The organism is Solibacillus daqui (assembly GCF_028747805.1).
GTDB classification, from domain to species: Bacteria; Bacillota; Bacilli; order Bacillales_A; family Planococcaceae; genus Solibacillus; species Solibacillus daqui.
Window position 1 is genome coordinate 1,559,286 of record NZ_CP114887.1, and the last position, 57,671, is coordinate 1,616,956.

Annotated in this window: 62 protein-coding genes and 1 other annotated feature (1 of these 63 only partly in view); of the genes, 41 read left to right on the forward strand and 21 right to left on the reverse strand. The window is 35.5% G+C overall.

All coding sequences use genetic code 11. The features are described from left to right. Window positions 1-116: 116 nt before the first annotated feature. The 3 genes from O7776_RS07445 to O7776_RS07455 form a co-directional block, all read right to left on the reverse strand. Window positions 117-887 (reverse strand): YibE/F family protein, encoded by a 771-nt coding sequence (locus tag O7776_RS07445; RefSeq protein ID WP_274309958.1) that lies wholly within the window; start codon window positions 885-887, stop codon window positions 117-119. Then, on the reverse strand, window positions 884-2,023 hold the full coding sequence (locus O7776_RS07450; RefSeq protein ID WP_274309959.1) for a YibE/F family protein: 1,140 nt from the start codon (window positions 2,021-2,023) through the stop codon (window positions 884-886). Before O7776_RS07450 ends, O7776_RS07445 begins: the two co-directional genes overlap by 4 nt. A gap of 168 nt (window positions 2,024-2,191) precedes the next feature. Further along, entirely contained in the window at window positions 2,192-2,680 is a 489-nt protein-coding gene (locus O7776_RS07455) for a hypothetical protein (RefSeq protein ID WP_274309960.1), read from the reverse strand. Window positions 2,681-2,883: 203 nt separating this feature from the next. Between O7776_RS07455 and O7776_RS07460 the strand changes: the two genes are divergently transcribed. Together O7776_RS07460 and O7776_RS07465 are read left to right on the forward strand one after the other, a co-directional pair. After that, on the forward strand, window positions 2,884-3,372 hold the full coding sequence (locus O7776_RS07460) for a GNAT family N-acetyltransferase (protein WP_274309961.1): 489 nt from the start codon (window positions 2,884-2,886) through the stop codon (window positions 3,370-3,372). 56 nt (window positions 3,373-3,428) lie between these two features. Further along, a complete protein-coding gene (locus tag O7776_RS07465; protein WP_274309962.1) occupies window positions 3,429-4,007 on the forward strand; it encodes a dienelactone hydrolase family protein in 579 nt (192 codons plus the stop codon). Window positions 4,008-4,362: 355 nt separating this feature from the next. Here O7776_RS07465 and O7776_RS07470 read toward each other — a convergent pair whose 3' ends face one another. Next, a complete protein-coding gene (locus O7776_RS07470; protein ID WP_274309963.1) occupies window positions 4,363-6,423 on the reverse strand; it encodes a catalase in 2,061 nt (686 codons plus the stop codon). Between the two features lie 295 nt (window positions 6,424-6,718). After that, the gene (locus tag O7776_RS07475; RefSeq protein ID WP_274309964.1) at window positions 6,719-7,231 is read right to left on the reverse strand and encodes a DUF3231 family protein; all 513 of its coding nucleotides are present in this window, start codon (window positions 7,229-7,231) and stop codon (window positions 6,719-6,721) included. Between O7776_RS07475 and O7776_RS07480 the strand changes: the two genes are divergently transcribed. Further along, window positions 7,206-7,622: a hypothetical protein gene (locus O7776_RS07480; protein ID WP_274309965.1), complete on the forward strand. Its 417-nt coding sequence runs from the start codon at window positions 7,206-7,208 to the stop codon at window positions 7,620-7,622. The genes O7776_RS07475 and O7776_RS07480 overlap by 26 nt on opposite strands. 143 nt (window positions 7,623-7,765) lie before the next feature. Here the strand turns inward: O7776_RS07480 and O7776_RS07485 are convergent, their stop codons facing one another. After that, complete coding sequence (locus tag O7776_RS07485) at window positions 7,766-8,143, reverse strand: hypothetical protein (protein ID WP_274309967.1); 378 nt, start codon at window positions 8,141-8,143, stop codon at window positions 7,766-7,768. 264 nt (window positions 8,144-8,407) lie between these two features. Between O7776_RS07485 and O7776_RS07490 the strand changes: the two genes are divergently transcribed. The 5 genes from O7776_RS07490 to O7776_RS07510 all read left to right on the forward strand — a co-directional run bounded on the left by O7776_RS07490 (window position 8,408) and on the right by O7776_RS07510 (window position 11,133). Continuing rightward, window positions 8,408-8,593, forward strand: a complete 186-nt coding sequence (locus tag O7776_RS07490; RefSeq protein WP_274309968.1) for a DUF4279 domain-containing protein — start codon at window positions 8,408-8,410, stop codon at window positions 8,591-8,593. An 8-nt stretch (window positions 8,594-8,601) separates the two neighbouring features. Next, window positions 8,602-8,844, forward strand: coding sequence for a DUF4279 domain-containing protein (locus tag O7776_RS07495; protein ID WP_274309969.1), 243 nt, complete (start codon window positions 8,602-8,604; stop codon window positions 8,842-8,844). 125 nt (window positions 8,845-8,969) lie between these two features. Next, on the forward strand, window positions 8,970-9,356 hold the full coding sequence (locus O7776_RS07500; protein WP_274309970.1) for a YxiJ family protein: 387 nt from the start codon (window positions 8,970-8,972) through the stop codon (window positions 9,354-9,356). A 257-nt stretch (window positions 9,357-9,613) separates the two neighbouring features. After that, a complete protein-coding gene (locus tag O7776_RS07505) occupies window positions 9,614-10,426 on the forward strand; it encodes an ATP-binding cassette domain-containing protein (protein WP_274309971.1) in 813 nt (270 codons plus the stop codon). Window positions 10,427-10,428: 2 nt separating this feature from the next. Continuing rightward, the gene (locus tag O7776_RS07510; RefSeq protein WP_274309972.1) at window positions 10,429-11,133 is read left to right on the forward strand and encodes a hypothetical protein; all 705 of its coding nucleotides are present in this window, start codon (window positions 10,429-10,431) and stop codon (window positions 11,131-11,133) included. A gap of 161 nt (window positions 11,134-11,294) precedes the next feature. Here O7776_RS07510 and O7776_RS07515 read toward each other — a convergent pair whose 3' ends face one another. Both O7776_RS07515 and O7776_RS07520 read right to left on the reverse strand, forming a co-directional pair. Continuing rightward, entirely contained in the window at window positions 11,295-12,068 is a 774-nt protein-coding gene (locus O7776_RS07515) for a GNAT family N-acetyltransferase (RefSeq protein ID WP_274309973.1), read from the reverse strand. Between the two features lie 245 nt (window positions 12,069-12,313). Beyond that, window positions 12,314-12,571: a DUF4279 domain-containing protein gene (locus O7776_RS07520; protein ID WP_274310461.1), complete on the reverse strand. Its 258-nt coding sequence runs from the start codon at window positions 12,569-12,571 to the stop codon at window positions 12,314-12,316. 283 nt (window positions 12,572-12,854) lie between these two features. Here O7776_RS07520 and O7776_RS07525 point away from each other — a divergent pair, with 283 nt between their 5' ends. The 5 genes from O7776_RS07525 (at window position 12,855) to O7776_RS07545 (ending at window position 16,009) form a co-directional block, all read left to right on the forward strand. Continuing rightward, on the forward strand, window positions 12,855-13,232 hold the full coding sequence (locus tag O7776_RS07525) for a GntR family transcriptional regulator (protein WP_274309974.1): 378 nt from the start codon (window positions 12,855-12,857) through the stop codon (window positions 13,230-13,232). Next, window positions 13,232-14,110, forward strand: a complete 879-nt coding sequence (locus tag O7776_RS07530) for an ABC transporter ATP-binding protein (RefSeq protein ID WP_274309975.1) — start codon at window positions 13,232-13,234, stop codon at window positions 14,108-14,110. The genes O7776_RS07525 and O7776_RS07530 overlap by 1 nt, the downstream gene beginning before the upstream one ends. Then, window positions 14,094-14,705 (forward strand): ABC-2 transporter permease, encoded by a 612-nt coding sequence (locus O7776_RS07535; protein ID WP_274309976.1) that lies wholly within the window; start codon window positions 14,094-14,096, stop codon window positions 14,703-14,705. The genes O7776_RS07530 and O7776_RS07535 overlap by 17 nt, the downstream gene beginning before the upstream one ends. Before the next feature lie 11 nt (window positions 14,706-14,716). Then, window positions 14,717-14,908, forward strand: coding sequence for a YfzA family protein (locus O7776_RS07540; RefSeq protein ID WP_274309977.1), 192 nt, complete (start codon window positions 14,717-14,719; stop codon window positions 14,906-14,908). A 318-nt stretch (window positions 14,909-15,226) separates the two neighbouring features. Then, on the forward strand, window positions 15,227-16,009 hold the full coding sequence (locus O7776_RS07545; RefSeq protein WP_274309978.1) for an MBL fold metallo-hydrolase: 783 nt from the start codon (window positions 15,227-15,229) through the stop codon (window positions 16,007-16,009). A gap of 121 nt (window positions 16,010-16,130) precedes the next feature. Here the strand turns inward: O7776_RS07545 and O7776_RS07550 are convergent, their stop codons facing one another. After that, the gene (locus O7776_RS07550; protein ID WP_274309979.1) at window positions 16,131-16,979 is read right to left on the reverse strand and encodes an MBL fold metallo-hydrolase; all 849 of its coding nucleotides are present in this window, start codon (window positions 16,977-16,979) and stop codon (window positions 16,131-16,133) included. A 255-nt stretch (window positions 16,980-17,234) separates the two neighbouring features. Here O7776_RS07550 and O7776_RS07555 point away from each other — a divergent pair, with 255 nt between their 5' ends. The 3 genes from O7776_RS07555 to argS all read left to right on the forward strand — a co-directional run bounded on the left by O7776_RS07555 (window position 17,235) and on the right by argS (window position 22,740). Continuing rightward, a complete protein-coding gene (locus O7776_RS07555; protein ID WP_274309980.1) occupies window positions 17,235-19,037 on the forward strand; it encodes a M3 family oligoendopeptidase in 1,803 nt (600 codons plus the stop codon). Between the two features lie 44 nt (window positions 19,038-19,081). After that, window positions 19,082-20,086 (forward strand): YeiH family protein, encoded by a 1,005-nt coding sequence (locus O7776_RS07560; RefSeq protein WP_274309981.1) that lies wholly within the window; start codon window positions 19,082-19,084, stop codon window positions 20,084-20,086. Between the two features lie 660 nt (window positions 20,087-20,746). Further along, window positions 20,747-20,965 (forward strand) — a binding site (T-box leader). 101 nt (window positions 20,966-21,066) lie between these two features. Beyond that, window positions 21,067-22,740, forward strand: a complete 1,674-nt coding sequence (argS, locus tag O7776_RS07565; protein ID WP_274309982.1) for an arginine--tRNA ligase — start codon at window positions 21,067-21,069, stop codon at window positions 22,738-22,740. Window positions 22,741-23,090: 350 nt separating this feature from the next. Here argS and O7776_RS07570 read toward each other — a convergent pair whose 3' ends face one another. The 4 genes from O7776_RS07570 to O7776_RS07585 form a co-directional block, all read right to left on the reverse strand. Then, entirely contained in the window at window positions 23,091-26,753 is a 3,663-nt protein-coding gene (locus O7776_RS07570) for a multicopper oxidase domain-containing protein (RefSeq protein ID WP_274309983.1), read from the reverse strand. Further along, a complete protein-coding gene (locus O7776_RS07575) occupies window positions 26,746-27,063 on the reverse strand; it encodes a hypothetical protein (protein ID WP_274309984.1) in 318 nt (105 codons plus the stop codon). The genes O7776_RS07570 and O7776_RS07575 overlap by 8 nt, the downstream gene beginning before the upstream one ends. 38 nt (window positions 27,064-27,101) lie before the next feature. Then, window positions 27,102-27,389: a hypothetical protein gene (locus O7776_RS07580; RefSeq protein WP_274309985.1), complete on the reverse strand. Its 288-nt coding sequence runs from the start codon at window positions 27,387-27,389 to the stop codon at window positions 27,102-27,104. Between the two features lie 97 nt (window positions 27,390-27,486). After that, window positions 27,487-28,221: a hypothetical protein gene (locus O7776_RS07585; RefSeq protein ID WP_274309986.1), complete on the reverse strand. Its 735-nt coding sequence runs from the start codon at window positions 28,219-28,221 to the stop codon at window positions 27,487-27,489. Window positions 28,222-28,398: 177 nt separating this feature from the next. Here O7776_RS07585 and O7776_RS07590 point away from each other — a divergent pair, with 177 nt between their 5' ends. The 6 genes from O7776_RS07590 to O7776_RS07610 all read left to right on the forward strand — a co-directional run bounded on the left by O7776_RS07590 (window position 28,399) and on the right by O7776_RS07610 (window position 30,982). Continuing rightward, window positions 28,399-28,806, forward strand: a complete 408-nt coding sequence (locus O7776_RS07590; RefSeq protein ID WP_274309987.1) for a hypothetical protein — start codon at window positions 28,399-28,401, stop codon at window positions 28,804-28,806. A 558-nt stretch (window positions 28,807-29,364) separates the two neighbouring features. Continuing rightward, window positions 29,365-29,487, forward strand: coding sequence for a DALR anticodon-binding domain-containing protein (locus O7776_RS20305; protein WP_420802156.1), 123 nt, complete (start codon window positions 29,365-29,367; stop codon window positions 29,485-29,487). A gap of 226 nt (window positions 29,488-29,713) precedes the next feature. Then, a complete protein-coding gene (locus tag O7776_RS07595; protein ID WP_274309988.1) occupies window positions 29,714-29,929 on the forward strand; it encodes a helix-turn-helix transcriptional regulator in 216 nt (71 codons plus the stop codon). Continuing rightward, complete coding sequence (locus tag O7776_RS07600) at window positions 29,929-30,288, forward strand: hypothetical protein (protein ID WP_274309989.1); 360 nt, start codon at window positions 29,929-29,931, stop codon at window positions 30,286-30,288. Before O7776_RS07595 ends, O7776_RS07600 begins: the two co-directional genes overlap by 1 nt. 12 nt (window positions 30,289-30,300) lie before the next feature. Beyond that, a complete protein-coding gene (locus O7776_RS07605; RefSeq protein ID WP_274309990.1) occupies window positions 30,301-30,579 on the forward strand; it encodes a DUF3784 domain-containing protein in 279 nt (92 codons plus the stop codon). 34 nt (window positions 30,580-30,613) lie between these two features. Beyond that, window positions 30,614-30,982: a YybH family protein gene (locus O7776_RS07610; protein ID WP_274309991.1), complete on the forward strand. Its 369-nt coding sequence runs from the start codon at window positions 30,614-30,616 to the stop codon at window positions 30,980-30,982. A 119-nt stretch (window positions 30,983-31,101) separates the two neighbouring features. On the opposite strand, the gene O7776_RS07615 is transcribed toward O7776_RS07610, so the two are convergent. Continuing rightward, a complete protein-coding gene (locus O7776_RS07615; RefSeq protein WP_274309992.1) occupies window positions 31,102-31,977 on the reverse strand; it encodes a helix-turn-helix transcriptional regulator in 876 nt (291 codons plus the stop codon). Between the two features lie 331 nt (window positions 31,978-32,308). On the opposite strand from O7776_RS07615, the gene O7776_RS07620 reads away from it, so the two are divergent. From O7776_RS07620 to O7776_RS07630, 3 genes are all read left to right on the forward strand, one after another. Beyond that, window positions 32,309-32,851: a DJ-1/PfpI family protein gene (locus O7776_RS07620; RefSeq protein ID WP_274309993.1), complete on the forward strand. Its 543-nt coding sequence runs from the start codon at window positions 32,309-32,311 to the stop codon at window positions 32,849-32,851. 97 nt (window positions 32,852-32,948) lie between these two features. Continuing rightward, a complete protein-coding gene (locus tag O7776_RS07625; protein WP_274309994.1) occupies window positions 32,949-33,398 on the forward strand; it encodes an NUDIX hydrolase in 450 nt (149 codons plus the stop codon). 44 nt (window positions 33,399-33,442) lie between these two features. Then, window positions 33,443-34,183 carry an alpha/beta fold hydrolase gene (locus tag O7776_RS07630; RefSeq protein WP_274309995.1) on the forward strand — a complete coding sequence of 247 codons (741 nt, stop codon included), beginning with the start codon at window positions 33,443-33,445 and terminating at the stop codon, window positions 34,181-34,183. Between the two features lie 370 nt (window positions 34,184-34,553). Here O7776_RS07630 and O7776_RS07635 read toward each other — a convergent pair whose 3' ends face one another. Then, window positions 34,554-35,102, reverse strand: a complete 549-nt coding sequence (locus O7776_RS07635; protein ID WP_274309996.1) for a hypothetical protein — start codon at window positions 35,100-35,102, stop codon at window positions 34,554-34,556. Window positions 35,103-35,292: 190 nt separating this feature from the next. On the opposite strand from O7776_RS07635, the gene O7776_RS07640 reads away from it, so the two are divergent. The 5 genes from O7776_RS07640 (at window position 35,293) to O7776_RS07660 (ending at window position 38,420) form a co-directional block, all read left to right on the forward strand. Continuing rightward, window positions 35,293-35,820, forward strand: coding sequence for a GNAT family N-acetyltransferase (locus O7776_RS07640; RefSeq protein ID WP_274309997.1), 528 nt, complete (start codon window positions 35,293-35,295; stop codon window positions 35,818-35,820). Between the two features lie 89 nt (window positions 35,821-35,909). After that, window positions 35,910-36,131, forward strand: coding sequence for a hypothetical protein (locus O7776_RS07645; RefSeq protein ID WP_274309998.1), 222 nt, complete (start codon window positions 35,910-35,912; stop codon window positions 36,129-36,131). A 75-nt stretch (window positions 36,132-36,206) separates the two neighbouring features. Beyond that, on the forward strand, window positions 36,207-36,677 hold the full coding sequence (locus O7776_RS07650) for a hypothetical protein (protein WP_274309999.1): 471 nt from the start codon (window positions 36,207-36,209) through the stop codon (window positions 36,675-36,677). A gap of 263 nt (window positions 36,678-36,940) precedes the next feature. Further along, the gene (locus tag O7776_RS07655; RefSeq protein ID WP_274310000.1) at window positions 36,941-37,978 is read left to right on the forward strand and encodes a serine hydrolase domain-containing protein; all 1,038 of its coding nucleotides are present in this window, start codon (window positions 36,941-36,943) and stop codon (window positions 37,976-37,978) included. A gap of 22 nt (window positions 37,979-38,000) precedes the next feature. Beyond that, a complete protein-coding gene (locus tag O7776_RS07660) occupies window positions 38,001-38,420 on the forward strand; it encodes a GNAT family N-acetyltransferase (RefSeq protein ID WP_274310001.1) in 420 nt (139 codons plus the stop codon). 411 nt (window positions 38,421-38,831) lie between these two features. On the opposite strand, the gene O7776_RS07665 is transcribed toward O7776_RS07660, so the two are convergent. The 4 genes from O7776_RS07665 to O7776_RS07680 all read right to left on the reverse strand — a co-directional run bounded on the left by O7776_RS07665 (window position 38,832) and on the right by O7776_RS07680 (window position 45,392). Then, window positions 38,832-40,271, reverse strand: coding sequence for a tetratricopeptide repeat-containing diguanylate cyclase (locus O7776_RS07665; protein WP_274310002.1), 1,440 nt, complete (start codon window positions 40,269-40,271; stop codon window positions 38,832-38,834). 710 nt (window positions 40,272-40,981) lie between these two features. Continuing rightward, complete coding sequence (locus tag O7776_RS07670; RefSeq protein ID WP_274310003.1) at window positions 40,982-41,404, reverse strand: phage holin family protein; 423 nt, start codon at window positions 41,402-41,404, stop codon at window positions 40,982-40,984. 761 nt (window positions 41,405-42,165) lie between these two features. Then, complete coding sequence (locus O7776_RS07675; RefSeq protein WP_274310005.1) at window positions 42,166-44,067, reverse strand: stalk domain-containing protein; 1,902 nt, start codon at window positions 44,065-44,067, stop codon at window positions 42,166-42,168. A 386-nt stretch (window positions 44,068-44,453) separates the two neighbouring features. Further along, window positions 44,454-45,392 carry a DMT family transporter gene (locus tag O7776_RS07680; protein WP_274310006.1) on the reverse strand — a complete coding sequence of 313 codons (939 nt, stop codon included), beginning with the start codon at window positions 45,390-45,392 and terminating at the stop codon, window positions 44,454-44,456. A gap of 118 nt (window positions 45,393-45,510) precedes the next feature. Between O7776_RS07680 and O7776_RS07685 the strand changes: the two genes are divergently transcribed. From O7776_RS07685 to O7776_RS07715, 7 genes are all read left to right on the forward strand, one after another. After that, entirely contained in the window at window positions 45,511-46,047 is a 537-nt protein-coding gene (locus O7776_RS07685; RefSeq protein WP_274310007.1) for an N-acetylmuramoyl-L-alanine amidase, read from the forward strand. A gap of 79 nt (window positions 46,048-46,126) precedes the next feature. Next, on the forward strand, window positions 46,127-47,032 hold the full coding sequence (locus O7776_RS07690; protein ID WP_274310009.1) for a stalk domain-containing protein: 906 nt from the start codon (window positions 46,127-46,129) through the stop codon (window positions 47,030-47,032). A 296-nt stretch (window positions 47,033-47,328) separates the two neighbouring features. Beyond that, the gene (locus tag O7776_RS07695) at window positions 47,329-49,209 is read left to right on the forward strand and encodes an N-acetylmuramoyl-L-alanine amidase (protein ID WP_274310010.1); all 1,881 of its coding nucleotides are present in this window, start codon (window positions 47,329-47,331) and stop codon (window positions 49,207-49,209) included. Between the two features lie 124 nt (window positions 49,210-49,333). Next, complete coding sequence (locus O7776_RS07700; protein ID WP_274310011.1) at window positions 49,334-49,786, forward strand: hypothetical protein; 453 nt, start codon at window positions 49,334-49,336, stop codon at window positions 49,784-49,786. A 128-nt stretch (window positions 49,787-49,914) separates the two neighbouring features. Beyond that, window positions 49,915-50,265 carry a hypothetical protein gene (locus O7776_RS07705; protein WP_274310012.1) on the forward strand — a complete coding sequence of 117 codons (351 nt, stop codon included), beginning with the start codon at window positions 49,915-49,917 and terminating at the stop codon, window positions 50,263-50,265. A 194-nt stretch (window positions 50,266-50,459) separates the two neighbouring features. After that, complete coding sequence (locus O7776_RS07710) at window positions 50,460-52,211, forward strand: ABC transporter ATP-binding protein (protein ID WP_274310014.1); 1,752 nt, start codon at window positions 50,460-50,462, stop codon at window positions 52,209-52,211. Further along, the gene (locus O7776_RS07715) at window positions 52,201-54,006 is read left to right on the forward strand and encodes an ABC transporter ATP-binding protein (protein WP_274310015.1); all 1,806 of its coding nucleotides are present in this window, start codon (window positions 52,201-52,203) and stop codon (window positions 54,004-54,006) included. Before O7776_RS07710 ends, O7776_RS07715 begins: the two co-directional genes overlap by 11 nt. Before the next feature lie 52 nt (window positions 54,007-54,058). Here the strand turns inward: O7776_RS07715 and O7776_RS07720 are convergent, their stop codons facing one another. Then, entirely contained in the window at window positions 54,059-54,508 is a 450-nt protein-coding gene (locus tag O7776_RS07720) for a DUF2975 domain-containing protein (RefSeq protein WP_274310016.1), read from the reverse strand. Window positions 54,509-55,337: 829 nt separating this feature from the next. Then, complete coding sequence (locus O7776_RS07725) at window positions 55,338-55,511, reverse strand: hypothetical protein (RefSeq protein WP_274310017.1); 174 nt, start codon at window positions 55,509-55,511, stop codon at window positions 55,338-55,340. A 474-nt stretch (window positions 55,512-55,985) separates the two neighbouring features. Between O7776_RS07725 and O7776_RS07730 the strand changes: the two genes are divergently transcribed. The 4 genes from O7776_RS07730 to O7776_RS07745 form a co-directional block, all read left to right on the forward strand. Beyond that, window positions 55,986-56,267, forward strand: a complete 282-nt coding sequence (locus O7776_RS07730; protein ID WP_274310018.1) for a hypothetical protein — start codon at window positions 55,986-55,988, stop codon at window positions 56,265-56,267. Window positions 56,268-56,405: 138 nt separating this feature from the next. Beyond that, the gene (locus tag O7776_RS07735) at window positions 56,406-56,786 is read left to right on the forward strand and encodes a hypothetical protein (RefSeq protein WP_274310019.1); all 381 of its coding nucleotides are present in this window, start codon (window positions 56,406-56,408) and stop codon (window positions 56,784-56,786) included. Window positions 56,787-57,164: 378 nt separating this feature from the next. Then, window positions 57,165-57,476: a PadR family transcriptional regulator gene (locus O7776_RS07740; RefSeq protein WP_274310020.1), complete on the forward strand. Its 312-nt coding sequence runs from the start codon at window positions 57,165-57,167 to the stop codon at window positions 57,474-57,476. Continuing rightward, window positions 57,476-57,671, forward strand: partial view of a DUF2812 domain-containing protein gene (locus tag O7776_RS07745; protein ID WP_274310021.1) — the 5' portion only. The gene runs 341 nt beyond the window's last position; 196 of the gene's 537 nt are visible here — the first part of the coding sequence; the start codon lies at window positions 57,476-57,478; its stop codon lies beyond the right edge, outside the window. The genes O7776_RS07740 and O7776_RS07745 overlap by 1 nt, the downstream gene beginning before the upstream one ends.

Genomic DNA, 57,671 nt, shown 5'->3' on the forward strand with positions numbered 1-57,671 from the left:
CACGAAAACAGCGTATCGAATAAAGCTGAAGAAAAAATAAGCTCCAAAAAATAAAGTAGGTGCTTTCACAGATTGTGAGAAGGCACCTACTTTTTAGATTTAGTTATTAACCTTTATTAATTTGTTGAATCTGCCTGTTTTCTTACTAAAAAATAGGCGGTGATATAAGCGGTAATTGGAATAACGAGTGTGACGCCTATCGCTGCACAACAAATCGTAATCAATTCACTGCTGAACACTTTCGAATTGATGATTTCACCTAATGAATAAGAAAGGTCCTTAAACCAGATAAGTAAGGCCAAGTAACCCCCAAAAAAGGCAAAGAATAATGTATTGGTACTCGTTCCTAAAATATCTCTACCAATACTTAAGCCAAAACGGAACAGCTCTTTTCTTTCAATATTTGGGTGATGAAAATGCATTTCTCTCATAGGTGAAGCAATAGCGATTGCTGCGTCTGTAATGGCACCAATCGTACTCATAATAATGACTGACACCGCAATTTTGACGAAATCAAGACCTATATAAAATGAGAACATGCCCATTTCTTCGGTTTCCTCTTCACCAAAGCCCTGTATCATCGCGCTATTTGTGATCAAAGATATAAAGATGACTAACACAATTGTCGTCAGCATGGTAGCTAAAAAGGCAGTTTTCGTTGTCCAGTTGACTTCATTAATGTAAAAAAGGTTAATACAACTAATGAATACGCAGGCAATTAATGTTAAAATGACCGGATTGATAGTAGGGTCATTCATAAAGAATACGGTCATGATTATTACACCGAAATTTAGAAATAGGGCAATAAATGACCGAATCCCTTTTTTGCCACCGATGATCGCCATAAACACGAATAACAGTCCCGCAAGTAAAACTAATACATTCATAGCTGTGCCTTCTTTCTATTCACAAAAAATATAGCGGTATAAAGACCAATTGGAATCGTAAGGACTATTCCAATCCCACCTGCTAATGCACGTACTAACTCAAGGGATAGATTCAGTGAAAGGGTATAGCCAAGCGTAGACGCATTTTTAAAATAAAGTAATAGAATGGGTATCGATCCACTAACGTAGGCAAAGAACAAAATATTCGTCATCGTGCCCATAATATCCTTGCCGATTTCCAAGCCCGATTTTGTAAGAGCTTTTACTGAAATTGTTGGGTCCTTTTCATACAATCCAAAAATCGAAGAAGACATTGTAATCGCAACATCCATCACAGCACCTAAAGATCCTATAATTAAGCCAGCTAAAAAGACCGTTTTATAAGGACGCGATATAAACTGCAATTCCTCATAACGAAGGCCATTTTCGCCTGTAATGACTAAAGCGATATATGTAATGAGAAGCGATGTAAACGTCCCTATCAATGTGGCAATTATCGCAGAGAATGTCTTTTCATTTCTACCATTAACGAGTAATAGAGAAACGACTGTAAATACAAAAACGCAAGCCCCACAAATCCATAACAAACTTTGATTGGCATATTTAATGTAAATATCTAATGCAAACCATAGGACCGCTGCATTAAAAGCTAAGCTTACAACGGATAATAACCCTTGTCTTTTGCCAACGAGCAGCAGTACAAAAATAAATACCCATGCAATGATGACTAAATATTTGTCCCGCTTCACGCCGGTAATTATACCGGTTTGCTCCTGACCCTCTTGCAATTGAGTATCGAATGAAACAAACACTTCACTACCCATCTCAAATTTTTGGTCAAATGCTTGTGATTTTGAATATTCATTTGTTAAATGAATGAGTGTTCCTTTTTCACTACCGTTTTTCACCTTAGCGATTAACTGCTGAGTATATAAAACGTCTTTGTTTTGAAAATTATCTTCTACATTTGTTGTACTGGTTATCGTTACATCAACAACCTCTGCAATCGAACTTTTATAGAATGCATAGTTGTGATTGACAAATACAATCGAACCGATGAATAAAACGATTAGCACAACCGTAAATAGGCGTTGTTGCCAAGTTGTTTTTTGATAAAACTTTTGAAGTAACTGCATATGCATACCCCCTGTAAATAATATTTAGGTAACAATTCACACTATATCAAATAATTGATATGAATAGGAATGTAGTCAGCCTTTTCCATATGGATAGACCAAGAGATGGGATGTATGCGTATCATCACAAAGAAAATGCGGAGGAAATCCAAATTACCAACAGTTAGCTTAGTTCAACTTTAGCAATAATGAAATCGAGCTTGATTCCTGATTTACAACGATATTTTGTTGTTCAGAGTTCCCATCAGCATATTTGGCAACCACGCTGATTATGATGTCATCTTCTACTTTATTACCATCATGAGGAATTGCGAGTGAATATTGATATTGATCTTGCTCATTATATTGAACTGTAAAGGTACTTCCAATTTCCTTTATACCTTGAAAGAGAGCTGAATTTGGCTCACTTGAAATAGTATAAATCTTTTCTGATAATAATCTATCTTTATTTTTTACCTCTTCAGCTGTTAGGGTAACATCCTCTATAAACATTCCTTTGTTTATTGTATAAGTGATCGGGTCAATATCTTCTCCTGAGATATTTAGCATAACATCTGTAAAAATTAAGCTATTTCCATTCCCAATCCAACTTATACTAGTGATAACACCTAATCTTTCTACAGGTAATAATTCGAACGTATATTGCCGTAGTATCAATAACTCGATCTATATCTAGTTCAGTTGACCAAACTAAATGTTGCACCATCGTCTATCAACTTCCTCCATTTTAAACACACTTGAGCATATCATTTGGTGAATTTTAATTTGAAATAATTTTAAGTAATTGATTAATTATATTGTCGAACTGAATTTTGGTATATAATTACAATAAAATTCTGTAATTGAGTTGAGGTGAAGGTGTGTCAATTAAACCGATTACTATTCATAATCGAAAACGAGTTCATCAATTTTTTAAAGAACATTGGGGTAGTACTCAAATGATTATTTCTTCTGGAATCTATAACTGCGACCAATTAGACGGTTATATTTACGAAAAAGATGAGAAGATTTTAGGTTTGCTTACATATGTGTTCCATGAAGATGTACTCGAGGTGATTTCATTAGACAGTGTTATAGAGGGGCAAGGAATTGGTTCGAAGCTAATGCAAGAAGTTGAGTTGTTAGCGAAACATAAAGGAATGTTAAAGATTACGTTACTCACAACAAATGATAATATTAACGCGTTAAAGTTTTATCAGAAAAAGGGCTATCGCATCGTAAAAGTAATACCAAATGCTGTAGCTAAAGCGTGCATGATAAAGCCCTCCATACCGTTGATAGGCTATGAAGCGATTCCTTTACATGATGAACTAGAATTAGTGAAGTTGTTAATTAAGGCAGGACAGTGAGTAGAAGCTGTTTTGTATTTTGTTGAAATTGAAAGAAATATAAAGGGGTTCCTGATATGGAATTAAAACAAAATTCAAGTCGATGTATTGTGCTTCTTCACGAGATTTATGGAATCAATCAGCACATGGAATATTATGCAAAGCTATTTTATAAACAAAAATTTGATGTATATATCCCCAATCTAATAAATAATGAAACGTCATTTCCTTATGAAGAGGAGGAACGAGCTTACCGTCATTTTATAGAGAACGTTGGGTTTGAAAAGGCATATAAACAAGTGATAGCACTGATTGATGCTTTATCAAAAGAATATATAGAAATTCATGTAATCGGTTTTAGTGTCGGTGCAACAGTTGCTTGGCTCTGTAGTAATCATGAAAACGTACATAGGGTTGTTGGGTTTTATGGGTCCCGTATTCGACAATATCTTGGTAGTGTACCTAAATGTGAAACGATATTAATTTATGGCGAGCATGAAAAGTCATTTGATCCGAAAGATTTAAAACGTAATCTGTCGCAGTATTCAAATGTCTTGGTGAAGATCGTAGAAGGGGGTCATGGCTTTGCGGACCCGTATTCAAAGAATTACAATAAAATAAGTGCTGATCGCATATTAAAATACTTAGCACAATAATAATGTTGTTCATTCGTTTGGTGCAGTGAGTAAAGGCGGTGGGAATTTTTAATACTTACTAACAGCCGATACGTGCGGTTTTTTAAATTTGTATATTATTGTTATGTACACAAGTTGGAAAGACGGTCACTTCATATTAGTGGGCGTTTTGTAATGTTAAATAGCAACACTTTACTCTAAACTACGATTTTGAAGTATGGTGTATGCCAATGCCAAAGCTTAGACTCTGCATATAAATTAAAAAAGCCCCATGTAAGATTGCTCCTACATGGGACATTCCCTTATAACCTACTCCAATTCATATCTTGAATTGGAGAGAACTATCAGAATTGTATTTGCACCTGGTACAGGGATATTAATAAATATCTCTATTCCAAAAACGTTGCATTGCAATGGCCTCCACAAATTTTTCTCCAAAATCAGCATTACCAGTTTGTACTACAATACCTGGTCCGATTTTTACATTGGATTCTTTTAAAAATTGCATACCTGTTCGTGCAACGCCAATTGGTTTATAGTGGCGAAATGCTTGATTAATATTAATTAGTAAATCTTGATTAAATTTTGCTTGATTGTCTGCACTTACCCCTACTACATATAAGGCGTCAAACAATACGGAATCTGTTGTTAAATAGGTTTCATTCGCCATTAATTGGACGCCTTCCTTACTTTCAATTACCCCTATTCGTTCACCAATGATACTATATCTTACACCGTATTTAGTGAGCGTTTTTAACACATTACTCACTTCTGCAGCATCGAATCCATTGCCAATAAGTACACCGACTTTAAGTGTTTGTGGCAGTTTTATTGTATTCGCTTGACTCAGCGCGGGTGAAGATGCTGTAACGGTTGATTGTTCACCAGTTGGTTTGTTAACGCCTACATTATGAGCAATTATCGTAGCCATTTCTTTATCGACATGGACAAACATATCGACAACTTGTTGCCGAACGGATTGACTATTCACTTTGCCTACTTCGAAGCTAAAGGCATTGATGATATGTTGCTTTTCGGGTGGTGACATACTGTTCCAAAATAGCCTTGCTTGTGAGAAATGATCATCAAACGATTTACTTCGTGCTCGGGTAATACGCCCTTCCACTTTTTCCTCATAATGAACAAACCCACCTTCAGCTTCAGTCGATGTCGAAGGTGTATTATTTGCTAGAGAGTTTTTATGATAACTTACCCGACCTACATTAATCGTCTGTCGACTAAAGCCATTACGCTGATTATTATGAATTGGACATATCGGTCGGTTAATCGGAATTTCAGCAAAATTTGGTCCACCTAAACGAAGAAGCTGTGTATCAATATAAGAAAATAAACGGCCTTGTAAAAGCGGATCATTTGTAAAATCAATGCCCGGCACAACATTACCAGGATGGAAAGCTACTTGTTCGGTTTCTGCAAAAACGTTATCAACATTACGATTCAATGTCAACTTCCCAATAATCTTTACAGGTACTATTTCTTCTGGCCAAATTTTCGTTGCATCTAAAATGTCAAAATCAAATTTAAACTCTTCTTCTTGCTCAAGCATTTGAATACCAAGCTCGTATTCTGGAAAATTACCCATTTCGATTGATTCCCATAAATCTCGACGTTGAAAATCTGGATCTTTTCCTGCAATAATTTGAGCTTCATCCCACACGAGGGAATGAACGCCTAATACTGGTTTCCAATGAAACTTTACAAATCTCGACTTTCCTTTGTCATTGATAAAACGGAAAGTATGGACACCGAAGCCTTGCATCATTCGGAAATTTTTGGGGATCGCCCTATCTGACATCAACCACATCACCATAGCAGCACTTTCCTGATTGTTCGCAACAAAATCCCAAAATGTATCATGTGCGGTAGCTGCTTGTGGCATTTCGTTATTAGGCTCTGGCTTCGCGGCATGAATTAAATCTGGAAACTTCATCGCATCCTGTATGAAAAATATTGGAATATTGTTTCCGACTAAATCGTAATTGCCTTCCTCGGTATAAAATTTGACGGCAAATCCACGCACATCTCGTGCTGTATCCATCGAACCAGAACTCCCAACAACATTAGAAAATCGCAAAAATACAGGCGTTTTTGACCCTGCTTTTTGTAAAAATCCTGCTCTTGTATATTCTTTCATAGATTCATACAAAACAAATTCCCCGTGGGCAGCATAACCTCTTGCATGAACGACACGCTCTGGAATTCGCTCATGATCAAAATGCGTCATCTTCTCCCTGAAGTGAAAATCCTCCATTAATGTTGGACCTCGAACCCCTGCTTTTAACGAATCCTCATCATTTGAAACTTTCACACCCTGATTAGTTGTCATCTTTTTCCCATCATTATTTACACGAAACTGCTCAAGTTGTTGTTCCTTGGCATCTGTATCTTTCCCCTGATTAGACCAAGATTTGTCCACGAAATCTCCTTTCCTCACTTAACAATTTTCATTTCACAAAAGCCTCATACAATATATGTTTTCTGGATAGATTCATACTTGAATCAATTTCATAACCAAATAAAATAAGTTCTGATCGTGTATTAGTATACTTAGCACAAGAACCAAAGTTTAGAGGAGAGTGTAAGTATGCCGAATGATTTATGGTCAAATAAGGGCAAGGAAAACAATCCGACAAGACTAAAAAAAATAAATAAAAAAACCCCCAGTTTTGTGTGTGAACTGGGGACTAATTTTTAACACGTTTTATAAATACTTATTGTTTTCCTGCATGATTTACATGTAATGGTGGAGGCACTAACCAACCTTTATTTTTGTTAAGGCGTAATAGTTTGGCACCAAGTAGTGCTCTTGCTGTATGGAATTGACCAAACATTAGTGCGATGTCTTCTCTAATACACATTCCCATTGCTTGACTACATGCAACTAAACCAGAAGCTGCATCTAATGATAATGCCGCACTGATTTCAGGATCATTAAATTTTGCACCAGGAGGAATATCTTCTGGTCTTGCGTTTGGACGTTCAGGAGGCGCTGGAGGTAACGCAATGCCGTTTGTTTTTAGAATCTCTTGTAGATGTCTAACTTCCTCTTTAGCACCTTGAATTATTTCTGCAATGATATTTTTCAGATCTTTATCACCAGCATGATTGTAAAATGTTTGATACCCAGCAATCATGCCATAGTTTGTAGCAAGATTTGTCCAGATACTGAACACTTCTCCATAATGTAATGGTTCGTCTTTGGGATTACCGCTAAACATACCCATATTTGCACGTCCTTTTCAGTTTTTTTGCCATATTCAAACAAGGATAGTATGGGCTGAAAACACAAAAAAATTCTTGAAATTACAAAATAGAAGATGGTTGTTTATCAATAAATTGGTCAGTGACATTGCGGATAAAATATATATTGAAAGTTCATTCTATATTGAGAATTTTAAAGGGGATGAAAAAATGTATATTCGCTTAGCATCACAAAATGGTGTATTCAGATTACAGCCAATTCAACGACAAAACGATACAGAATTAGATGTTGCTATCGCTGACCTCGAGAAAAGAGGATTTATTTTGGTGAAACGTGATAAAACCCCTAGTCAATATAGTTGTGAAATAACATACAGTCGAGTTTGGGCGATTATGGAAAAATATATGTATTAGTATTAAAAATTTTTTATATGGAGAAAGAGATGATTAGTGTATTTGTAATAACAAAGAATGGTGTTAAATGACAACACCATTCGATTGAATTTTTTATTATTTGTATAAATTAAACGTTTCCGTTTTCCCATCCCATTCCACAGTCACTTTAATTTTGTTTTAGAATATTGATTATTATTCCCTACAGCTCCTTTGGTAGTTGAAGTACCTTTTTCTCCTATAGGTGAATCAATTGAATCTAGACCTGCTAAATAGCTAATACTTGATAGTCCACCGCTATTTGTTTCATATGTGACTTCAACTAGCCCTACAGAATTAACATCTTCCCCTTTATATTTTATATACCCTAGTTCTGTTATTCTTTCACCTGTAAATTCAACTGTAAAAGCACCCAACCAATTTTCACTTTCACCATGGAAACTTATCACTTTGGGCTTATCTGTTTCTTGGGCAGAAACAGATAAGCCCAAAATTAATAAGGAGCATAAAAGTAACATAAATATTGCATAAATTCGTTTCATTATCACACCACCTTTTATGATTATTTTGTTCAAAACAGATTAACTTACCACAACAAAATATTTCCTTTTAAAATAGGTGGAAAAGTAACGTAACGTTTCAATAAAATAGTTTTCTACTAAAGGGGACTTAAATGAATAAACCTTCACAAATGAAACTATATTGACAATACGAAAAAAAGTCACAAAAACAAGGGTTTGGGAGCATGATTCAATAATATAAATGCTATAATCAGTAAAATAAAAATACAGATTTTGGAGGATTGAATGGAAAAAACAACTTTATATGCGTACATTAGTTTTACTGGAAATGATGATGTTGATGATTTCCCATTAGAGATAGTAACCGAACGATTAAATGTACAACCAACAACAACTTTGAGAATGGGAGACAAAATTAATAATTTTCGGGTTCGCTCATTTACCAGTTGGAAATACGAATCTGAACCTTAGAAACAACATTGGATTCTGAAGATGTTTTACGTCCTATTTTAAATGTTTTCAAGTCTAAAACAGATACCATTAATCAATTAAAAAAAGAGTTAAATTTAAATGTACAGATTTATTTAGTGATTTCAATGATAGATGGTTATACACCAGGTTTAACAATCTTACCTGAATTCAGTAGTTTTGCTGCTGCCATCAATGCTTTTATTGATATTGACATGTATGTATATCCTTTTAATGAACCTGAAGAGGAATAAGTAGTTTGTAGAATATAATATTAAACGTTCTCAAATGACTTTTTGTGAAGGTTTGTACTTTATCTATGAACGATTTGATTTTTATAAATTTGATAAAAAAATGCCACACTAATAGGGGTGAAAATATGGACGATATTTTAAAACAATTAACTGAAATTGAAGACGAACTAAAGAAGCCATTTCCTACTAGAGATATTAATAAAATATGTGAAGAATTTCGAACAGAATTTTTGAATTTATCTGGTGAGGTGGATTTCTATGAAGATTTTCGTTATTACTGTGTGAATATCGCTGGAACTTTAAGCTATGTTTTAGCAGGCAACATAAATGAAATCCCACAAGGGCAATTTGACATGCTTTTTAAATCTTTTTTTGAATACTATGATCAATATGAATTTTTGGAAGAACGAATAGCAAACTATAATCTTTTCTTTCAGGAATATAAAACCTTTGAACAACCAAGAAAATTGCTTTTACAGCTGTTGACAAATAACCTTTTTCCATTAGATTAGCAGAGACTTAAGTGGCAAAAACATTATATAAGTGATTACCATACACCGCTTTTGCAGCTTTTATGTTAAGAGTAAGGATAGTAGAATTTTTGGACTTATTCTCTTTGACTAGGTTATAGGAGAAGTGAAATTTCGATTTTATATATTAAAAATATATTACAACTAAATAATGGGATATAATAATAAGTATAAAGATAATTATTCCGTTAATGGGATCTCTTGGGTGCTGAATTATTATAAAATAAGGTTGTGGTTGGATGGAAAAAGACATTTTTGAAGCTATTGATGTAAGTAAAGAAATCGAAGGGAAAATGATTTTAAACAAAATAAGCTTCAAGTGTGAAGATTATACTACTATGGCTATCTGTGGGCAAAATGGTTCTGGTAAAAGTACTTTATTAAAAGTCTTGGCAGGAATATATGAACCTACAAACGGAAAAGTCAGAAGGGGCAAGAGGAAGGTAGGGTATGTACCAGAACACTTTCCGGAGAATATACGATTTAAGCTCAAAGAATATTTGATACTAACGGCGTCCTTTCACGGTTTTTCTAAACAACATATTGAAACTGATCTTTTAGAATATATAAGAATTTTCGGTTTGCAGCGATATGTAGACACGCCACTAAAACAATGTTCAAAGGGGACAAAACAAAAGGCAGGTTTGATTCAAGCGCTTATTATGAAACCTGATATCCTTCTTTTAGACGAACCTCTAACTGGATTAGATAGCCCAACCCAGAAACAATTAATATATCTTCTAGAAAAGTTAAAAAAGCAAGTAACTATCATTTTCACAACACATGAAGACGAGATGATTGAGAAATTGGCAGATAATATTTTTTATGTTGAATCTGGGGAGGTTTTAAGCTGTTTAAAACCACGAAATGTACAAAAGTTGATTAAGGTGAATTTTAATAATAAAGATATTTTCAAAGAGCTAAATTTCTTTGATATTACATATGAGAGAAACACTGCTTTGATAACGGTAGACGCAGCTAAATCTGATGAATTACTACTAGCTTTATTAAATAAAAAATGCTCTATTTTAGAGGTAAATGAAAAGAGGTAAGTATGACTGGGTTTATTCGTTATCAATTCATAAGTTATATTCGTTCTTTAAAAATGATTCCACCCGTCACTGTTTTTTGCGCATGGGTATTTGTACTGTATGCGTACAGTGGTGTTGCCATTTTAAGCAGCTACGCAGTCACAAGCATTACGATTTACTTAGTGATGACATGGTTGACGATGAGTGCTTTTTCAATTGAGGAAGAAAGTGAGAGGTACATATTGTTTGTCCAATTGGATAGCAAAAATCGTTATTTATGGGGGAAATGGACGATTTGCTTAATTTTCACAATACTATTTATGGTATTTGCAATTCTTTATCCTATCATATTAAACAGTTTTAAAGGGACGATCAGACCAATTCATTTAGGACTATCAATATATAGTCATTTCCTATTAGCTTGGTTTGGAATATTAGTAGGTACTTTTTTCTCCGTTACTTCATTTGCAACAAGAAAATATGCTTGGTTGTCAGCAATGTTGGTGATTGTAGTATCTATTTCTTATGAAGGAATAGTGGAAAAAATAAGCTTGCTTAAATGGGGACTTATCATATTTCCACCGGTAACGCATGTGATTAATTATTCGAATGGAGACGATACAATTCAAATTGGGAATGATTTTTGGTTACTTGCAATGTGGGCAGTTGTTTACTCGGTTCTTGGGGCAATCGTAGTTTGGCAAATGTTTTTAAGGAAGGAAAGGTAATTTTCCAAACCTAGGCGACAAACACGGATATAACAGCGTTTGTCGCTTTTTTGTGTATTCCCAAACTTTCATTTGGGAACGTTATTTATATAGACTCGTATAACGTTTATTAAACATAGTGTTCAAATAATGTTTTCTAAAATATGTTAAAGGAAACATGCTTATTTTCTACAGTCAATGAAATATGTATCATATGATTGTTGCAGTTTATAGCCAATTTTTTCAGCTAATTTAACGGATTCTTCATTAGCACCATCCCAATTAGGATACTTTCGGCTATCTAAGCAATGTAATATTAAAGTAGCAGCGATAATTGTTGCTAAACCTTGCCTTCTATAATCAGGGTGACTAGCAACTTCAATCTCAATCCCATCATCATATATACTAAACGACGTTGCAGCAGAAACAACTTGACCGTTATTGATAATCGCATAACCTATTCCTCTATTAATAAAATCATCAATAGAATCAAACTGACTTACGAAGTCCTCTGAAAGTTCATGGAAAGAGGGTTCTTGTGCTATCGTTTTATCTATTCGCTTAATCTCATATCCATCAGGTAGTGTTGATATTAGACTTTGTATATATTTTTTATTTAAATGTTCCAGATTCTTTTCAAATCTATATCGTGGAAACTTCTCAATTGAACCAACATGAACTGTTTCGATACGATTTTTCCATTCATCTGAATCAACAATTGCAAGAGTAAAATCAGGTAGATTATTAAGTAATTCTTCAGCTGCTTTTGTGTCTGCATTTCCAGCAAAAAACACAAAAATCCCCACTGTTATTTGAGCAACAGTCGGATTCTCAAGGTCATCCACCCAAGCAGATCCCATATGTCCTTGAAGGCATGAGAGAATTATCGTGCTATCAATTTTTTCAAACATCGGGATTAATTTTTGCCTTACATGTAAATCTGCTTCAAATATCATTAAATTCCTTCTTTCTTACACAAATTTTTACTTACATTATACATAATACACTAAAAAAGGGATAATTACCCTAATTGATTTTTGAGGTGTTATGCTACATTAATTTTAATATAAACCTTCACAAAGCGTAGTTTTCGGACATACTGATTATAAACAGCCCAAACTCCCCCCTATTCAATTGAATGGGGAGAGTGTTTACCTAACTTTCATTTGGGAACGTTATTGATATTTGAAAGTATGAGTTGTTATTCTTCGGGTTCACTAAAAGGATATACATATATATCAATACCAATGGATGCATTGGTGGCAGATGCAAATCTACTAAATTCAGGGGAGATTGTCAAACCAGGCGTATAGCCATTTATCATTGTTATCACTAATTCAATTCGTACATTCAAATTCAATTCTTCTTTTATACGGTTAATTGTATCTGTTTTGTACTGGAAAACATTTAAAATGGGAAGTAAAACATCATGTAAATTTACGTTTTTATTTTTAGCAATACATCACCTTCTGCAAATGCTGATCATTGCCGCATCATCAAATATTTTTGCCTTCGATTTTCTTCAACAGACCCACAAAACTCCCTTTAATATTTCATCCAAAGTCTTTACATGAACGGATAGTTTCATCAACTTTTTACTATGTCCCAAAGGCTATTTGATTTTCCATTTTTAAATACTGAAAATAAATTCCGAAATTTTATTCGATATGTATTGACAACAAATTATTGATTTGTATATATTGTATATAAAGTATATATACAATATGGATTGAGGAACATGCATGCAAATTTTAATCTCACATAATTCAAAGGAACCAATTTATGAGCAAATCGTACAGCAAATTAAGAAAGCCATTTTAGCAAATGACATTCCTGCTGGCTACGCATTACCATCTATGCGTAACATGGCGAAGGATTTGGATGTGAGTGTCATTACAACAAAGCGCGCCTACGAAGAGCTTGAAAAGATGGGGCTCATTTATTCGGTTGTTGGGAAAGGCTCTTTTGTATCAGAGCAAAATAAAGAAATGATATTAGAACGAAAACAAAAGGTGATTGAGGAGCAGCTAAGTCAGGCGATAGTAAATGGGAAAGAGATTGGCTTAGATTTAGGTGACATACAAGCGCTCGTCGCACTTTTATATGAGGAGAGGGAATAATGGAGGCAGTCATTAAATTAAATAATGTCAGTAAACGTTTTTCGGATTTTGAAGTGAAGGATTTATCATTTGAAGTGAAAAAAGGCTTTGTTACGGGCTTTGTCGGTGCAAATGGCATGGGTAAATCAACAACGATTAAGCTCATTATGAATCTTCTACAGCCAGACAAAGGAGAAGTATCTGTATTTGGTTTAGATTATCAAAAGCATGAGCGTGAGATTAAACAACGTATTGGCTTTGTCTTTGATGAACATGTCTTTTACGAAAATTTAACACTGCTAGAAATGAAAAAAATAATTGAGCCAGCTTACGATAATTGGGATGAAGGAATGTTTCAGCGCTATGTAGACGAGTTTCAATTGCCGCTTAAGAAAAAGCTAAAAACTTTTTCAAAGGGAATGCAGATGAAAGCATCACTAGCAATTGCATTATCGCATCACGCGGACTTAATTATTATGGATGAACCAACAGCAGGTTTAGACCCAGTATTTCGACGTGAATTACTAAGCTTATTACGCAATATCGTGCAGGATAGTGAAAAAACGATTTTCTTCTCGACACATATCACATCTGATTTAGATCGCATTGCAGATTATATCGTATTTATTCATGAAGGGCAGCTTATCTTTACGCAGGAATTTTATAAGCTGGAGCAGCAATATGTTCTTGTAAAGGGTGGCTTGGATTTACTGGATTCCGATACAAAAAAATCATTTATAGCGATTCAACAATCAAAACATGGGTTCGAGGGATTATCGGCTGACAAAACTGCTGTAATGGAGCTGTTTGGCGATCTGGCGATTTACGAGCCTGCAACGTTAGAAGATATTTTATACTACACGAAAAAGGGGACGAGGGAAGTTGCTGCAACTAATTAAAAAGGATTTTTATATTCAAAAAATGGTTTGGCTATTTATGATTTTAGCGATTGCGATTTATATTTTTGCACAAGCATCATCACTATTTGTTGGCATTATTTTTGGTATTGTGATGACGGTTAATCTCTTTGCAATGGATGAAAAAAAGTCAGCTCAATTATTGTTGAATTCCTTACCGTTTACGCGTAAAGAAATTGTAAGTTCAAAATATATTGCCGCGTTTTTATATATTATGTGCATTATCGCCACGATTAGCGTGTTGCATTTAGTCGTAAATCAAGCAATTCCGAATATGTATCATTTATTAATGATTTGTATTGTGAGCCTACTAGTAGTTGCAATTTTTTATCCGTTTGCGTATCGATTCAGCAGTAAATATTTTACGTTTTTATTTGTCGGTATTTTTGCGGCCTACTTATTGTGTCTAAAATTATTTGTACCTAATATAAATGACCAAATTCGTGAGCTTGTTGGCTATTTATCAAGTGTCAGCCAGCCGATGATTTATGTGTATATTTTAGTGGCAACTGTTATTTTTTACAGTTTGTCTTGGCTACTTTCGATTCGTATTTATTCGAAAAAAGTATTTGAATAGGGGAAATGAATGTGCGTACACAACAAAAAACGCCTTTTTATAATCGTTCCTGGTTTGTATCTATTGCCGTATTTTGCATTGTGCAACTGCTATTCTTTCTTATGGAAAAAACAGGGTGGATACCGAATTTAAGAGATTTTGATGGGAAGCTATTAGGGAAAGTAACGGAACTTCACTTTTTTAAAGAATGGTTCCAGTTTTAGTGGATAAGAAAGTATAACTTTTTCAAGGAAATCCACATAAGAAAAGACATCATATCGCGCTATTTGGCGCGATATGTGTTTTTCTAATGAAACACAGTGGTTTAATATATTTACATTGTTTTTAGCGATAATTTTTGTACTTCAATTTGTTGGCAGCGCGGTGAAAGGCATTTCACTTAAGTTGAAGGGATAATCTTTGAAAGAGGGCCAAGTTTGTAGATGCTAGGCTTTTTAATTTTGAATATTAAGATAAATCGATTCCGAATGTAGCTTTGAGAGTGTTATATTTGAAATATAATATAGATATGGAGGTTAATAATGTTAAAAGATGATTGGTTTACCGTTCGGCAAATTGATGATAAGACATATGCAATTAGTGAATTAGGTCATTGGGAAAAAGTACATTCTTTTTTGTTGTTAGGAGAATCAAAAGCTGCTCTTATAGATACAGGCTTAGGTATCGATAACATGAAGCGAATTACAAACCAGTTAACAACCTTACCGATTGATGTTATTACAACACATGTTCACTCTGATCATATTGGTAGTCATGGTGAATATACACGTATTTTTGTTCATGAGGATGAAGAATCTTGGTTAACTAATGGCATTGTAGGATTATCCATCGAGCAGATTAGAGCAAATACAGCAAGAGATATTACGATCCCAATACCCAAAAGCTTTAACCCCGATACATATACGCCATTTACAGGAAGACCTACCGGATTATTAAAAGATGGAGATGTCCATGATTTAGGAAATCGAAAATTAACTATTTATCACACACCTGGGCATTCTCCAGGACATATTTCTATATATGATGAAACGAAAGGCTATTTATTTACTGGTGATTTACTATATGATGAAACACCAATCTATGCCTTTTATCCAACAACTAATCCTGTAGATTTAGTCAACTCTTTAGAAAAAATAGCGGAAATTCCTAATATAAATATGATATATGGTTCACACAATTCATTAGGCATTACACCAGATATCTTAAAAGAAGTTAAATTAGCAATTGCATACTTAAAAGATAATGATTTAGTGAAATTCGGCACAGGGATACACAGATTTAATGGTTTTAGTGTGCAATTTTAGCGGAACTATTTTTACTTATATAAAATACCGTTCCAAATATTATTGAAGATAGAAAAGCCACCTCATTCCAATTTTAAATGAGGTGGCTAATTTTTATTTTTGATTCATGTATTCAATAGAATTATTGTGATTGAATAATATAATCATTAACAAATGCTTTTATGAAAAATAATTCATTATCATTAGGGTCTCTTTTATTTTCTAGCTTAAAGCACTCTATAGCATTTTCTAAGGAGCTTGATGTTACAGCCTGACTTGCTGTTGTTAACTCTTCCCAAAATATATTCATTTCATTTGAATCACATATAGATTCATGACCAAGTAGGAACAATTCTGCATCAAACTTTTGGATGTCTGTAATCATTGGTAATAGCAAGGCTTGCTTATAATGAAATAAAGAATTTGTCGTTGTACCGTATGGACAATCACCCAAGAAAATAACTTTTTCATCGGGAATATAAATGATTGTAGAGTCATCAGTATGGGTAGCTTTGATTCTCTCGATTATGCAAATTTTATTTCCTAAATCAATAGTTAAAGTATCTTCAAAAATTACATCTGGAGAACGCAATTTAAAGCTAGACCTATTTGGGATTTCGGACTGTATAATTTCCATACACATAGAACTCATTTCATTATTACCTACATATTCAAGTAATGATTTATCATCGAATGTGTAATTTCTCCATTTTTTCAACAATTCATTTGTTAGACTGTTAACTATAATAGTTGCATCAATTTCATTCATTCCTAAAAAGTGATCCCAATGCGCATGCGTAATAACCATATATCTAACTGGGGGTACATTTAACTTCTCGATTTCTAATAAAAAATCAATAGCATGCTGTGTAGAATTCCCAGAATCAATAATTAAGCTATATTGGTCGCCGCATACCAAGCCTAATGTAGGTCGGTCTTTATCATCTTGATTAGGAAAATAATAGATCGTATCACTTATTTTGTTTAACATGTTATGTCTCCTCTATACTTGATATTGATATTATGAAAGAGAAAATCTACATGTAAATTATTAAAATAATTAAAGATTTTCTCATGTTATTTTTTTACCATTGGACTAATACCTCCTGTAATATTAGGGAAATTATAACATATTTTAATTCTTTTAGTTGATAAAATCACAAAAGTAACTTTGAATATTTTTTGTAGTCAGAAAATTCTAGTTAATGTAATATAGAATATATGTTCTTAATTAGGGGGAGAATAATTGGGTAGAAATAAATATCGACAAATCTGGAATTTAGATAGTATTTTTCAAAGCTTAAAAAAATCAAATCAATTTTCAAATCACATACTGGATATCGAACAAGGATTGGCTAAATTGGATGGAGATATAGCAGTTACTAGTATTTCAAGTGTAGAAGATGCTGATCATATCCTAAATATACTAATGGAAATCGACAGTATTAAGCTTAAATTGTCACAAGCTTCCTCATTTATCACTTGCTTATTAGCGCAAAACCCATCTGATCAAGAGGCGAGTGTTTTTCAAGGCAGGGTTACTAAATTAAAAAGTAAATATGGTGTTATATTAACAAATTTTCAAGCTATCTTAGCAAGTACTTCATTGGAAATATGGATTGATGTTCTTAAATCTGAGGAGTTAAAAGACTTTACATTTATATTGGCAGAATGGCGTGAAGAAGGTAAAACAACTCTAACTTCTAATGAAAAAGCGATTTTGTCTAAGTTATCTATAGATGGTTATCATGCGTGGGGACAGCTATATCAAACATTAATGGGTAATCTCGAAATTGAAATTCAATTGGAAGGAAAGCCACAGAAATATTCAATAGGGCAAGCTTTGAATTTACGCGCACATTCGAATGAGGAACTACGTAAAGCAGCGCACGAAAAATTAGAGCTTAAATGGTCAGAGCAAAAAGAAACCTTTGCCAAGGTATTAAATCATATAGCTGGTTTTCGACTTCAACTATACAATTTTCAAGGAATCGATGATGTTTTGGAAGAGCCTTTACGTAAAAATCGAATGAAAAAACAAACACTAGAGGCAATGTGGTCTGTTGTAAGCAAGAATAAAAATGCTTTTGCAGAATATTTATATCGAAAAGGGAAAATGACTGGTGAAGAGAAGATGCAATCCTATAACTTTTGGGCAAATTTTGAAACAAACAGCCAAAAGATTCATTATGATGATGCAATTGATTTAGTAAAAGGCTTCTTTCGTAAATTTGGAAAGCAGTTAGAAGCATTTGTAACAACTGCAATTGAAGGAGGGTGGATAGAAGCAGAAAATCGCCCTAAAAAGTCAGCCGCTGCATTTTGTGCGGGCTTTCCAATGTCTGAGGAATCAAGAATTTTTATGACATTTGATGAAACGATGAAAAGTATTTTAACACTTGCACATGAACTAGGGCATGCTTTTCATAATACAGCTATGAATGGGATTTCAAGTTTGAACCGACAATATCCACTATGTATTGCTGAAACGGCTTCATTTTTTGCTGAATTGATTGTATTGGATGCAGCAATTGAAGCGGCTGAATCAAAATCAGAAAAAATAACTCTAGTTGACGAAAAATTAAAAAGAAGTGTAATGAATTTTATGAACATTCATAGCAGGTTTCTTTTTGAGCAAAATTTTTATGAGGAAAGAAAAAAAGGGCTAGTTTCTACACAGCGATTAAATGAGTTAATGCAAGAAGCAATTTTGGATGGATATAGAGATTCTCTTGATAATGTATCAGTATATACGTGGCTTTGGACACCACATTTTTATATTACAGATGCACCATTTTATAATTTCCCATACACATTTGGCTATTTACTAACATATAGTTTATATGAAAAAGCAAAAGAAATTGGACCTGAATTTGAAAATATTTATATTCAATTGTTGCGAGATTCAGGGAAAATGCCCATCGAAGAATTGATCCTGAAACATTTAAATGAGGACATTACAAAAGAAGACTTTTGGGAAAAAGGAATGAAACTTTGTGTTCAGGATGTCGATCTTTTTCTGGAATTAACGGCTTTAGAAAGAGTTTAATTTTCATCAAATAGTAGCAATAAAGGACGAAAGAAGTGAACTAGATGGACATTAGAAAGCATTTTTCTGCACCTTTTGTGAAAGGGTTATTATTAACACTAGGAATTGCAATCATTGCAAAATACATTTCAATCTTGCCTTTTTTCTCGATTATGGGGCAGCTTGTTATTGCAATCATAATAGGGATGATTTGGAAAGCAACGATTGATGTTCCAGAAGCATGGCAGACGGGTATTTCATTTTCAAGTAAAAAATTATTACGTTTAGGAATTATTTTTCTAGGGATGCGTTTAAATTTAGTGGATATTTATAATGCGGGCGCAAGTGTATTTCTTATTGCTTTGATTAATTTAGTTTTTGCATTATTTGTAGTATACGGGCTATCAAAAGTTTTTCATGTAGAGAAAAAACTTGGGATTCTAACGGCGTGTGGAACAGCAATTTGCGGAGCGGCTGCAGTTGTAGCGATTGCGCCACAAATAAAAGCAAATGAAAAAGAAACTGCAATAAGTGTCGCGATTGTGGCAATGCTCGGAACGCTATTTACCCTTGTATATACATTGTTGTATTCAGTACTTGGTTTAACACCGACAGAATACGGGATTTTTGCTGGCGGGACATTACATGAAATTGCACATGCCATTGCAGCCGCTGCAGCTGGTGGAGATGAAGCTGAAGATATAGCAATCATTGTAAAGTTAACACGTGTAGCTTTATTAGTACCGGTAGCCATTTTGGTAGGTATTTGGTATAGAAGAAGTGAAAAGGGTCAAGAGAAAGAAGCATTTTCTTTATCAATTATTCCTTGGTTTATTGTTGGATTTTTAGCAATGAGTGCCTTTAATTCACTTGGCATTGTACCGCAGTCTGTTGCACAAGTTATCGTTAATATTGCGTATATTTTAATTGCCATGGCAATGGCTGGTTTAGGATTAAATGTTGAACTAAAAACCCTCAAAAAATTAGGTGGAAAAGCATTTGGAGTAGGACTTGTAGGATCAGTTTGCTTATCCGTTCTTGGATACTTATTAGTTGTTCTATTTCAGTAAGGTGGAGCTAACATTGAGCAAATTCACTAGCAAAAAATGGATTGAGTGCAGTGTTACTTATTTTCGGCGGGCTACGGCATGACAGCATTATGGCCACGTGGTACGTGTCCATACTACTGTCTTTAATGCCGCATGCAAGGCCCGCCAAATAAAAATGTTACTTTTTCCTATATAGTTAAGAGCGCAAAATGCTGCCGCTAGCGCTATCGCGAGGCGGCGGTGAAGAATAGAATACTACTTTGTATACATTATTGTAACTTTGAGTTTTATTAACAGCGCTTGAACCAAAAAATTTATTCTAAAATTTTGAATAAAAACCAACTTTAGTTTGATGGTAGAGTGCCGCGAAGTGACGGGGGCGACTCCTAGAGGATCAAGCGTGCGTGGAAAATCCACTTGTATGTGCCACCGTAAAAAGCACATACAAGTTAGTTGAAGCCACGCCCTCAGGAAAGCGTCCACCGTAGCGTAACAGAACGGATTTTATTAGATAAATACACTTGGTTCCAAATTTTGTCTTGAAAAATGCTCATTATGAGATGGAATTGTTTTAGCGATTAAGGTCAAATAAATTTACTTTATGCAGTATAAGAATAGAATGAAAATTAAATAACTATTGACTCTTATCCAAATCAATGTATATAATCAATTTCAAATTTATAAAAATCAGTGAAGAAGAAAGTAGCTAATATGATTTTGGTTTAGCGAGTTAGGGATGGTGGGAGCCTAATGCAAAAAGTATTGGTGAAACGCACTTTGGAGATGCATCTTGAATGGAGTAGGGAATGCCGGGGAGTCACCTCGTTACGAATGGAAAGCGGTCACAGTTATGTGGCAACTAGAGTGGTACCACGGGAATTTATAGCTCTCGTCTCTTTTTTAGAGACGAGGGCTTTTTTTATTGGATTGGAAAGGCAAATTTTTTTCTGTGATATAACGTAAAAAAGACAATAGTTAATAATATTTGGAGGGAAAATAACATGATTCAAACAGTCGCAAAGATTTTAGAACAGACAATTGAAAGTGAACTAACAACACTAGAAATAATCGCTTTACTAGAAAAGCCGAAGCATCAGCATTTAGGGGACCTCGCGTTTCCATGCTTTACACTTGCTAAAAAATTTAAACAAGCACCACAGCAAATTGCACAATCCATTGGTGAGAAAATTAAGCATCCGTTTATTCAGGATGTTCAAGTAGTAGGTGGCTATATTAATTTCTTTGTCAATCAGTCAGCTGTCACGCAGCAGGTTTTGACAGACATTGTAAGCAATAAGGACAACTATGCCCAGGCTGAGAAAAACGGTCAACGTGTTGTAATTGATTTTTCATCACCGAATATTGCAAAGCCTTTTTCGATGGGGCATTTGCGTTCTACTGTCATTGGCAATGCGCTTGCGAATATTGCACAAAAGAATGGTTATGAAGTAGTTCGTGTCAACCATTTAGGTGATTGGGGGACACAGTTTGGTAAGCTGATTGTTGCTTACCGTCTATGGGGCTCGAAGGAATCGATTGAAAAAGCACCTATTCAAGAGCTATTAAAACTTTATGTGAAGTTTCATGATGAAGCAGAGCAAGATGAAGCACTTAATGTAAAAGCACGTGCTGCATTTAAAGCATTAGAAGATCAGGATGCAGAAGCAATCGCATTATGGGAATGGTTTAAACGTGTATCTCTAGAAGAATTCAAGGGAATTTATGACCAACTCGGTATTGAATTTGATTCCTTAGAGGGGGAAGCCTTTTATAACGACAAGATGCAAGCTGTTGTAGAGGAGTTAAATGGTAAGGAGTTACTAACGGTTTCAGATGGCGCAAATGTGGTGGCGCTAAAAGATATGCCACCGTGCTTAATTACGAAGCAGGACGGTGCAACGCTATATGCGACACGTGATTTAGCGGCAGCCTTTTATCGTCAAAAACAATATAGCCCTGAGAAAATCTTTTATGTTGTGGGCAATGAGCAAACGTTACACTTCAAGCAATTTTTTAAGGTGATTGACAAGATGGGCTATACATGGGCAAAGCAGCTACAGCATGTACCTTTTGGGATGATGTTAAAAGACGGGAAGAAAATGTCGACACGTAAAGGCAGAGTAATTTTGCTAATAGATGTCCTAGACGAGGCTGTTCAAACCGCGAGACAAAATATTCAGGACAAAAATCCAGCGTTACAAAACATGGAGGAAGTTGCACATCAAGTTGGGGTTGGCGCGGTTATTTTCAATGATTTAAAAAATTTCAGATTGAATGATATTGAATTTTCACTAGAGCAGATGATGAATTTTGAAGGCGAAACTGGCCCATATGTGCAATATACATATGCACGTATTTCATCGATATTAGAGAAAGCAAACTTCACACCATCTAACATCGACTTCATGAAATTAGAAGAACAAGCTTGGCCAGCTATTCTTTGTTTGCAAGACTATCCAAAAGCGGTTAAAGAGGCTTACGAGCAGGCAGACCCATCAATCGTTGCGAAGTATGTGCTTCAATTAGCGAGAGCCTTTAATAAATACTATGGCAATACAAAAATCTTAGTAGAAGACTCAGCAAAGGAGAGCCGATTACTGTTTTGCTACTGTGTAGCAACCGTATTGCAGGACGGGCTGAAGCTATTAGGGTTGAAGACTCCGAGTAATATGTAGAGATTGTATAAACGGGTTTAAAATCAAAGGAATGGTTCATCAATAAGCATGCATTGTGTGGTAGGGGATGTACGACTTAATATAGTACCTGTCGTTAGTGTACTTGAAAAAGAGTTTGTAATCTGTAGGTTCTATATTACAATCAATTCCCAAGAACCTTATGAGCTGTGGGAACTCCTTGGCGCGGATGACCCGCACGTATCGATCTTTGAGAGGCGCATGAATGAATTCATGCGCCTACTCGATTTTCTGAAACATGCTCGAGAGCACCTTGTTAAACAGACTTCCACAAATTGATTGCAGTAACAGTTGAGGTTTTTATCATTTTGAATACCGCTTGATGTTGAACCTTATTCACAATCTTTTGCTGATTCTGAATAGTCTTTTAGAGGTGCTAAATCTGAATTAGTACTATTAAGGACTCTAAAAATGCCCCATAAACCTAATTCAATATCCCATCTAATATTTCCTGAACGATACATATAGTCTCCTGGTTGTTGAGACAGTCCACCTGCTCCGTAGAATAAATGGAAATCGTCATTAGTTCCTACAGTATTTTCTCCTTTAAAGGAAGCAATTGAAGAAGAAATGTCTTTTTTACTTCTTAAGAAATGGTGTGCATGGATGGTGAATGTATGGGCTCGCGGTTTATCGGAAGGGAACGCAAAACGAATTGTTACTGGGTCTCCTGGATAAGCCAAGAATAATGGTGTGCTTGGGTTTCTTACTTTATCTGCACTAAAGACTTTAAAAACATCATTCAAATCTGTAACATGATGACTAAAACGCTCGTTTCGATAATTAAAGCCTCTTGAACCCTGATCTTCAAAATCTTCTATTTCTTCCTCTGGATCGACGAGGAGTGGTTCGGGATCAATTATTAAATTGCCATTCTTATCAAGAAGTCTTACTCCATCATGCATGACGAGCGAGAACTCTCTAAACTCAGGGAGCAATGGATTCGAAATAATGGCTTGGTGTCCGATATTTCCTTCTTTTCTAGTCTTAGGATGAAGAAACTTTGACCCTCTAGACTCAGCAATTAATATACCAAATGCCCCGTGATGTCGATGATTGCGAATGTCTGCCATATCCATTAGATTAGCTGATCCGAAATCAGTATCAATATACCAGATATACTTAATACTTTCTCCAGGTGCGATCGTTTGATCAAGGTTGAATCCAACAGTTGCTCCATCAGAATAGCGAACGTCATAATTAACTAATTGTGCATGTAATGATATTCGTTGTGATGGAGGGAATGGTGCGCTGACAGGTACATCGGGATAACCATGTAAGGCTCCATGGTGGAATTTACCGTCCAATTCATTCGTAAGTGTGATTTCGACATATTCTCCAACATTTGCACGCAATACTAATGGCTCTGGGTTTACCTTTTTATTTAAAATACTCTCTTTATCGTCATTGAGCGCAAAAATAATTCCACAAGGATCATGATCGCCTTCATTGTTATACTCAATTCGAGCATTTAAAGCAACAACGTCATATTTACGAATAGTTGCATTTGCTGGAATTGTGTTTTTTGGCAGTCTTGCTCTTGGTGGAGTTTTCCCTGTAGTGCACGGTAAAGGGAAATATCGTGGGGGAGGAGGATCCCTGTCTGGTAAAGGAATTAAATGAGGTACTCTTTTTTCAAATGATCGAAAAATACCCCAGTTTCCTAACCAAATATCATCTACCGAACCATAATGGTAAAGTGTATCGAAATCTCCTTCCCCTTCCATGCTAAATTCCAATGTGAAGGATTCGGCGATGGCTATATGTTGTTGCTGATCTAGTTTTGAAAATAAGTTTGGACGTTCTTTATGCCAACGTTGACGATGGAGGTTAAAGCTATGTGATTCCTCATGTGCGCCTTGAAGGAGGCGAATTCGAACCGGATCTCCTTTATAGGCTTGTAGCATTGGCGTTACAGGATCCCCGTGTACCCAGGAGCTAAAAACATAAGCTGGATCACAATCGGGTTCTTTTAATCGAAATTGAATTGGTTCATTTTTATAGTTGACAGCCATTACTCCTGGATCCTCTGGTGAACTAGGAAATGGTGGTGGATTAAGAGGACATCCGTCTTTATCAAATAACATCGTAAAATCTTGTACAAATAAACTTAATTCACGGAAGTCAGGAATTAACGGATTGACGATTGTTGCTTGTGTACCGGATTTAATTTCTTTCCCCGTACAGGAGTCTAAAAATTTTGAGCCTCTTGCTTGAATATTGATACCCGCAAATACGCCGTGCATCTGATGTTCATTGGCAAATAAATGATCATGCCAAAATGTTGCTTTTAACTCTACATCTGCAAACCATTGATATTCAATTGTTTCACCGGAAAGAACGCCGGAATCGTAATTCCATCCTACATTCGCTCCATCCGCAACTAAAACGTCAAATTTAACAAAGTGAACATGCATACCAGCCTCATATGTTCGGTTGACTAATTGAAATGCATTTCCGCCAATGGTCTCAGGTAGCTTATTGGTAAACTTAAAACGAACAGCCTCACCAGCATTTGCTCGAATAATAAGTGGTTCAGGTTCCTTTCTGCCAGCTAATACGTCTTCTTCATCTTCAGCTAAAACATATAAGCGGCCTTCGGGATCATGCCAACCTTGTTTATTGTAAATAAGTGGCATTTGTATAAGAACAACATGGAATTCCCTTATTGGTGTAACACCTGGAACAGTTGGGTTGACAAAAACAGCACCAGGAACCGCGTTTGGAGCAAAATGATTTTTTTCGATTTGAGTAGCTTTTCTTCCGCAGTCAATTCCAAGAGGTGGACGTGGCGCTTTAAGGCCAGGAATTCCAGGCACAAAGTTTGGAAATCCTGGTTTTTCAGGTGTTGGTTTTGGTGGTGGTGGTCGATCAGGTAGCGGCTGAAGTGCTTTAATAGGCACGCCATTAGGGTAACATTGGCTTCCATCTTGCAACGTATCAAAATTTCGTTGCATTCCCCACATGCCTTCTCCAAAATGGGGGTATAGGTGGCAATGAATAATAGCGTCACCCATTGCTCCTTGTAACGAACCGCCTCCATATAATGGTGTGACTAAGTAGTTTGTTTGTGGCGAAATGGCTTGCACATCAAGAAGGTCTGAATTTGGATTATTCGGTTCAGATAACCATTGGTGGACATGATAGTGGAATGAATGTGTCTCTTTTGTACCTCCATGAATTACCCTGATTTTTATAGGGTCTCCTATATAGGCTCGTAAAATAGGCGTTGCTGGGTCGCCAAATACCCAAGAGTCGTGATGAACTTCTTCGCCCTCACAATCTGGACATACTACACCTTCTTGCATTAACCGTAGTCTGTTTCGCATCGGCTCTGCTCGATAGTTAATGGAATGTGTTGCTTCTGGTTGAAGTGTATGGGGACTAATAGGCTGTTGACCCGTTAAATCATCTACTTCCATCTCGTCGTGGAAAAACCAACCGAATTCTCTAAAAGAGGGGAGCAGTGGATTGTGAATATCTGCAAATAGCCCACTTTTAATTGGTTTACCTGTGATAGGATTTGTCCAAGAAGATCCACGAGGTTCTACGAAAAGTGCACCAAACAAACCATGAACATTACTACCTAATTCACTTGACAATGTATTTCCTAGATCAGAGAAAAAATGAGTTCCTTCAGAATGTACTTGCCATTTGTAGACAATACTTTTTCCAGGTGGAACTGTTGTATTCGAATTTCTACCTACAAAAGCACCGTCCGAAGTAAAAACATTGTATTCTGCATCTTGAATTTGCATCGAAGTATTGAAGGGTAGCTGATTTTCAAATTTGATTTCAATATGGTCGCCTACATTTGCGCGAATAACCAATGGCTCAACTAAATCTACTGGCGTAAATGGATTCTTAGCTACTTGATGTTTGATATAACTTTCATTTTCTTTTAAAACATACATCATACCGTTTGGATCGTGGTCACCGAAATGATTGACAACAATGCGAATTGGAATTGCAACAACGTGAAATTTTCTATTCATACTTACCATTCCTAATGTCTGGAATAGGTCTGTTTTCTTCTTCAATATAAAAAACTTCGATATCATCAATGTGGACACGGAATTTTTCTCCATCAAGGTCTGATACATTCGTAATCTCAGCGTCAATCACTAGATAGTCACTAATCACTTTATCGATTGGCCCAATAATTAGAAATGGATATTGAGAGAGTAAAACTAAAGCTCTTACGCCAATATTATCTGCAAAAACTTGTGTCACAATAGCTTGTCGAATGGCATTAATATCTGGCGTCCCAATACTACTCTGTGCAGCCAGTTTACTTATATCCATGGTATCCTCCTATTCTTTTTAATTTTTCGAGTATATTCTTATACAATTACAATTTTTCGATCAATATCAAATGGTGTAAATACTGCAATATGCTCCATAGGAAAACTAAGTGGAGTAGGAAATTTAAAAAACGGTGCGTTGTGCATTTTAATCGTTACAGGAAAAAGTGTGATAAATCCATTTGTTACTTCCACTACTTTTCCACAAAAAATAGGTCTAAATGTTTGACCGAGAATACTTAATTGATCTTCTTCTGTTACCAGTAGTATATTTTGACCTTTCATTTCTAAAAATATCCCATTCTCAGGTAATATTTGTTCTCCCATTTTGCTTCACCTCCTTTTACTAGACGGTGTATCGATTTATTTGAGCTAACACCAATCTATGAAAATGATAACTATTTTGTTAATTTCTTTAAAACGATTATTTTTTGTGCCCAAACCAGTTTGAAATTAGCCGTTGGAAAAAGGAAGCGAATCTCCCTTGCTTTATATACATAATCTGAGTTGTCGCAATTTCGAGCACTTCTCTATGCTTTAAGTAAATCTTTCCAGGCACAACATTTAGAATTTTTCCCTTTATTGGTTTGTCAGTAAATATGGTTAGTTTGGTACCTTGCCATGTTTTTAAATTAGTCTCTAATAATTCCTCAAAGAATTGTTGTTTTAATACTTCTTTATTTGAAACCGTTTGACTGAAGTTCGTTAATAATTTTTTTCTTAGTTCATTATTAATCACCACATTTTGGTGTGAGTCATGAATTTGAGTGATACCAAAGGGTGTTTTTGCAGAATGAATACTGTCAAATGGTATCCAAATCCGAGCAAATAGAGTTTTTATCATAACGAAATTTCTACCTATTGTATGGACTTTACCAACAGTATGGATGATTTGATCAGAATATCTTGAAAAAATCTCGACGAGCTGATATTTTTTTGATTTAAAAAATTTTATCAATATGAGTTGTTTCTTAAAATGAGGGAGGTGCGCTCCTAAGGTCTGTATGTTTACGCTATGAATATAGTCTTGGAACACTTTTAATTCGTGTAAAGGTAATGCACTAGTAGGTGAAGTGTAACGTCCTTCTTTTATTAATTCAGGGTATTTATATTCAAATGGGTCTGGAAGGTTAACATTTTTTTTCATTTTATCCATCATAAAATCTCCTCCTGTACAACAAAAATTTATGCCACTTTAACTACAATTAAGTAAAGAGAGAGGTAAGCAATAGCAATAATCCGAGTGGTTCGATTATTAGGTTCTGCTTGTATTACTTTTTATCTAGAACGTGATAGCAATGCATTGACATATATTAAGTACAAAGGAGCTGACTATTTGAATATAATATTTTGGTTGATTTTGTTTAGCTATTTTATTTTTTGTTTTGCCACCTTTACTTTTTTATACAAAATTAAATTTCTAATTAGCTATCATTTTGGTATGAATATCGCAATGTTAAGTAGTGGAGTAATAGGATTAGCTGTTGGTGCAATTCTTGGTAATACATTCCCTAGTCATTATACGTTGGTAACAATTATTGCTACTGTGATTGCCATTATTATTGGTGCAATTTTTGGTGCGTTAGTGGATTATCAAACTTTACTCTCAGGCGTTTCGGGGGGACTAATGGCTGGCATTATGGGTCCGATGCTTGGTGCCATGGCTGATTTTGGGATTGTAATTTTTTGTTCAATTCTTGTGTACGTGGTATTTGGGATGCTTTGCTTATCCGTGCGCTCGTAGCATTAAAACAACGGGTTAAAATAAGTGAATATAGAAACAAGAAAGACGATAATGAGCATTAAGGTGAAATCTAGTTTGATCCATAGATGTAAGTTCAATGTATGTTGCTTTTTTAATTTGGAGCGTGGTAATCACCCTGTTACAATAACATCAATCAGCTTAAACAAAAAATATGTAGCCAAGGGTTTAATTCATACGGTTCTTTCACGTTCATTAAAATAGTAGAGTTTATTCTTGAGTTGGTTGTGAATCTGCTTCTTGTATCATATGGCGCGATCGTTTGTTTACAATGGGCATACATGAATCTTTATTATCTATTATTTGATTAACGGGTGTAGTAATGCAATCTGAAAACGATATGATCATTTCACAGGATGTCCGTTATTAGATGAAATAGCAGATACTAGACGTGATAAACACCATCGACTAAATCAGATTGTGCTAAACAATTTATAGCTGATGGTCATTTTTTGTCTTTTCTTGCTAGTCACTCCTTACTGTTTTTCATAGAATACCTTTATATAAACGCGCTCTTTTTCGATTTTTTCGTTAATTTCAGTGAGTGTTATCTTAGTAGAAGACTCGGTAAAGGAGAGCCGATTACTGTTTTGTTATTGTGTAGCAACCGTATTGCAGGACGGGCTGAAGCTATTAGGGTTGAAGGCACCGAGTAATATGTAGAGAATGTATAAACGGGTTTAAAATCAAAGTAACGATTCATCAAAAAGAATTCATTGTATCGAAGAAGATGTCCGAGCAGAAATGTTTCGGGCATCTTCTTCATTATTATGTGTAATATATAATTGACAATTGTAATATATATATTACAATTAGCGGTAAGGTAATCATTACCATTTCTAAAATCTAAGAACACAATTTATGCAGTAAATTGAAAGGGGGCTTGTTGTTGAAGGAGGTTGTCATAACGAATCATGTGAAGGTTCGACGCATTGAGCTCGGCAATTTAACGCAGGGGGATTTGGCGAAACAAGTGGGTGTCACCAGACAAACGATGAATTTAATCGAAGCCCAAAAGTATAATCCAACAATTAAGGTGTGTTTATTAATTGCGGCCGCACTGGATACGTCGATCGAAAAATTATTTTGGTTGGAGGAAGATTGATGACGAAATTATTCACCTATATCCCGCTTGTTGCTTTTTTATTGGTGTTCTTTTTAGTGGAAGCAATGCTGTTAAAAGGCTTGCTGCTAGCATTGATGATTGTGCTAATCATTTTTGCAAAATTTAAACGCAGTCAGTTAGAAGAAGATGTGGAATTTGATGACCGCGTCAATGCCAATATTACAAAATGGTCTTTGCGAACAATTTTTATACTCAATACGGTGCTGCTTGTGCTGTTAATGATAGAGAGCCGAGGTGTTGCTGTTTTTGATATGAGTATGAATAATATGATTGCGTATTTATTGGTGACGCTATGTGTGCCTTTTTACATTGTTCCAGCGATAGTAAAACGATTTTAGGGGGAATTGAACATGACGATGGATTTGTTAATTATGGGTGCTTTGTTTTTAGTGATGGGCTTTTTAGTTGGCGTGAAAAAAATGACATGGTTATTAGCGGGCTATAATCAAAAGCGTGTGAAAGATCAAGAAAAGCTAGCGCGTTTAGTTGGTGGAACATTTGGGATTGTTGGAATTGCTCTAGTAATTTGTGGGGTCATTGGTTTAACACAGGTGGAGACGCTATTACCGATTGCGTTAGGAATTTTATTACTTCAAGTTGTTTATGTGAATATTAAATTAGTAGAATAATAAATTATTAGTAGAGGCAATAGGGGGAGTAGAAATGACAGCTATTGATTTATTAAATAAATATATTGATGCAACCAATACACACGATTTTAAAAACGTTCAGGCATGTTTACACCCGAATGCAGTTTATTGGTTTACTGGCACTAATTGTACAAATATGAACGAAATCCAAGCGTATTTTGAGAATGCATGGGATACAATTAAAAATGAAATCTATCGAGCAAAAGATATCCATTGGCTTGTTAATGAAGCAGATAGTGCAACATGTATTTATACCTATGAATATGAAGGTTATTTTAATGGGAAATACGTGCAGGGAAATGGACGAGCAACAAATGTATTTGTGAAAGATGATCAAAATGAGTGGAAATTAATACATGAGCATTTGAGCAATATTAAATAATAGAAATAGAGAAGCCTGCTCATAATTAAATAGAGTAGGCTTAAACTTTTAATTAAGAAGCAGATTCGATTTTATCTTTCCATGTTCAATAATAACATCGAAAAGCAAATCGAGATGCATCATAAATAATCAAAACCTAAATTTACTGGTTCTAATGGTAAATTTGAAGCTGAGTTAGTCATATTCGTTGAAGGAACGGAATGATCAACTTCTTCAAAACTAACCCCGTCTATCCATACTTCACCCGAGCCAACAAGTAACACACCAAAATGAATGGCTGCGCTTTCTTCTGTTACATCGAGTACAATCGAATAGTAATTCCAATCTGTCGTACCATGAATTGAACGATTATCCATGTTGTCGAATTGAACGAGGTCCCCGTTTTTCGAATCAATACGGCACCAAGCCCCGCATTTCATCGCATCTTTTGTTTTAATAAAGCAAGACATTTTCATGCGCTTACCAATCCAATTTTTAGCTGAAAATACTTGCATTAAAGTACCAAATTGACCTTCCTCAGCAGGCTGTGTGCTGCCTAAATAGCCCGATTTTGAGCCTGTATGAAATACCTCATGATCGGCTTTAATTGTATATAAAGATGGGTTTGTCCCCGTTAAAAGCCAGCCTTTCACTTCATTTGTTGTCATTTCCTGTTCCTCCTTAAAGTTTATTGAACGCATTAAATTACGATATTTCCCCGGTGGCATCTGATATAGCTCTTTAAAAGCACGTGTGAATGCTTCTTGCGATTGAAATTGACATTCAAATGAAATACCGAGTATTGATTCATCGGAATGCAACAGTAAGAAAGCAGCGACAGCAAGTCGTCTTTTTCGAATATAAGCACCGATAGATAAGCCTGTCTCCTTTTTAAATTGCCTTGTTAAATAAAACTTCGAGTAACCAATTTTTTCGGCATACTGCTCAAGCTGCCATTCAGATAAAATATTTTCCTCTAGCGTATCTACAATATGTTGGACAAGTTGACTATACATGACTGCTCACCTCAAAACTTAGTATAAAAAAGAAACCAAAACCATTTTTGATAATTATTGCACTGATGTAATTATAGTTTATTGGAAAATTAGGATGGATTGTATAGTGCAAAATAAAAGGGAGCATTATGCAGTACATTGAAATTCGTATCACAATAGTGCTAGATTTACATTTTTAACATTTATTGTATGTTAAAAAGGCTCGTTTGTTTTACAATAGTCATAGAGGGTTCACTTCTTGGGTAAATTTAATTTGTTCTTATAAAATATACCAAATAGGGATACGCCCATTTTTTGTTGCAAAACGCTTGATACAAAAGGAGATTTTATTTTGAAAAAAACAGCGGTACTTATTTATCCTAATTTTAGTGAATATGAGTTAACAACGGCATTGTCAATTTTAATGCAAGGTGCTAAACCTGTAAGTATTATATCAATAGACAAAGAACCAGTTAAGGGAGAGGCAGGTCTTACATTAATGGCAGATCAAACAATTGATCAAATTAATTATGAAGAATTCGACAGTCTTCTATTAACTGGGTGTATGGATGTTTTTGCTATCATTGACAATACGAAATATATTGATTTTATTAAAAAGATTTCGAATCAGGATAATTTCATTATAGCTAGTATTTCAAGTTCGCCCGCTTTACTAGCAAAAGCAGGATTATTAAAGAATAATAATTATACAGTTGGATTACTAGAGGAAGCTAGAAACAATTCTGGGTTATTCGAAGGTGCCAATTATGTTAATGAATTATTAGTGAAAGATGGCAATATTATCACTGCATGGGGTTCAGCTTTTATTAAATTTGGTATTCTATTTGGAAAATCACTGGATCTTCAATTTGAAGAAGGCTGGTATGGTAAATAAGTAGCGTTAGTGATTCCTTTGAGTATTAAAAAAATTAGTGTATTAGAGCTTGAGAATATATTAATTAGTGGAAACTATAATTAGGAGGATACGAAACATGGGTTACATTGAAAGATTACGCAAAGTCGTAGGCAGCGAGCCTTTACTATTAGTCGGAGTTGCGGTTGCTGTCATAAACGACAAGGGGAAAATATTATTACAAAAACGAAATGATGGTGTTTGGGGCGTTCCGGGCGGTTTTATGGAATTAGGCGAGTCAACTGAGGAAACCGGTAGAAGAGAAGTATTAGAGGAAACGGGGCTTGAAATTGGACAGCTTGATTTAATCGGCGTGTTTTCAGGGAAGCAACATTTTGTTAAACTGCCGAATGGTGATGAGTTCTATCCTGTAACAATAGCTTACATTTCAAAAGAAATTAAAGGTGGCGTCCTTCAAGCAGATGGTCAAGAAACAACTATGGCTAAGTTTTTTAACATGAATGAGCTACCAGATCAACTAAATCCCTTGATAAAAAACATGATACAACAATATGCACTTACAATTTAACGTTTTATTTTGGAAGTTTAATTTTCTTTTTTTGGAGGCATGCGATGATTTATTTTGATGAATATGGTGATCGAAATAAGCCAACGATCTTGTTATTACATGGTGCATCGGCTGTAGATACGTTCACGCAACAATATCAACTCCTACATAACTATCATCTCATTGTGCCACATCTATATGGCGCGGGTGAATCTGTCGCAGTAACATACGATCCACACAAGCTTAAGCAAGAGATTTTAGAGCTCGTAAAATCGCTAAATAAGCCGAGCATTAGGATAATGGGACATTCTATTGGGGCGCAGCTTGCCGTCATGTTGGTTGCTGAAAATCCCGAGTTGTTTTCACGTGCTGTGTTTTTAAGTGCATGGGTACATCCAAATGAAAAAACGATTCGCATGTATTGCAAAACGGCATCAGTAACTTTTAAATTACTGCGATATAAATGGGTCGTGAAATTGCAGGCGAAGTATTGGAACTATACGAAGAAGCAGTCAGATTATATGGCTGACTATGCCAGGAAATTAACCGTCGAAAACTATCAAGCTTTTTTCAAAGCGACAATGAACATTAAGGATTATCCAGAATTCTATGATGTTACGATTCCAATGCTAGCAATTTGCGGGCAGCGCGAAAGTAAGGAGATCAAAAGCTCGCTTGAATTATTAGGGCAAAATGCATGTTGTAAGACAATGGTGTTACCAAAAGCGGGGCATGATTTTCCGATGCGTTGTGCAAGTGGATTGAATCCTATTTTAGAAAGTTTTTTTGATGAGACGATAAAGTAATCCACCGAAAAGAGCCTGCTCGAACGTAAATAGGAGCAGGCTTTTACTTTTGAGCAAAATCTATAATTATTAAATCGGGATTTGGTGAAAACGGTCCAGTCACATAAGTTGGGGATGACATGCTTATTCATTAATCTGTGAATTCAATTTGAATCATAATAGCTTGGTCGTGTACATTTACACCGAGGTGAGATGTGAAATAGGGCGATTCGAGCATAAACTTTGAAAAGCGAGCATAAATCCAAAAAAAGCGAGCGAAAAATCTGAATTCCGAGCGTAAACATTCAGATTCCAAGCATAAAAACAATAATTCAGGCATATTTCACGCAAATCGGTCATGCATTAGCCCATTTAAAGCTGAAATATAATGTTACTTTTTATTTGCACGCCATCTCCAAACAATGAAACAAAAAACAGTCATACCGAAGAGTAAGAGCACAAAATCTAAATCTTTATCAAATTTAAACCACATTTTAGGGCTTAAATTGACCTCTTTATTCGGTGTGAACTCATTTTCAGTAATTTTTGGGTAATCGTCACTTGAATTTACTTCCATGACAGGGCTACAGGGGCTGTTGTAATAGCTTCCATTATTTTCATGCAAATAAACAATGTTTTTTTCCTTCTTTTGAAAATCGTAACCCCATGTAAAATCCGCTTCAAAAATGATTTGTGAGGCTACTTCGGTTTTCCAGCTCTTTTCTACTTGTAGCAAAACATACTTCTTTGTCTCTTTTGTCCCCGTAAATCCTTTTTGTACAATATCATTTTTCACATTCAAAACGGTTCCTACTACAGCCATATCATAATTATCAATAATTGGTTCTTCTAGCTCAGCACAACTTAATGCCTTCGTTTGGTTCGGAAAAATGATGTGTAGAGACAGGGTACTTATTACGATGAGTAATAATAATCGCATGGCGCCTCCTAAAAGAAATATTTAACATATTAGACGTGTGAATCTTTTCGAAGTTACAAATTGTCTGATTGAAGCTAACCAACATAAGCATGTAATGTTGAATTGGTATTTCAAAATAAAGGAAATAATTAGTCGCAAAACGAATAATACAAGGAGTACGAAAAAGAAGTCACTGTTACGGAGGGATGACATGTTTCCAATATTAGAAACTGAACGTTTAATTTTAAGAGAGGTAGTTCCACAAGACGCGCAAAATATTTATTCCTATTTTTCAAACGACCTTGTAACAAAACACTATGGAATGGATACGATGACACAATTAGCTGATGCCGAAGCTTTAATCCAAGCATTTGCAACGAATTTCAGTCAACAACGAGCAATCCGTTGGGCGATTGAGCGAAAAGATGAACCGGGTTTAATTGGGACAATTGGCTTTAATTTATGGTCAAAGATACATAGACGTGCGGAAATTGGCTATGAGCTGCACCCGGATTTTTGGCGGGCAGGCTATACTTCAGAAGCTTTAAATATAGTGACAGAATACGGCTTTAATGAACTAGGGTTAACAAGAATTGGCGCAGTAGTTTATCTAGAAAATACACCATCAAATCAATTGTTATTGAAAAATGGCTTTGAAAAAGAAGGGGTTTTACGTAACTATATGTATCAAAATGAACAGGCACATGATGTGAACATGTTTTCTAAGGTGAAGCGCTAACTGATTACTTACAATGAATCTCGTTAAACCTCGTCCTTTTACTTAGAACGGGGTTTTTGAATGCTCAAAATAAAAGGGGGAGAAATGTTATGTATTCGGAAAATGAAAGAGAATCATATTTTCAAGAGTTTCTAGTAAAGATACGTGCGCTTTCAGGTGTAGAAGGTATTATACAAATTGGTTCTGGAACGGTGGGGTATACGGATCAGTACTCAGATATTGATTTGATGATTGCAACGAATGAACATGTTTCTGATGTAAAAAGCTTAATCAGCAATGAACTTGCGAAGATGGGCGCATATTTCATTTAGGAAGGGAAGTTTAGTGATCAAATTTTTTTACTTATCCCCTTTTTTCCTAATGCATTAGAAATGAATGTATCTGTCTTGCCTGTATCATTATTAAATGTTAAGTCTCCGTTATGGAAAATTGTTTTTGATCGTAATGGCCATGTATTAGAAAAAATGACATACGAAAATGACAACTTTACTAAATTGAAAGACCCATATTTAGGGGGTTTTGACATTTCATTTGAATTTGCCTATAACTTAAGAAAACTACGGATAGAAGTGAAGCGAAATAATTATATCTACGCTATGCAGATGCTTGAAGTATTAAGGCAATTAACGGTACAAATTCAAACGTTGAATGAAAATAAAAAATTGCATCAATTTAAAGCTTTTCATACGTTAAACAATGATTTTCTGGAAGCGTTTATGGCGTGTTATCCAACAACGATTAATACTGTTGAAATAATGAAGGCTACAAATGTATTAACGGAGCTATTTAAAAGAGTACTTCGTAGCAATAAATCGTTTATATTAGATGAAAAGTTGTTTAGAATTGCGGAATTATAATTATTTAAATAAAACTGTAGCCTTATAATTTCGATTGATAATTTATTATAGAGTCTGAACAAAATCATTTCTCCTCTAAGGAGTCCTAGATGAGTGATGATTTTTTATTGGATATTTATGTTAATGTAATCGTGAAGGCTGTTAAGAAATGTACTTAAACTATCGCAACAGGTTAGTTTAAGATAAATTTATTCTACAAATAGTAAAAGCGAGCGTATGTTCGTGTTATAATTTTGTTGATAATACTGACAAGGAGGATAATTGTGAAATTAGAGAACATTAACATTGAAGAACGAATGGAACATTACAATGTACAAGGTCTAAGTATCACATTGCTTGAAGGTGGTAAAATTAGTGGAACAGAAAATTACGGCTTATTAGAAGTGGAAAGCAATAGACGAGCAAATGAAGATTCTATTTTTAGTGCGTGTTCAATTAGCAAGTTCTTAACAGGAATGCTCGCTATGAATCTAGTAGAGAAAGGACTTCTTGCTTTAGATGATGATGTGAATGAAAGTCTTGTATCGTGGAAAGTCCCAGAAAATGATTTTACTAGAAATAAAAAAGTGACATTGAGAAACTTACTAAGTCATCAATCTGGAATAAAAGACCCTGAAGATAGTTATTCTGAACTAAATTCGAAAATAGGGATTCCTTCGATGGCTGAATTATTAGAGGGGCAAACTCCATATTGTAAAACTTCTATTGAAGTCAAGTGTGAACCAGAAAGTGAATTCCATTATTCGGATGCAGGCTTTTGTATCATTCAGCAACTGATAGAAGATGTTACTGAAAAACCGTTTCATAAAGTTATGAATGAGCAAGTATTTGAACCATTAGGAATGGCAAATAGCCATTTCAATACAACAATGTTGGAAGTAGATAGACAAAATTTTTCTTGTGGTCACAACAAAAACGGTGAATTAGTAGATGGAAAATATCCTATATACCCTTATCCAGCGGCTTCTGGATTATGGACAACTTCATTGGATTTAGCTGAATTAGTTCTTGAGTTAATGAATGCTGTAAAGGGAGAAAGTAAGGTTGGTATTTCGGAAAGTTTAGCAAAGGAAATGATAACCTCACAAAGAGGTAAAAGTTGGACTGGGTTAGGCTTGTTTCTTGAAGGCTCAGAAAAAGAACTTGAAATTACATCACTAGGTTGGGGAGTGGGTTTTCAATGTATGATGGTGGCGTTTCCGTATTTAGAAAAAGGTGCGGTCATAATGACGAATTCAGAATTAGGTGTTCATCAAATGGAAGGTATTATAGGAGAAATATATAAAACTCTTTTATCTTAAAAAGTGTTAATGGGGGAGAAATATGCAGATAGCCTTAGCAAATCCAACTCAAATATCTGAAGTGGTATCGTTCTTCAACGAAAATTTAGAACGCAATAACAGTGCGGTCTATTCTGAAGAGTTTTTTTGTCCTCTTGGAGTTAAAGCAGCGATAAGAAGAAAGCAAATGATAGTGGCAACAGTAGAAGGTCAAGTAGTGGGGGCATTTCGGTATTACCGAAAAAAAACACAAAACAAAATTTCCTTGTATCAATTTGCGATAAGCGAGGTTTATCGTGGTCAAGGGTTGTTAAAAAAGATGTTAAAAACGATAAATGATGTACCTATTGTTGCGCTATGTCCAATTGATTCCAATTTTAATGATTATTATTATAAATCAGGTTGGATTTTACAAGAACAAAGTGACGAGTTCAAAATCTGGGTTTTTAGTAACCCTAATTAAGTTTTGCGAGCTTCTTCACTAAAAACTAACGGATGCTTTAACTAAAGATTCGCATTTAAAAATGAGGATTATCGGCAAACTTGGTTCAATCATTGTTCTAAGTGACTATAACGATTAGAGGTTACAGAATTAACGTCTGAAAACCAATTAGAGAATAATTTCAATATAGTTGACAAAAAACACCACACCAGACATTAAAATATTTATTTCCCGGGAATTAATTGAATTTTCTGCTTTCTGAATCTATCCTTGTTCAACAGGTATTTCAAGCGAGGGCTCTGCAAATGCTTTGTAACAAGCTCCATAAGTCATTGTTTAGAAAATTAAAACATCCTTACGTAATCTCAGTATCCTACGAAATAAAAAAGTGCGTATTCGTTAAAAAGAACGAAACGCACCTTACGAATTATTCTAAGCATTTACATAAAAACTTATCAAATTTCTTCCCGTGTTTTTAGATTGGTATAAAGCTTGATCGGCAAGGTCTAGTAATGTTTTTAACTCTTTTACTTCACAATCAGCAAGCGATGCAACGCCCATACTAATTGTTAACTTTACACAAATTTCGTCTGTTTGGAATTCAAAATCGGTGATACTTGCGAAAAGCTGTTGGAGTATTGTTTCAGCATCTTTTCCTAGCTGCTTTGCGAGAAAGACGAATTCATCACCAGCATAGCGTGCGAATAAAAAGTTTTCTGGCAAAACATCTTGAATAATCTGTGCGAGCTGTTGAATAGCTAAGTCACCAACGATATGGCCAAAGCGGTCATTTATCTTTTTAAAATTGTCGATATCGATGATGGCACAATGGACATTATGCGCTGCCTCATCGATTAATTTTGCGCCAAATTTTTCTAAATATCTGCGGTTAGGAATTGAAGTGAGTCCATCAAGATAAACAAGCTGCTTCATATTATCTAAATCGATTTCTTTGATGACTTTAATTGTCTCATTCGTCACGTGTTTCTTTTGTTCATCTAACATTTTTTCGTTGAACTTCTTTGCATAATACAGTGCTTCTTGATAATTACCGCTATTTTCGTGAGCTTGTACTAAATTTTCAAGAATAATGGTTAAAAAAGGCTCTTCTTTCGTTTGAACAATAAACGCATAGGCATTTTCTAATTCAGTGATGGCATCAGGATAACGCTGTAATTGATTGTAATAACGACCTTTCACACATTGATAATACATCTGTTCGCGACTATACTTCTCGATATTTGCGATGGCTTCGAATGCATGGAATAATGGTTCGATTGTTTGTAATTGCTGCCATTCTAATTGGATGGTCATTAAATTTAAGTAATAGGCAGCTTCAGACATGGTCGTTTTGATGCTAGGGTCTTGTTCGAATTGTTTTTTAACTTCTAGTGCAATGGCATTTGCTTGCTTAAAATCTTTTATTAACAGATAGACGCCTTGTAAATTGATTAAACTAATTACGTAACGTTTGGTGTCATTTAATTTTTTGGCAATCGCAATGGCTTCTTGATAATACTCAATGGCTGATTTTTCGTCACCAATTGAAGTGCTAATGAACGCTAAGTAGGTACTGAGTTTTAATTGATTGAGCTCAGTTCCATGCTCTTTGCAGATTGATTTATATTCAGGTAAATAGTTGTATAATTCTTCAACACGGCCTAAGTTCGCAAGATTTTGGCAAATCCAGCCTAAGCAATCAATGACACGATCATATCGTTTTATGGCTTCGTACTCTGTTTTTAAGATTCGAAAATAGCTTAAACCTTCTTCAAATTTAGCGACTAGGTGCATGCTTTTTGCATATTCAAACTTTTCTTCTAATGACTCAAATTTATTGAAATCTAACTTTTCCTGCTGTTGTATAAGCATTCCTGCCTAACTCCTTTAATTAAAAGTAAAATGGACAATAATAAAATATATTATATCATTTTTATAATAAAATTCATATTTTTATGAAAATAAAAGGAAAATAACGGTATGGATGTATAACCAAAAGGGGGGGATTAATACAAGTTTAGACGTAATTACCGGTGATACTTGTTCGCTCTATATATTTGTATAAACGTTGATTATTCTCTTTAGTATGCGATTGCTTTTTCAAGAGTTGTGTCATCACACGGGGGTTAGGGGGAATTAAATTAATCCCTTTTGCTGGATCAGTTATTAAAGACAATCAAATTGATATTGGTGAAATCATCTACTACATAATTGATTTATCCCATTTGGTATTTATTTGAGCATGATTAAACCACTTCATCAACAACCTGAAATTTTACGTAACTAAATATCTTGGTCAGAAAATATTCAAGCTACATGTGGAAAATAGCCAACTATCTGAAATAATTTCAGATAGTTGGCTATTCGTCGTACATACCGAAAATGCGCGATTTTTAATGTTTTGAGCTTATGATTCAAGGAGGTGTTTTCTTCAAAGTATGCTGTCAGGAATTTCCATAACCTTAATATTTCATAAACACGTTTTGCGACCTTCCGAGCTTCGGTACCTTCCGTTAAGATGTAGCAACCATCACTACCTTTATTTTTCCGATGACCAGGGTTCATTTCGATTTCACTAGCTATCATTTATTTTCACCATCTTTTGATTTGTCTTCGTTGTCATTCTGTAATTGTTTAAATGCATTTTGCATAAAACGAGGTACTTTAATTCCTAAATGCCCGAGGTTTTCTATCATACTAATCCCTTCTATACCGATTAGAAATAAAATCATAGCATTCCGCATGAAATCACCACTATTAGTAGCGTTGTCCAATTGCACTGCTGCTACGACCATTAATATCATTGCTAACTTTTTCAATAACCCCTTAGAAGCTTTACAGGAAATTACATCTTTAATTAACCAAGTTACCATGATGCCTAATGTAAAATCGATTGCCATCAAAATACAGAGCGCCGTAACCAATTCATCTACATCACCAATTAAATATAAACTCCATTCTGTAATACGATCAATAACCGACGTCCAAAATGTGTTTGTTTCCAATTCTAAACCCTCCTTTCTTTTAAAATAAAAGCCCTCCACAGATAATTGTAGAAGGCATAAAATTTTTATCACAATTACAATAATTCAATTTAAGAATTTCATATTTTTGATAAATAACTTAGTTTTATTCGATTTATAGTTCATTTGTCCTTTTAAACTGAAGTTTTCGGGACTCCGCCATACCACCCACTTTAACGTTTTAACTTCGACAAAAGGAAGGGATTTCCTCCCGTTTATAAATAAAAAAAATAAAGTTGAGAGCCATCCCAATATGCCGAATACTTAGATTTAAAAAATCATTTAGTGGTTTGTATTTGCTACCTCAGTTACTCACTTTTAACTCTATTTCGTTTTTATAATTTAACAACTAATTTGGTTATTCTCAGTGAGTGAGGCAGATGACGGAATTACCTAATGTACCGTATCGTCAACAACTTGAAATTTTACATAACTACATACCTTGATCAGCAATTATTCAAGCCAAATGTGCAAGGAATTACAGTTTAATGGGCGATCCCCAGAATGCACGGTAAAGAAGGAAAAAGTCTGGTGTAGTCCTGCTTTATTTCACTCACTTAATTTTGAAAGAGCTTTTTTCCGACTACAAGAAAGCCCGTATGATGAAATTAATTCGTCATGCGGGCTGTTTGCTCTCTTTATTAGTTTGTCCTTGACACAATTACTAAATCGTGGGCTCTTTTGCCTCAAAGCTTTACGATAATTCCCATTTCTTATTCCTCAAAAATTTTACAAGGAAAGCTTCACTCTGTCTCAATATAAATCGCTAATGGTAAATTACTGCCTCCTGAGTGCATTAATTCTAATGTGATGACTTCGTTTGCTCCATTTACTGTGTAGCTAGGTAGCTCAATGTATTCTTTGCCAGGTTTTAAGGTAGGGATTAAATGAACTTGTCCGTTAAATTTAATCGCGCCACTGTACAAACCGCCTCGGCCAGAGAGTTTGATTTTTACATTTTTTGCTTGGCCTGTAGGGTTGGCTACAGGGATTTTGACAATATAATTTATACCGAAATGCCCTGAATTGCCGACACTGCCATTAACTTGTGCAAGTGAGTTTTCTTTCGTAAATAAATGGTCTGTTTTGCCGTTTGAAATACTATAGCCGACTTCTTTGCCATCGATTTGATACGTTGGAAATTCCCCAATAATGGATGAGCTTGGCCAAACACCGCGTGGATGGGCTGCAGATGCATTAATTGCAACAGGGTCCGAGTGAATCGTCGCTAGGTCTTCATTATTTTTTGCAACAACCGTTCGGATTGTATAGTTGCTTTCACCTTCGCCTACTGACTGAATATCGAAGTCGTGCAAGAAGCCGATAATATACAAATTCAGTAATTCATAAGATTGGATAATTTTCGTTTCACCAGGAGCAATAGTAATGCCTTCTGATTCAGCTGGCTGTAAATTATTGTTCATTACTTGATCGGCGATTGGTAAGCCAATATCATAGTTAATCCAGCTGTGACTACTTTTTCTAAACACACCTTTTGAATTGGTTACTTGTAAAGTCGTATTTGTAGAATTATTTTCTAATGTTATGCCTAGCATTATGTCTTTACCGAGTGTATTGTAGTGCCAGCTAAATATTCGGTGCTCATTTAGCGCATTTTTTGTAACCACATTTTGCGCAGCAAGTGTTGCTGTTGAATGAGGGACATCACTCGTTGTTAATGTTTCGGGATTATCACTAACAAGCAACGAACGAGTACCTGATAATGTCGCAACAGGTATGCTTTGTGGTACAGGTGTTGAACCAAAGGATTTTTCTAAAAACTTACTTGTAAACATCGTTTGATATAAGTAAATATACATCTCTTTTTTATCACTTAAATAGCGTAAGTTGCCGCCTTCATCGACTGTATCGACGATGAACTTCACCGGGACATACATATTTTCTGCTTGTTTAAACGGCTGTTCTGCGGTTACGATCATTTCGTCGTTAATTTTGATGACATTACTACCATTTGTGAAAACAAAAATTAACCCGAAAAGCTGCAGTTCAAATTGATCGCTAGAAAGCCATTTACCTGTAGCATTTTCAAGGTTTTCATATAAATACTGCGCAGGGATATATGTTCTGCCTTGCTTTGTAATAATAGGATGATTCATCACAATTCGTTTGTTATTGATGTGTAAATAATAAGGCTCATCCGCAGTGGGTGGGTTTGTTTGTCCATCATTTAAAGATATGCTAACTGTACGTGTTTGCTGATTCCATTGGACGCTGCCGCCTAAATTTTCACTTAAGAATCGAATCGGTACATAGGTCTTATCCTTATAAAGAAATGGTGGCACATTAACTGTAACCTTTTTGCCATTCACGATTGCTGTTGTTGAATTGAGTGTGACAGCTACCTGATTATCATTGCGTACGGCACTTGCAGTTTTTGTTTGTTGATTCCATTGAACCTTCGCACCAATAATTTCGTATAAATTCCGCATTGGTAAAAATAGATGGCCGCTTTTATTTAATACGGGGTCTTTAAATGTTACTTTCTTTCCGTTTATGAGCACGGTCACGTTTTTTTCAATCGTCAAACCTTTGCTGATCGTTTGGTTTGCGAACGCTGCACTTTGATTTACGGATAAAAGGGCAATCGTCATGATCATCATAATAATCCAATATTTTTTTAACATAATAAAATTAATCGTTCCTCCATTAGTAAATAGTTGAATTACCGTAAGCTAATGTTGCATAGATACTTGCGGTAAATGTTTGAAACGATTGTATCGAATCAAAAAATCTTATTAATTATAGCATATTAGTCAGTCTGTCCTAAGGGTAATTTTTTATGATTATTGAGGGTAATGCTACTATCTATAATAAATTTCAGTAAATGCTTCCTATTGTTTTGTGATAAAAATTTGCTATCGATTGTTTGTTATTGTAGAAATGCTAAAGGTGAGAAAGGCTCACAAAAGAATAGAAATTAAAAAACATGAATTCGCAATTTTACTAGCGAAATCATGTTTTTTGAATTGTAAAGTATGATTTTTTTAGGTTAGTCAAAATAGAAAGGCTACTAACTTACATTATCAGAAAGCTCGTTTGGATTTGGCTCGGTCCTTTTCTCAGCCTTTAACGCGAGATAAATCATCATGACCAAAATGAGTGAAGTGCCTAGCCATTGAAAAGGTCCGAATGGTTCTTTAAGCCATAACACGGTAGCAAGTACTGCAGTCAGCGGCTCGATATTACCGAGTAAGCTCGTTTCCTTTACCGATAAAGTTTGTAAGCTTTCGATATAAAACCAAAAAGATAGCATCGTTCCGAAAATAATGACGATTATTAAATAAAGGATTGTCGATGCCGTCCAACTAGAAACATCGACTTCCCATGGTGCCTTAACAAAGCTAAGTGCAATACCAGCAAGCACCATGGCCCAACCAACAACAACTAATGAATCGAATCGTCTTAATAACGGAATGGCGTACAGTGTATAAAACGCGAGCGAAACCCCCGAAAGCAATCCCCAAACAACGGCAGGAAGTGGAACCGCAAGAGCCGAAATCGAGCCGTTTGTTAATAGCAAGAAGCTTCCACCAAGTGCGAGTGAAATGGTAACAGCATCCTTTTTCGTAAATTTTGCTTGGCCCCGCAATGCAACCCAGACAATAATCATCACAGGAGCTAAGTATTGCAATAATGTTGCGACCGCAGCATTGCCTTCCTTGATAGACGCCATATATGTATACTGTACTGCTAGCATGCCAACGAGCCCAAAAATAATAAGCCGCGTTGCACTGTATTTTTCACGCCAAATTTCGAAAATTTGCCCGCGGTCTTTAAAAATGGCTTGCGTTAACAATAGTAAAGTACCGGCAATAAGTAATCGTGTCGATACGAGCCAACTTACCTCGATTCCCTGAGAGAATAGCTGTTGTGTAACCGTTCCGCCAATTCCCCAAAAGAAACAGCCAGAGACAACGAGCATAAAGCCTATCATTCGTTTGTTTTTCATAATATCCCTCAATTTTTATATAGTACTTTCATTGTAGCGAATCTTAATTTGAAAAGCCACGTCCCTTTTTTCATGCAGACTTGATATTTAATAATTAAACAGTATTGGAGGGAAGTTTATGTTAACAATAAGCGCGGGGCATTTTGGGAGAGCTACGGGAGCAATTGGCTTTATCGATGAAGGAAGTGAAGTTGTCGAGGTGGTAAAAGGCTTACAAACGCATTTTCAGGCAAGTACTATTGCGCCACAGTTCATCATCGACCGTTATTCTAAAAACCAGGCACAAAATTTACGCTATTTGATCGCAGCGCATAACAAAACCAATCGTGTGCTAGATGTGAGTATACATTTTAATGCGATTAGCGAAAAAAGGGAAGCAGGTATTGGTACTGAGGTATTGTATGTCAACCCAAAATTGAAAGAATTTGCAGCTAATATGAGTGCGGTCATTGCTAAGGCAGGCGAATTCAAGGACAGAGGAGCAAAGCATCGAACAAATTTGGCATGGTTAAACAAAACGATGAAACCAGCCATTATCATTGAAATTTGCTTCGTGAATTCAAAAACGGATGTGCATTGCTATCAGAAAAATAAACCACAAATTATAGAAGAGATTTTTAAGCTGTTGGAAAGCTACGAACTTTATAAAAAATAATGAAAAATTTTAAAAAAGTTGTAACCTTTTTTTATTTAGTGCAACTAATGATATGTAAACATGGAAAGGAATGAAATTTATGACATTGAAAAGAATTGCACCTTTAGCGATTTCTGCATTATTATTAGGGGCTGTTGCAGCCAATGCAGAAGAACCAACTACGACAAATAGCGTAGAAGAAGTAGAAAAAGCTTCAATTTTCGTTCAACAAACAGGGAAGGTAACATCGGTTGAAGACTTTAATGATGGCAAATTATTCTTTGTAGAAGACGGCGAAAATATTTTCCACTTTTATGTAGACGATAACACACTTGTCTACGATAATACGGGGAAAGAAGTAAACCTAGAAGTTGGTAATACGATCTCATTATACGTTTATGGAAATCAACCAATGATTTTAATTTATCCACCACGCTACACACCATCAGTTGTAATTGTAGAAACTGAAAAGCCAGGCTTTGTAAAAGTAGATCAGTTCGATGAAAATCATTTAAGCGCTGATGGTCAATTACAGTTAAACTTAAATGAGGATTCAGTAATTGTGGACGCAAAAGGCAAAAAAGTTTCTGCTGAAGAATTAAAAAATTACAGTGCTATTGTATTTTATGGACCAACAACGAGAAGCTTACCACCACAAACTTCACCAGAAAAAACCGTGGTATTCCCAAAATTAGATAACACTGTTGCAGAAGAAACGCCAGATGCTGAACCAAAAATTGATGAAATTATCGACGGTGATTTTAGATTACTAGAGGGTCAAAAAATGGTACCTCTTCGTAAAGTCGCAGAAGGCTTAGGCTATAAAGTAGATGCGACGAAAAAGGGAGCAATCATTTCTAAAAATGCATTAACTTATACAATTACTCGCGACGAAAAAACGTATGGCTACAACAAAGCATTAGGTCAATTTAAAGTAGCACCAACGTTGTTAGAGGAAGGTAAAACATACGTAGAATATGATTTTGCATTAGAGCTTTTAAAATAATAGCGAATTAAAAACGTCACATGGAGTGACAAAGCATTCGAGACCAGTATTTTGCTGGCCCACATTTTTGATGTAAAGGGCTTATCCTGAAAGTGATTTCTGGATAAGCTTTTTTGCATAAATAAATTATTATTCCAAGAAAATGATTTCAAATGGCATTTTCCGTCTTTTGTAATCGTTTTGTAATGTATATGTAACAAATTTTTGATGTTTATACCCGTTATACCTATTTAAATTACATGCTTGTTTATTATACAATAATAGTCGAACAGCTATAGAAAGGAACTAGAAAACAAATGAATCAAAAATTGATTACATTGGTTGTTGCAGTTATCCTCACATGTGTAAGTGTACTAGCTGTCAATCCAGCATCTGCTAATATCGTGTTTGAAGATGTTGCGACAACCAATCCTGCTTATGATGAAATTCAGTATTTAATTGACCTCGGAGTAATTAATGGCTATCAAGAAAATGGTAAAACATTATTCAAGCCAAATGAAAGTGTAACTCGTGGGCATGCAGCAAAAATGGCAGTAATTGCAGCAGGTTATGGTCCACTAACAGTAAGTAAATCTTCTTACACAGATGTCAAAGTTGGCACACCAACGTCTGGTTATGTAGAGCGTGCCAAGGAATTAGGATTATTTTCGACAACATCAAGTATGTTTTATCCAAATGATCCCCTTACTCGTGATGAAATGAGTTATGTTTTAACAAAAGCTTTTAAATTAAATGCAAATGATTATAAAGACTATGCAATGGTGTTTACAGATGTAAGTTCTTCAAATACATATGCTTCATACATAAAGGCTATCTATTATAATGGGATATCAAATGGTAGTGGTGGAGGTAAGTATTTACCGAAAAGCCCGGTAACGCGTGCACAATTTGCTTCGTTTATCTCTCGTGCAAAGAGTGACAAGTTCCGATTACCTTTACCGTCAATTCCAGAAAAGGTTGATACAACACAAGTAATCGGTTTAATTTCGGTTACAACAGACGCATTAAATGTTCGAACTGCACCGAATACAAACGCGACAGTGATTGGAACGGTTAATACAGGTGGTAAATTATCTGTATACGCAGTAGAAGGAAACTGGTTAAAAGTTTCGTATAAAGGGCAATACGCTTATATTAGTAAGTCATATGCGAAGTTTTTAGCGCATGATGGTAGTTCGATTGGTTCGGCAATTAAAAAAGTCACAACGAACGAGAAGTTGAATTTATATTATACACCATCATCTTCATCGAAAGTCATTACACAAATTGCACAAGGGACAACCCTGTCAGTATATAAAGATGCAAGTGGCTATTACCTAACGATGGTAAATGGCATTCCAGGCTATATTGTGAAATCAAGTACAACAGATGTCGTAACGGAAACGCCAGATCCGGATCCTGGTGATGGTGGTGTGACGGTGAATACAATGGGGAAAGTAACAATCGGCGGCTTAAATATGCGTCAATCTGCTTCTTCAAGTTCGGCATCGTTAAAAACATTAGCAAAAGGGAAAGTTATTTCAGTTCATTCGATTTCAGGTTACTGGGCAAAAGTAACGGCTGATGGTGTAACAGGCTATGTACATAAATCGTATATTAAGCTCATGAACACGTCAGGTAGCTCGGTGAAGGGACGCATTATAATTATTGACCCAGGCCACGGTGGTAAGGACCCAGGCACATCGAAAGAAGGCAATACTGAAAAAGCTATCGTATTAAAGGTCGGAACACTTGTAAAGCAAAAGCTCGAAAATGCGGGCGCTAAAGTGTTCATGACTCGTACAGGCGATACGTACCCAACTTTGGAAGAGCGAGTAGCATTTACGAAGAACAATTACGGTGAAATTTTTGTTAGTGTCCACGTAAACTCCGCAACAGCTTCAAGTGCTAGCGGTACAGAAACATACTATAATGTTTCAACGGGCGATCAGTATGAAGAAGATAAAAAGCTAGCAACTTATATTAACAACGAAATCGTAACAAATGCGAACATGAATAACCGCGGCGTGAAGGAAGGACCATTTTACGTAATTCGCAATATGATGATTCCTTCTGTATTAGTTGAGCTTGGCTTCATTACAAACCCGAGTGACCAAGAAAAACTAATTAATGATAAATACGTAGAAATATTTGCGCAATCTATTTACAAAGGGATTGTCGATTACTACGGAAATTAAATTGGACGAGTACTTGCATTGAATTGCAGGTGCTCGTTTTTTGTGTACCGATTGAAATGATTTTTTCGGAATAATGAAACAATTATAATTTCCAATCGTATATAGAATTAATGGGGGTGTCGTTATGTATAAAATTTTTCAAGTGATGTTCTTTTTTTCGATCTCATTTGTGGTGCTATATGCTGTTGATAAATATGAAACAAAAAAAATGATTGAATCATTACAGGAAATGGAGTTAGTTTCACCTAATTCGTTAAATAAGTTATCGATTGTGTCATATCCAGATGTTAAAACGTATATGTCCTTTGACTATCAGGAAGTACAGGATACATATCGGGCTATACAAAAACTGGATGTAAAGGAAGCAAAGCCTGGTAATGGAGTTGGGAGTTATATGAAAATCCGTTTTTCTGAAGATGGCATGCTAAGTTTCATCGAATATTATTTATATGAAAATGGCTATTTAACACGTGCAGAAGATGCGATTTCTGTTAGTACCTATTTTAATTACAAAACCGATGAGGCAGAGTTAAAGGAGCTTATCGAGGAACTATTAGCTGAAAAAACGTTTGATTAGCGCTACATTGGAGGAAGCTCATGAAAAAAAGAAGAAATCTAATTGTACTAGCATTTTTACTAGTAAGCGTGCTGATATATTAGCAATTGGTACCTATTCCATTAAAACGTGATTTAAAGGATGGGACAATGCTTCAAATGCACGATATGAACCGCATGTCGATCACCGAGTTTCCTGAGATGAATTCTAATATGACAACCGATTTGCAGGAAATTAAAGAAATTAATGCGCTTCTTATGTATGTACAGGTGAGAAAGGGCTCCTTTTTTGATGAACTAACTCGAGATGATGAGGTATTAAAGGTGCGTTTTTCAAATGATGAAACATCCTTTGCTATTACCTATACGTTTTATGAAAATGGGGATTTGGTGCGTTTAGAAAAGGCGATGGTCAATGAAATGGGCATGTATCGCCATGTATCGGACAAAGAGCTTGAGCGGGTAAAGGCGCTTGTGCTTGCGGGGAAGACGCTTGACTAATCCATGGTGATTTAATGGGGAGGAATTGCTTGTTGTGTTTGGAAATGAAACGTATAATTGGGGATACGTTTCAAGTAAATGAAACCTTTGGCGATTATCCAAAACGGCAAAGAGGCATGGTTAATTTCTGTATTAACATTAAGCAAATATTGTAAAGCAGAGAAGTATTTTGGATTGGAGAGAAGGGTATAGGAATGTTAAAAATTTTTTCATATTTACAGAGAAAAGAATGGATACTTGTATCAATTAGTATTGTGTTCATCGTTGTGCAGGTGTTCCTGGACTTGAAGCTGCCAGATTACATGGCAGAAATTACGATGCTTATTCAAACGGACGGCACAAGTGTAAACGATTTGATTGCACCGGGTAGTTATATGTTGCTGTGTGCGATCGGTAGTATGATTGCAGCGGTTATTGTTGGTTATTTCGCCGCGCAAGTTGCTGCTGGATTAGCACGGAGATTGCGAGGTCAAGTGTTTGAAAAAACGCTTTCCTTTTCAATGGCGGAGATGAATCATTTTTCTACGGCGAGTTTAATTACACGCTCTACGAATGATATTACACAAGTGCAAATGCTTGTAGCGATGGGGTTACAGGTCGTTATTAAAGCACCAATTTTAGCGATTTGGGCAATTACAAAAATCGCAAATAAAAATTTAGAATGGACGGCTGCAACGGGTGTAGCCGTATTAGTTTTGATTTTACTTATTTCGATAATAGTAATATTTGCGATTCCGAAGTTCCGTATTATTCAAACATTGACTGATAATTTAAATCGCGTAACACGTGAAAACTTAACAGGAATTCGCGTTGTGCGTGCGTATAATGCAGAGGGCTACCAGCTAGAGAAGTTTGACGGGGCTAACAAAGAATTGATGGATACGAATTTATATGCAATGCGTTTAATGGCACTCATTTTCCCGACGATGGGGCTTATTATGTCAGGGCTTAGCTTATCGATTTACTGGATTGGTGCGTTTCTAATTCATGAGGCTAATGCTGCTGAGAAATTGCCACTGTTTTCGGATATGGTCGTCTTTATGTCATATGCGATGCAGGTCGTGATGGCATTTATGATGGTTAGTATGATTTTCATTATGATGCCACGTGCAGTTGTATCGGCAAAGCGTATTCTAGAAGTATTAAACACGAAAATTACAATTCAAGATGGTAATGGCGCAGTAGGTAGCGGGGTAGGGACAGTCGAGTTTCGCGGTGTAAGCTTTAAATATCCTGGTGCTGAGGAAGCGATTGTTGAGGATGTTAGTTTTAGTGCAAAAAAAGGTGAAACAGTGGCCTTTATTGGAGCTACGGGAAGCGGTAAAACAACGATTTTAAATTTAATTCCGCGCCTGTATGATGTGTCTTCTGGAGCAGTTTTCGTTGATGGTATTAACGTGAAGGACTATAAGCAAGAAGCATTACACAAAAAAATTGGCTATGTGTCACAATCAGCTGTGTTATTTAGTGGCTCAGTAGCGTCAAATGTATCGTATGGTGCTGAGGCGACAATGCTAGAGCGTGTGAAGGAAGCAGTGACGATTGCACAAGGACAGGATTTTGTTGAAAAGTTAGATGGGTCTTATGAGGCAACGATTTCACAAGGTGGAAAAAATATATCTGGTGGACAAAAGCAACGTTTATCGATTGCACGTGCGATTTATCATCAGCCTGACATTTATTTATTTGACGATTCCTTCTCGGCGCTCGATTATAAAACCGACCGCGCATTGCGACAGGCACTGAAAACTGAAACAAAGGACGCTATTACGTTTATCGTGGCGCAGCGTATCGGGACGATTAAAGAAGCAAATCAAATCATTGTACTTGAGCATGGTCGCATTGTTGGTAAGGGGACGCATGAAGAGCTCATGAAAACTTGCGAAACCTATAAGGAAATTGCGTATTCACAGCTTTCGAAGGAGGAGTTAGGCGATGGCAAATAAACATGGCGGTGGTCATCCTGGTGCTCCGGGTATGAAGGGCGAAAAGCCGAATCATTTTAAAGCAACGATTAAAAAGCTGATTCGCTACTGTAAATCGTATATGCCGTTTATTACTTTTTCGCTTGTATTGGCGTTTATTAGTACAGCGTTTACCGTGTATAGCCCTGATTTACTAAGTGATATGACAGACGAAATCCAGCAAGGCTTAATGGGGTCGATGGATTTAGATGTCATTCAAAAAATCGGTTATATTTTAGCAGTGTTATACGGCTTAAGCTTTATTTTTAGCTATGTACAGGGCTTTATGATGGCAACAATTACGCAGCGTATTACGAAAAAAATGCGCGGTGATTTGTCGACGAAAATCAATCGTCTGCCACTTAATTATTTTGATAAAACAACAGTTGGTAATACACTGAGCCGTATCACAAACGATGTCGATACGATAGGGCAAACGTTAAATAACAGCTTAGGGCAGCTCGTGTCAGCTGTGGCAACATTTATTGGTGTGCTCATTATGATGTTTTACACGAACTGGATCATGGCGATTACGGCAATTCTTTCAACGCTACTTGGCTTTGGCTTGATGTCGGTTATTATGGCAAAATCACAAAAGTACTTTGATAACCAGCAGGCACAGCTAGCGGAAATTAATGGTCATATTGAGGAAATATATACCGGGCATCAAATTGTTAAAGTATATAACGGAGAAGCCGAGGCGATTTCAACGTTCCACGCAACAAATGACAAGCTTTATGACAATGCTTGGCGTGCACAGTTTATGTCGGGCGTGATGATGCCATTGATGCAATTTATCGGCAACTTTGGCTATGTGGCAGTTTGTATTGTCGGTGCGTTACTTGTTATTAATGATGTCATTACAATTGGGGTAATCGTGGCGTTTATGGTCTATATTCGCTTATTCACACAGCCGTTAGCCCAAATTGCTCAGGCTGCAACGAATTTGCAATCAACAGCGGCAGCGGCTGAGCGTGTATTCGCGTTTTTAGAAGAGCCAGAGCTTGAGCGTGAAGATGCGAAGCAAATCGTGTTGGGTGAGGTAAAAGGTGCGGTTTCCTTTCAGCATGTGTCGTTTGGCTATACTGAAAATCAGCAAGTTATTAACGATTTCACACTGGATGTACAGGCGGGACAAAAGGTGGCAATTGTTGGGCCAACAGGTGCTGGTAAAACGACGATTGTAAATTTACTGATGCGCTTTTATGAAATGAATTCAGGTGATATTAAAATCGATGGCATTTCGATTAAAGACTTAACACGTGAGCAGGTTCATGAGCAGTTTTGTATGGTGTTGCAGGACACATGGCTTTTTGAAGGCTCAATTCGAGATAATATTGTTTACTCAACGCAAAATGTGTCCGATGAGCAAGTAATTGCGGCAGCAAAAGCAGTAGGGATGCATCAAACGATTTCGGCATTACCTGATGGCTACAATACGTTGTTAAATGATAAGGTCAGTCTATCAATTGGGCAAAAGCAGCTGTTAACGATTGCCCGTGCGATGATTGAAAATGCACCGCTTTTAATTTTAGATGAGGCAACAAGCTCGGTGGATACACGTACCGAGGTACAAATTCAAGCGGCGATGGATCAGCTGTCAGTTGGTAAAACGTCGTTTGTTATTGCTCACCGTCTATCAACGATTCGCAATGCGGATGTCATTATTGTCATGAAGGATGGCTCGATTTTAGAAACAGGAAACCATGAAGAACTGCTATCGCGCGGTGGATTTTATGCGGACCTATATAATAGTCAATTTGAAAGTGCGTCATAATATAAAAGCCCACAAAGTAAGTGTAAAAGCTTACTTTGTGGGCTTTTTACTGTTATGGAGCTGCAATCCTTAACTGCTGTTTTATAAATGCTGAGCTTGCTGCGACGAGGGTTGTCACAATTACTATGATTACGCCCATTACCGCAACAATTGGCGGTAATGCATTGGCATAATCCAGTATAAAAAATCCACAAATATATAAAGCGATAATGACAAATGCGCAATATTTAATGTGGTTCAACCCTTGAATGATCCGAGTTGAAAAAATTGATTTCCGCTCAATCGTGCGAATCATGAGTATCGTTTCAACAAGCGCATAGAAAAAGGGCACGGCTGTCGCGTACATACCAAGTAATATCGGGTAGTGCAAGTAGGCAACTTCAGGGTTTGCGTTAACTGTTTCACGCGCAACTGCTGGCAAAACAGTAATACATAAAAACAAGACAATACAGCCTAAAGAGCCAATGACTAAGCTTAAAAAAGTGGCGTTGATTTTTTGCATAGGTACCTCCTTGTTTATGGTAATTAATATAACGACGGAAAATTTGGAATGTTCCTCGATTTATTTGTTTTTTTGAAATATTAAAGAATATAGCAAGCGATGTATGTATAATTAAATTTAAGGATTAAACGAAATTTTAGATGAGAAGTTTGACGTTTCGAGGGGGGAAGTACTTTGAATAAATTCCCTAAAATAATGGGTTTTTTGTTTTTAATAATAAATTTATGTTTTGTATGGGTTTCTTTAAAAATATCTGATTTATTTGTAAAGCTAGAAAGACTTGACGAGCTTAATGGGTATATGTTGACGGATGAAGAGGAAGTTACGAGTTTCCTTATTTTCAGTATTCCAATGTTCATGATACAAGTTCTATTTCTTTATTTTATTTTTAACTATTTGAAAAAAAGGCACGTTAATAATCCTGTAATCATACTGTACTTAGTAGCAAATTCTCTTTTCTTTTTATGGTTTGTCTTTAATGTATATCAGTTCACAATAAATGGATATTAAACACTATGTGATATTAAACGTATACATATACATAAATAAACCTAATAACATTCCCAAATCAAAGTTAGTGAATCCCCTTATTCCATCGAATAGGGGGTAATTTGGGAGTGATTTATATTTAGTTATTAAGGTCACTATAAAGCTTTTTTATATGTTATTTCTCCGTCATTATATGTCAGAATGCCAAATTTTTCCACATCGATTTCAACCACTAATACATATTCTAGAAACCATTCTTCCCACGAACCAATACTATTTCTCATTTTCAGAGTTGTTTTCTATACTATATCCTTCACCGTACTTAATTACCTCAAGACCTTCAATAATTGGTTTTTATATATTCGGTTAGATTTGCGACTGTATGAGAAACATCGGATAAAATCGCTCCTGGACTTTCTGGTTCGACGCCATAAATTTCAAATAGTTCATTTTCTATTTGCATAAGTTCTAATCTAATGTCGCTTAATTTTTCAATAATCCTCTCTTTTTCCATTTCAATCTACCTTTCGATACATCAGTGTATTAACCCTTGTTAACCGTTTTATCATTCTCATTCTTCAGTAAAATGATTCTTATAATTGACGAACTGTGCATTACATAATAAATTAAAAACAAACACACGACGTGGTATAATTATCCATATTGAATAGGGGGGATTCGTAAATGACCACGATTTTCGCTTTTATACCAATCTTTTTTTACCTTTGCCCAATTGTATTCGTAATTTGGTTTCTAGTTAAATTTCTTAAAATACAGCAAGAAAAAAATGAAATACTCAGGACTATTGCTAACAAGCTAAAAAATTAAACGGGGAAACCCGTCTTTTTTTATGACACAGTTTGGTTCTATAATTAAATAATTTTTGTTCAGTAAAATTAATTTTTCAAGAATCAAGAATTATATTTCTGAATTTGCCCATGCAAAATAAATTTAAAAGGGAAGTGCAAGTATTAATGGGGGTCTCATTATGTGGTTAATATTAGGTTTTATTGCAATAGTAGCAACTTTTATAAATCTTTATATGTATGGAACAGGCAAAGATTATAAATTGGCAATGGCAATGGGGTTATCATTTACGGCATTGACACTCTGTGCAGAACATAGTCTTGTATCTGATTGGATAAAAGGTGAAGATTGGTCAGCTTTAAGTGAAGTACCTAATTTTGGAAGGGCTTTGTGGTTTTTGACAATTGTTTCTATCTTACTAAATATAGCACCTATACTTATAGATCTTAAAAATAAAAAATAATTACTTATTGTTGTTCATTTGGATTTACAACGTTAAAAGCAAATTGTCCCCAAATCTCGCTTTGAGAATGAATTTTAAAAGGACATTAGAATGTTAAATCGAATACAGCTTATATAACTGATAAAAAGGTGGTGACTTATGAAGAAAATATTAATAACATTCGGGCTAATCGTAGTATTGGCTGGAGCATTTGTATTTTACAACAAACTTTATTACCCTCCGTTACCAATAGAAACTATAAGCAAAAAAGAAGTGATTGAAAAACTAAATAAATCTGACGAAAAAATCATTAAAATAACTAGTGGAAACGAGAAAGAATGGTACATAGTAAACGAGCAAGATCAATCTATTGTTGATGAAACAATTATAGATTTGTTGAGCCAAAAAGATTGGGTATTCGAACGAAAAGATGGAAGTGGACTCTTCTTTGAAAAACAAGGTGAGGATTTGATTGTCACAACACAAAAATGGACTGGTGATTATTCATTAGTTGATATTCCAATGAAATTTGACAAATAGAATTTACATTTCATTATCTAATAACATTCACAAATAAAAGTTTAGCAATACAAAAAAAGCCAGAAACATTGTTAAATCAACGTTTCTGGCTTTTTAATTGATACATTGTTTAAGTGTTGTTTTGTACAATTTTACTAAAATTCAGTGTCGGCAATGGATTGAGCGTGTTTTGGGGAATGCTTCGTCAGTGTAATTTCTGTATAAAATTGTGCATAAATTTAGCGTTGTAAATTCACATTTTTCTAGAGCCCCCATTAACAAAAGTCTTAATATCAATTTAAAATATTGGAAAATTATTGACATCTATATCAGCTGTCGATATAGTGTATATATCAGCACTCGATATATCATTGGGCGATAGTTGGAGGAGGGAACTACTTGCATCAGCCTTTAACAGAAGGGATTTACTATATATTATTGGCACTTTATGAACCACGGCATGGTTACGGCATTATGCAAATTGTGGAAGAATGGAGTGCTGGGCGTGTGAAATTAGGGGCAGGCACAACTTACGGAGCTTTAAAAAATTTACAAGATAAGAAATATATTGAAACTTTAGCCGGGGAAGAACGTAAAAAGGAGTATGTCATCACTCAGCTTGGCAAAGAAGTTGTCGAAATGGAAGTCGCGCGTTTAAAAGAGCTTTACGACAATGGGCAAAAGTTAATCGAGGCGAAGGGGACTAAGTGATGCGAGTATTTAAACTAATTTTAGATGATGTCAAGGAAGAACAATGGCTCAATGACATGGCAAGTCAGGGCTTGCATTTCCAAAAGTTTCGCTTCCCGTTTTACACCTTTGAAAAAGGGAAGCCAGGAGAATATGTTTACCGTACGGAAATGCTCGAAAATTTAGGCTTTGGTCAAGAAACGAAGAACTATTTGG

Bases quoted from the DNA above. Each gene is read 5' to 3' on its own strand.
- O7776_RS07445 (WP_274309958.1), bottom strand. From the start codon at position 887: ATGAATGTATTAGTTTTACTTGCGGGACTGTTATTCGTGTTTATGGCG.
- O7776_RS07450 (WP_274309959.1), bottom strand. From the start codon at position 2,023: ATGCAGTTACTTCAAAAGTTTTATCAAAAAACAACTTGGCAACAACGC.
- O7776_RS07465 (WP_274309962.1), top strand. From the start codon at position 3,429: ATGGAATTAAAACAAAATTCAAGTCGATGTATTGTGCTTCTTCACGAG.
- O7776_RS07475 (WP_274309964.1), bottom strand. From the start codon at position 7,231: ATGGGTATGTTTAGCGGTAATCCCAAAGACGAACCATTACATTATGGA.
- O7776_RS07485 (WP_274309967.1), bottom strand. From the start codon at position 8,143: ATGAAACGAATTTATGCAATATTTATGTTACTTTTATGCTCCTTATTA.
- O7776_RS07490 (WP_274309968.1), top strand. From the start codon at position 8,408: ATGGAAAAAACAACTTTATATGCGTACATTAGTTTTACTGGAAATGAT.
- O7776_RS07500 (WP_274309970.1), top strand. From the start codon at position 8,970: ATGGACGATATTTTAAAACAATTAACTGAAATTGAAGACGAACTAAAG.
- O7776_RS07505 (WP_274309971.1), top strand. From the start codon at position 9,614: ATGGAAAAAGACATTTTTGAAGCTATTGATGTAAGTAAAGAAATCGAA.
- O7776_RS07510 (WP_274309972.1), top strand. From the start codon at position 10,429: ATGACTGGGTTTATTCGTTATCAATTCATAAGTTATATTCGTTCTTTA.
- O7776_RS07515 (WP_274309973.1), bottom strand. From the start codon at position 12,068: ATGATATTTGAAGCAGATTTACATGTAAGGCAAAAATTAATCCCGATG.
- O7776_RS07525 (WP_274309974.1), top strand. From the start codon at position 12,855: ATGCAAATTTTAATCTCACATAATTCAAAGGAACCAATTTATGAGCAA.
- O7776_RS07530 (WP_274309975.1), top strand. From the start codon at position 13,232: ATGGAGGCAGTCATTAAATTAAATAATGTCAGTAAACGTTTTTCGGAT.
- O7776_RS07545 (WP_274309978.1), top strand. From the start codon at position 15,227: ATGTTAAAAGATGATTGGTTTACCGTTCGGCAAATTGATGATAAGACA.
- O7776_RS07550 (WP_274309979.1), bottom strand. From the start codon at position 16,979: ATGTTAAACAAAATAAGTGATACGATCTATTATTTTCCTAATCAAGAT.
- O7776_RS07560 (WP_274309981.1), top strand. From the start codon at position 19,082: ATGGACATTAGAAAGCATTTTTCTGCACCTTTTGTGAAAGGGTTATTA.
- argS (WP_274309982.1), top strand. From the start codon at position 21,067: ATGATTCAAACAGTCGCAAAGATTTTAGAACAGACAATTGAAAGTGAA.
- O7776_RS07570 (WP_274309983.1), bottom strand. From the start codon at position 26,753: ATGAATAGAAAATTTCACGTTGTTGCAATTCCAATTCGCATTGTTGTC.
- O7776_RS07575 (WP_274309984.1), bottom strand. From the start codon at position 27,063: ATGGATATAAGTAAACTGGCTGCACAGAGTAGTATTGGGACGCCAGAT.
- O7776_RS07580 (WP_274309985.1), bottom strand. From the start codon at position 27,389: ATGGGAGAACAAATATTACCTGAGAATGGGATATTTTTAGAAATGAAA.
- O7776_RS07585 (WP_274309986.1), bottom strand. From the start codon at position 28,221: ATGATGGATAAAATGAAAAAAAATGTTAACCTTCCAGACCCATTTGAA.
- O7776_RS07600 (WP_274309989.1), top strand. From the start codon at position 29,929: ATGACGAAATTATTCACCTATATCCCGCTTGTTGCTTTTTTATTGGTG.
- O7776_RS07605 (WP_274309990.1), top strand. From the start codon at position 30,301: ATGACGATGGATTTGTTAATTATGGGTGCTTTGTTTTTAGTGATGGGC.
- O7776_RS07610 (WP_274309991.1), top strand. From the start codon at position 30,614: ATGACAGCTATTGATTTATTAAATAAATATATTGATGCAACCAATACA.
- O7776_RS07615 (WP_274309992.1), bottom strand. From the start codon at position 31,977: ATGTATAGTCAACTTGTCCAACATATTGTAGATACGCTAGAGGAAAAT.
- O7776_RS07625 (WP_274309994.1), top strand. From the start codon at position 32,949: ATGGGTTACATTGAAAGATTACGCAAAGTCGTAGGCAGCGAGCCTTTA.
- O7776_RS07630 (WP_274309995.1), top strand. From the start codon at position 33,443: ATGATTTATTTTGATGAATATGGTGATCGAAATAAGCCAACGATCTTG.
- O7776_RS07635 (WP_274309996.1), bottom strand. From the start codon at position 35,102: ATGCGATTATTATTACTCATCGTAATAAGTACCCTGTCTCTACACATC.
- O7776_RS07640 (WP_274309997.1), top strand. From the start codon at position 35,293: ATGTTTCCAATATTAGAAACTGAACGTTTAATTTTAAGAGAGGTAGTT.
- O7776_RS07645 (WP_274309998.1), top strand. From the start codon at position 35,910: ATGTATTCGGAAAATGAAAGAGAATCATATTTTCAAGAGTTTCTAGTA.
- O7776_RS07660 (WP_274310001.1), top strand. From the start codon at position 38,001: ATGCAGATAGCCTTAGCAAATCCAACTCAAATATCTGAAGTGGTATCG.
- O7776_RS07665 (WP_274310002.1), bottom strand. From the start codon at position 40,271: ATGCTTATACAACAGCAGGAAAAGTTAGATTTCAATAAATTTGAGTCA.
- O7776_RS07675 (WP_274310005.1), bottom strand. From the start codon at position 44,067: ATGTTAAAAAAATATTGGATTATTATGATGATCATGACGATTGCCCTT.
- O7776_RS07680 (WP_274310006.1), bottom strand. From the start codon at position 45,392: ATGAAAAACAAACGAATGATAGGCTTTATGCTCGTTGTCTCTGGCTGT.
- O7776_RS07685 (WP_274310007.1), top strand. From the start codon at position 45,511: ATGTTAACAATAAGCGCGGGGCATTTTGGGAGAGCTACGGGAGCAATT.
- O7776_RS07690 (WP_274310009.1), top strand. From the start codon at position 46,127: ATGACATTGAAAAGAATTGCACCTTTAGCGATTTCTGCATTATTATTA.
- O7776_RS07695 (WP_274310010.1), top strand. From the start codon at position 47,329: ATGAATCAAAAATTGATTACATTGGTTGTTGCAGTTATCCTCACATGT.
- O7776_RS07700 (WP_274310011.1), top strand. From the start codon at position 49,334: ATGTATAAAATTTTTCAAGTGATGTTCTTTTTTTCGATCTCATTTGTG.
- O7776_RS07705 (WP_274310012.1), top strand. From the start codon at position 49,915: ATGCTTCAAATGCACGATATGAACCGCATGTCGATCACCGAGTTTCCT.
- O7776_RS07710 (WP_274310014.1), top strand. From the start codon at position 50,460: ATGTTAAAAATTTTTTCATATTTACAGAGAAAAGAATGGATACTTGTA.
- O7776_RS07715 (WP_274310015.1), top strand. From the start codon at position 52,201: ATGGCAAATAAACATGGCGGTGGTCATCCTGGTGCTCCGGGTATGAAG.
- O7776_RS07720 (WP_274310016.1), bottom strand. From the start codon at position 54,508: ATGCAAAAAATCAACGCCACTTTTTTAAGCTTAGTCATTGGCTCTTTA.
- O7776_RS07725 (WP_274310017.1), bottom strand. From the start codon at position 55,511: ATGGAAAAAGAGAGGATTATTGAAAAATTAAGCGACATTAGATTAGAA.
- O7776_RS07730 (WP_274310018.1), top strand. From the start codon at position 55,986: ATGTGGTTAATATTAGGTTTTATTGCAATAGTAGCAACTTTTATAAAT.
- O7776_RS07735 (WP_274310019.1), top strand. From the start codon at position 56,406: ATGAAGAAAATATTAATAACATTCGGGCTAATCGTAGTATTGGCTGGA.